Source organism: Allostigmatella hybrida, from assembly GCF_020103775.1.
Taxonomy (GTDB): Bacteria; Myxococcota; Myxococcia; order Myxococcales; family Myxococcaceae; genus Hyalangium; species Hyalangium aurantiaca.
On the sequence record NZ_JAHXBH010000003.1, the window covers coordinates 229218 to 286888 of the forward strand.

The 57671-nt window shown below is 69.1% G+C and carries 41 protein-coding genes (2 of these 41 cut by a window edge); 15 read left to right on the forward strand and 26 right to left on the reverse strand.

The window, feature by feature from the left end; translation table 11 throughout:
- On the reverse strand, nt 1-2284 hold the 5' portion of the coding sequence (locus tag KY661_RS08060) for a CARDB domain-containing protein (protein ID WP_225409653.1). It extends 1157 nt beyond the left edge of the window; 2284 of the gene's 3441 nt are visible here — the first part of the coding sequence; it begins with the start codon at nt 2282-2284; its stop codon lies off the left edge, out of view.
- Between the two features lie 256 nt (nt 2285-2540).
- On the opposite strand from KY661_RS08060, the gene KY661_RS08065 reads away from it, so the two are divergent.
- From KY661_RS08065 to KY661_RS08075, 3 genes are all read left to right on the forward strand, one after another.
- The gene (locus KY661_RS08065) at nt 2541-3875 is read left to right on the forward strand and encodes an MFS transporter (protein WP_225409654.1); all 1335 of its coding nucleotides are present in this window, start codon (nt 2541-2543) and stop codon (nt 3873-3875) included.
- A 33-nt stretch (nt 3876-3908) separates the two neighbouring features.
- Complete coding sequence (locus tag KY661_RS08070) at nt 3909-5966, forward strand: extracellular catalytic domain type 1 short-chain-length polyhydroxyalkanoate depolymerase (RefSeq protein ID WP_225409655.1); 2058 nt, start codon at nt 3909-3911, stop codon at nt 5964-5966.
- Between the two features lie 457 nt (nt 5967-6423).
- On the forward strand, nt 6424-9921 hold the full coding sequence (locus KY661_RS08075) for a serine/threonine-protein kinase (RefSeq protein ID WP_225409656.1): 3498 nt from the start codon (nt 6424-6426) through the stop codon (nt 9919-9921).
- A 129-nt stretch (nt 9922-10050) separates the two neighbouring features.
- On the opposite strand, the gene KY661_RS08080 is transcribed toward KY661_RS08075, so the two are convergent.
- Nucleotides 10051-10614: a hypothetical protein gene (locus KY661_RS08080; RefSeq protein ID WP_225409657.1), complete on the reverse strand. Its 564-nt coding sequence runs from the start codon at nt 10612-10614 to the stop codon at nt 10051-10053.
- An 89-nt stretch (nt 10615-10703) separates the two neighbouring features.
- On the opposite strand from KY661_RS08080, the gene KY661_RS08085 reads away from it, so the two are divergent.
- On the forward strand, nt 10704-11357 hold the full coding sequence (locus tag KY661_RS08085; RefSeq protein ID WP_225409658.1) for an oxidoreductase: 654 nt from the start codon (nt 10704-10706) through the stop codon (nt 11355-11357).
- A 62-nt stretch (nt 11358-11419) separates the two neighbouring features.
- Nucleotides 11420-14092 (forward strand): PAS domain S-box protein, encoded by a 2673-nt coding sequence (locus KY661_RS08090; RefSeq protein WP_225409659.1) that lies wholly within the window; start codon nt 11420-11422, stop codon nt 14090-14092.
- Nucleotides 14093-14095: 3 nt separating this feature from the next.
- Here KY661_RS08090 and KY661_RS08095 read toward each other — a convergent pair whose 3' ends face one another.
- A complete protein-coding gene (locus tag KY661_RS08095; protein ID WP_225409660.1) occupies nt 14096-15418 on the reverse strand; it encodes a hypothetical protein in 1323 nt (440 codons plus the stop codon).
- A 90-nt stretch (nt 15419-15508) separates the two neighbouring features.
- Here KY661_RS08095 and KY661_RS08100 point away from each other — a divergent pair, with 90 nt between their 5' ends.
- A complete protein-coding gene (locus tag KY661_RS08100; RefSeq protein WP_225409661.1) occupies nt 15509-18553 on the forward strand; it encodes a TolB-like translocation protein in 3045 nt (1014 codons plus the stop codon).
- 7 nt (nt 18554-18560) lie between these two features.
- On the opposite strand, the gene nadD is transcribed toward KY661_RS08100, so the two are convergent.
- The 5 genes from nadD to KY661_RS08125 form a co-directional block, all read right to left on the reverse strand.
- Nucleotides 18561-19133: a nicotinate (nicotinamide) nucleotide adenylyltransferase gene (gene nadD, locus KY661_RS08105; protein ID WP_075006354.1), complete on the reverse strand. Its 573-nt coding sequence runs from the start codon at nt 19131-19133 to the stop codon at nt 18561-18563.
- Between the two features lie 7 nt (nt 19134-19140).
- A complete protein-coding gene (locus KY661_RS08110; protein ID WP_225409662.1) occupies nt 19141-19809 on the reverse strand; it encodes a hypothetical protein in 669 nt (222 codons plus the stop codon).
- Between the two features lie 13 nt (nt 19810-19822).
- Nucleotides 19823-21013 (reverse strand): exo-beta-N-acetylmuramidase NamZ family protein, encoded by a 1191-nt coding sequence (locus tag KY661_RS08115; RefSeq protein WP_225409663.1) that lies wholly within the window; start codon nt 21011-21013, stop codon nt 19823-19825.
- On the reverse strand, nt 21006-22325 hold the full coding sequence (locus KY661_RS08120; protein WP_225409664.1) for an adenylate/guanylate cyclase domain-containing protein: 1320 nt from the start codon (nt 22323-22325) through the stop codon (nt 21006-21008). The genes KY661_RS08115 and KY661_RS08120 overlap by 8 nt, the downstream gene beginning before the upstream one ends.
- A 61-nt stretch (nt 22326-22386) precedes the next feature.
- On the reverse strand, nt 22387-23082 hold the full coding sequence (locus KY661_RS08125; protein ID WP_225409665.1) for a tetratricopeptide repeat protein: 696 nt from the start codon (nt 23080-23082) through the stop codon (nt 22387-22389).
- Between the two features lie 72 nt (nt 23083-23154).
- Between KY661_RS08125 and KY661_RS08130 the strand changes: the two genes are divergently transcribed.
- Together KY661_RS08130 and KY661_RS08135 are read left to right on the forward strand one after the other, a co-directional pair.
- The gene (locus KY661_RS08130) at nt 23155-25554 is read left to right on the forward strand and encodes an endonuclease MutS2 (RefSeq protein ID WP_225409798.1); all 2400 of its coding nucleotides are present in this window, start codon (nt 23155-23157) and stop codon (nt 25552-25554) included.
- Between the two features lie 86 nt (nt 25555-25640).
- Nucleotides 25641-26231, forward strand: a complete 591-nt coding sequence (locus KY661_RS08135) for an NYN domain-containing protein (RefSeq protein WP_075006302.1) — start codon at nt 25641-25643, stop codon at nt 26229-26231.
- Nucleotides 26232-26240: 9 nt separating this feature from the next.
- Here KY661_RS08135 and KY661_RS08140 read toward each other — a convergent pair whose 3' ends face one another.
- The gene (locus KY661_RS08140; RefSeq protein WP_225409666.1) at nt 26241-29339 is read right to left on the reverse strand and encodes an ATP-binding protein; all 3099 of its coding nucleotides are present in this window, start codon (nt 29337-29339) and stop codon (nt 26241-26243) included.
- Nucleotides 29340-29580: 241 nt separating this feature from the next.
- Between KY661_RS08140 and KY661_RS08145 the strand changes: the two genes are divergently transcribed.
- The gene (locus KY661_RS08145; protein WP_225409667.1) at nt 29581-30483 is read left to right on the forward strand and encodes a hypothetical protein; all 903 of its coding nucleotides are present in this window, start codon (nt 29581-29583) and stop codon (nt 30481-30483) included.
- A 4-nt stretch (nt 30484-30487) separates the two neighbouring features.
- Here the strand turns inward: KY661_RS08145 and rnr are convergent, their stop codons facing one another.
- Together rnr and KY661_RS08155 are read right to left on the reverse strand one after the other, a co-directional pair.
- Entirely contained in the window at nt 30488-33253 is a 2766-nt protein-coding gene (rnr, locus tag KY661_RS08150; RefSeq protein WP_225409668.1) for a ribonuclease R, read from the reverse strand.
- Nucleotides 33254-33368: 115 nt separating this feature from the next.
- Nucleotides 33369-34748 carry a protease inhibitor I42 family protein gene (locus tag KY661_RS08155; RefSeq protein ID WP_225409669.1) on the reverse strand — a complete coding sequence of 460 codons (1380 nt, stop codon included), beginning with the start codon at nt 34746-34748 and terminating at the stop codon, nt 33369-33371.
- 158 nt (nt 34749-34906) lie between these two features.
- Here KY661_RS08155 and KY661_RS08160 point away from each other — a divergent pair, with 158 nt between their 5' ends.
- The 3 genes from KY661_RS08160 to KY661_RS08170 all read left to right on the forward strand — a co-directional run bounded on the left by KY661_RS08160 (nt 34907) and on the right by KY661_RS08170 (nt 37842).
- Entirely contained in the window at nt 34907-36142 is a 1236-nt protein-coding gene (locus tag KY661_RS08160) for a molybdopterin molybdotransferase MoeA (RefSeq protein ID WP_398577158.1), read from the forward strand.
- Nucleotides 36143-36245: 103 nt separating this feature from the next.
- Nucleotides 36246-36917, forward strand: coding sequence for a GTP cyclohydrolase II (gene ribA, locus KY661_RS08165; RefSeq protein WP_225409670.1), 672 nt, complete (start codon nt 36246-36248; stop codon nt 36915-36917).
- A gap of 34 nt (nt 36918-36951) precedes the next feature.
- Complete coding sequence (locus tag KY661_RS08170) at nt 36952-37842, forward strand: MBL fold metallo-hydrolase (protein WP_398577159.1); 891 nt, start codon at nt 36952-36954, stop codon at nt 37840-37842.
- Here KY661_RS08170 and lipB read toward each other — a convergent pair.
- The 6 genes from lipB to lpdA all read right to left on the reverse strand — a co-directional run bounded on the left by lipB (nt 37835) and on the right by lpdA (nt 46531).
- Nucleotides 37835-38950: a lipoyl(octanoyl) transferase LipB gene (gene lipB, locus KY661_RS08175; protein ID WP_225409671.1), complete on the reverse strand. Its 1116-nt coding sequence runs from the start codon at nt 38948-38950 to the stop codon at nt 37835-37837. The two genes, KY661_RS08170 and lipB, sit on opposite strands and share 8 nt — an antisense overlap.
- Complete coding sequence (locus tag KY661_RS08180) at nt 38947-40467, reverse strand: ClpX C4-type zinc finger protein (RefSeq protein ID WP_225409672.1); 1521 nt, start codon at nt 40465-40467, stop codon at nt 38947-38949. Before KY661_RS08180 ends, lipB begins: the two co-directional genes overlap by 4 nt.
- 43 nt (nt 40468-40510) lie before the next feature.
- Nucleotides 40511-41770, reverse strand: coding sequence for a dihydrolipoamide acetyltransferase family protein (locus tag KY661_RS08185; protein WP_225409673.1), 1260 nt, complete (start codon nt 41768-41770; stop codon nt 40511-40513).
- A gap of 46 nt (nt 41771-41816) precedes the next feature.
- A complete protein-coding gene (lipA, locus tag KY661_RS08190; RefSeq protein ID WP_075006293.1) occupies nt 41817-42746 on the reverse strand; it encodes a lipoyl synthase in 930 nt (309 codons plus the stop codon).
- Between the two features lie 185 nt (nt 42747-42931).
- Nucleotides 42932-44980 carry a membrane dipeptidase gene (locus tag KY661_RS08195; protein WP_225409674.1) on the reverse strand — a complete coding sequence of 683 codons (2049 nt, stop codon included), beginning with the start codon at nt 44978-44980 and terminating at the stop codon, nt 42932-42934.
- Nucleotides 44981-45133: 153 nt separating this feature from the next.
- A complete protein-coding gene (lpdA, locus tag KY661_RS08200; RefSeq protein WP_225409675.1) occupies nt 45134-46531 on the reverse strand; it encodes a dihydrolipoyl dehydrogenase in 1398 nt (465 codons plus the stop codon).
- Nucleotides 46532-46605: 74 nt separating this feature from the next.
- Between lpdA and KY661_RS08205 the strand changes: the two genes are divergently transcribed.
- Nucleotides 46606-47766: a hypothetical protein gene (locus KY661_RS08205; RefSeq protein ID WP_225409676.1), complete on the forward strand. Its 1161-nt coding sequence runs from the start codon at nt 46606-46608 to the stop codon at nt 47764-47766.
- A gap of 24 nt (nt 47767-47790) precedes the next feature.
- Here KY661_RS08205 and KY661_RS08210 read toward each other — a convergent pair whose 3' ends face one another.
- Genes KY661_RS08210 through KY661_RS08220 form a run of 3 tightly spaced genes read right to left on the reverse strand, consistent with a single transcriptional unit; the run spans nt 47791 to nt 51439 of the window.
- The gene (locus KY661_RS08210) at nt 47791-49263 is read right to left on the reverse strand and encodes a YcaO-like family protein (RefSeq protein WP_225409677.1); all 1473 of its coding nucleotides are present in this window, start codon (nt 49261-49263) and stop codon (nt 47791-47793) included.
- A 47-nt stretch (nt 49264-49310) separates the two neighbouring features.
- Complete coding sequence (locus KY661_RS08215) at nt 49311-50510, reverse strand: class I SAM-dependent methyltransferase (protein WP_225409678.1); 1200 nt, start codon at nt 50508-50510, stop codon at nt 49311-49313.
- Nucleotides 50507-51439, reverse strand: a complete 933-nt coding sequence (locus tag KY661_RS08220; protein ID WP_225409679.1) for a hypothetical protein — start codon at nt 51437-51439, stop codon at nt 50507-50509. The genes KY661_RS08215 and KY661_RS08220 overlap by 4 nt, the downstream gene beginning before the upstream one ends.
- A 529-nt stretch (nt 51440-51968) precedes the next feature.
- On the opposite strand from KY661_RS08220, the gene KY661_RS08225 reads away from it, so the two are divergent.
- Both KY661_RS08225 and KY661_RS08230 read left to right on the forward strand, forming a co-directional pair.
- Nucleotides 51969-53147 carry an acyltransferase family protein gene (locus KY661_RS08225; RefSeq protein ID WP_225409680.1) on the forward strand — a complete coding sequence of 393 codons (1179 nt, stop codon included), beginning with the start codon at nt 51969-51971 and terminating at the stop codon, nt 53145-53147.
- Nucleotides 53148-53191: 44 nt separating this feature from the next.
- A complete protein-coding gene (locus tag KY661_RS08230; protein ID WP_225409681.1) occupies nt 53192-53524 on the forward strand; it encodes a DMT family transporter in 333 nt (110 codons plus the stop codon).
- Between the two features lie 182 nt (nt 53525-53706).
- Here the strand turns inward: KY661_RS08230 and hisIE are convergent, their stop codons facing one another.
- The 6 genes in view from hisIE to KY661_RS08260 are tightly spaced (each overlapping or abutting the next) and all read right to left on the reverse strand, a layout consistent with a single transcriptional unit that may run on beyond the window.
- Nucleotides 53707-54330, reverse strand: coding sequence for a bifunctional phosphoribosyl-AMP cyclohydrolase/phosphoribosyl-ATP diphosphatase HisIE (gene hisIE, locus KY661_RS08235; RefSeq protein ID WP_225409801.1), 624 nt, complete (start codon nt 54328-54330; stop codon nt 53707-53709).
- Nucleotides 54330-55091: an imidazole glycerol phosphate synthase subunit HisF gene (gene hisF, locus KY661_RS08240; protein WP_225409802.1), complete on the reverse strand. Its 762-nt coding sequence runs from the start codon at nt 55089-55091 to the stop codon at nt 54330-54332. Before hisF ends, hisIE begins: the two co-directional genes overlap by 1 nt.
- A complete protein-coding gene (locus tag KY661_RS08245; protein ID WP_225409682.1) occupies nt 55091-55627 on the reverse strand; it encodes an imidazoleglycerol-phosphate dehydratase in 537 nt (178 codons plus the stop codon). Before KY661_RS08245 ends, hisF begins: the two co-directional genes overlap by 1 nt.
- On the reverse strand, nt 55624-56337 hold the full coding sequence (locus tag KY661_RS08250) for a 1-(5-phosphoribosyl)-5-[(5-phosphoribosylamino)methylideneamino]imidazole-4-carboxamide isomerase (RefSeq protein ID WP_225409683.1): 714 nt from the start codon (nt 56335-56337) through the stop codon (nt 55624-55626). Before KY661_RS08250 ends, KY661_RS08245 begins: the two co-directional genes overlap by 4 nt.
- Nucleotides 56334-56927, reverse strand: coding sequence for an imidazole glycerol phosphate synthase subunit HisH (hisH, locus tag KY661_RS08255; protein ID WP_225409684.1), 594 nt, complete (start codon nt 56925-56927; stop codon nt 56334-56336). Before hisH ends, KY661_RS08250 begins: the two co-directional genes overlap by 4 nt.
- On the reverse strand, nt 56924-57671 hold the 3' portion of the coding sequence (locus tag KY661_RS08260) for a pyridoxal phosphate-dependent aminotransferase (RefSeq protein ID WP_225409685.1). 287 nt of this gene lie beyond the right edge of the window; 748 of the gene's 1035 nt are visible here — the last part of the coding sequence; its start codon lies beyond the right edge, outside the window — the gene reads right to left on this strand; the stop codon is at nt 56924-56926. The genes hisH and KY661_RS08260 overlap by 4 nt, the downstream gene beginning before the upstream one ends.

Here is a 57671-nt window from a genome sequence, read left to right on the forward strand (position 1 = left end):
GAATCGCATCCGTGTCGTCGATTCCATCGTTCGGCACCGCGCCATAGTTGGTGATGGACGTGCACTCGGCGGGCTTGCTCGCCGCGGGCGCCACCAGTTCCAGATCGATCAGGTCGATGATGTAGAACGACGCCGTGTCCGACGCGTCCCGCTGCAGGCGGAACACGGTTCCGGCCGGGTAGGTCTGCGCGAGCAGCGCGTTCGACTCATCGAACAACCGCCGGGCGTCCGCCTGGGGCGTGTTGGTCAGCGCCTCCGGGCCGTCCACGTTCCCATACAGCCAGCTGTGCCGCGACGAGAGGGTCACCTTCCGGACGAAGGTGCCGTTGGCGTACAGGCTGATCGTGGCCTCCTGGCCGCCGCCGTTCGGTGCGTCCGGGATGGAGTTGCGCACGACGATCGCGTTCGCCGGGCTGGTCGAGGTGAACTCGACGTACTGGCCGGTGCTGTTCAGGCGCACGGACTTCCGGCCCGAGGACTCGGTGGCGAAGTTGGTGTGCCCGAAGGTACGCAGCCGGTCCGTCTCCAGCAGGGTGCCCTGGTAGCGGCCCGCCTCGGCCTCGTAGGAGACCCAGGGGACCGCCGCCCCGCGGCCGACCACGATGGACTGCGAGGCTGTGTTGTTGGTCTCGTTGGTCTCGGCGACGGCGCCGGTCGCATCGGCCGTGGCCGTGACGGTGGCGCCCCCGCTCGTGGCGGTCCAGCTGCCGCTGGTGGTCACGGTGACGGTCGCGCCCGAGGCAATCGCCGGGGTGCTGGTGTCGAGCGTGCTGCCGCCCACCACGACCCGGGTGACCGTGGCCGCGCTGACCGCCGTGGTGCCCCGGTTCTTCACCGCCACGCTGAACTTGACCGCCGACCCGACCGCCGGGTTCGCGGGGTTCGGGGTGATGCTCAACACCTGCAGGTCAGGGCCTGGCGCCTCCGACACCGTGAGCTTGGACGGGTTGCTGAAGGCGTTGTTGCCCTCGTTCTGCTCGACGACCGTGCGGTCCGGATCGACGATGGCGCCGATCGTGTACGAACCGGCGGCCTTCTTCCCGATCGGGGCCGACACGGTCGCGGACGCACCCGCCGCGAGGCTGGCAACGGAGGCCGTGGCCGCCTCGGCGCCATCCACCGTGAGATCGATGGCCGTCGCCGCAGACGGCTTGGTGCCGATGTTCTTCACCGTGGCCGTCAGCGTGAGGGTGTCCGTCTCGACCGGAGCGCCCGGCGTCGCGGTCACCGCGGTGACCGTGAGGTCCGGGTTGGCCGAGGGGGCGCCGTAGATCTGGAGCTCGGAGACCTGGCCGTTCCCAGAGCCCGTGTTGCCCGTGAAGACAACCCGGACATCCGAGGCGGTGCCGGTGAACGGCACGGTGACCGAGTTGCCGGTCGCCGGGTTGAACGTGTACGCTGCGGAGGCCTTGAGCGTGCTCCACGTGCTGGCCGACTGGCCACGGCCCTGAACCTCGAAGGTCTGGGTGCGGCTGCCCCAGGCGGAGGACGGGGGCACCTTGACGACAATGCCCGTGAGGTCGACGTTCGTGCCGAGCGAGACCGTCAGGTGGCTCGGATACTGGCCGCCCACTCCCTCCCAGTACGTGTCGGCGTTGCCGTCATTGGCGTTGGTGGCCACGTACGTCCATTCCGTCGAGGAGCCCACGATGGGCTTGCCCACGGCCAGGTTGCTGCCGGTGGGCGGATTCGGCGGCGGATCCGTCGGAGGGTTGCTGGCGGTGCCGCGCACCTCGAACTCAGAGAGCTGGCCCGCACCCCAGCCCGTGTTGGACGTGAGGGTCACGCGCACGAACCGTGCGGAGGTGTCCGGAACGTCGATCGTCACGGTGTTGCCCGTGGACGGATTGAACGTGTAGGCCGCGTTGGCCTTGAGGGTGGTGAACGAGGCGCCGTCAGAGGAGGACTGGACGGTCAGGGCCTGCTGGCGCGTTTCCCAGCCCGCCGGGAGCCGCAGGACGATGTCCTCGACGGTCGCGGCCGAGCCCAGGTCGATCTGGGCCCACTGGGGGAACGCACCGTTGGCCGACTCCCAATAGGAGCCCGCGTTGCCGTCGGTGAGGTTGTTCGGCGTGTAGGGGGCATTGCTGCTGCTGGCCGAGGCGGGCTTGCCCGCGGACAGCACGGCCGCCGCGATGGACACACGCTGCGCGGCCTCCGCCATGCCGGACGGTGCCGGGGCCTGGTCCTCCGGCGGACCGCCCGCCGGGGCGCACGCGCTCGTGAGGAACAGGACCGCACAGGGGGCACGAAGCAATCGCTTGGAACGTTTGAAATGAAGCATGAGTCCGCCTTGGTCAGACATGGGGCGACGTGAGTCATTGCGCCCATGGGGGGTGAAGCCGGGGTAGAGAGGCGGGCTCCCCATCTTTCGGGTTAAAGCATTTTCACGGCCCAGGCATTTTTCGCGCGTTTTTCAGAAGACCCTGGTACGCCAGGGACTGCCAACGCGTTGCGTTACGGGAATGCATCAAGACGTGACCCGGAGCGCCGACTAAGAAGCTCCCAGGCCCGACCTGGGCGCGCCGAGGGAACACGACGTGACGCCATCCGCTTCTCCGCCCCCCACCCCCGAACCCTCCACCGCCATCTGGAAGGTGGCCGCCGCCAGCTTCATCGGCACGGCGGTCGAGTGGTACGACTTCTTCCTGTATGGGACCGCGGCGGCGCTCGTCTTCAACCGCCTGTTCTTTCCCTCGTTCAATCCATTGATGGGCACGCTCGCCGCGTTCGGCACGTTCGCGGTGGGCTTCATCGCGCGGCCGCTGGGCGGCATCATCTTTGGCCACTTCGGCGACAAGCTCGGGCGCAAGTCCATGCTGAGCGCCACGCTGCTCATCATGGGCGTGGCGACGTTCGCCATCGGGTTGTTGCCCACCTACACGAGCGTGGGCATCTGGGCGCCCATCCTCCTGGTGATCCTGCGCATCCTCCAGGGCTTTGGCCTGGGCGGAGAATGGGGCGGCGCGGTGCTCATGGCGGTGGAGAGCGCCCCCAAGCATCGCCGGGGCTTCTACGGCAGCTGGCCACAGATGGGCGCGCCCGCGGGCCTGCTCGTCGCCAACGCCGTGTTCTCCGTCTTCTCCAGCCTGCCCGAGGACCAGTTCCTGTCCTGGGGTTGGCGCGTGCCCTTCCTCTTCAGCGCGCTGCTCATCGTCATTGGCATCTTCATCCGCCTGGGCGTCGCCGAGTCCCCGGCCTTCCGCGCCGCGCACCAGCAGAAGTCCCCCGAGCCCCGGGGCCTGCCCGTCATCGAAGTGCTGCGCACCTACCCCAAGCAGATCCTCCTGGCCATGGGGGCGCGCTTCGCGGAGAACGGCTTCTTCTACATCATCACCACGTTCGTGCTCGCTTACGGCACCAGCATTGGCATGGAGCGCTCGGCCATGCTCCAGGCCGTGCTCGTGGCCACGTGCATCCACCTGGTGGCCATTCCCAGCTTCGGGGCCCTCTCGGATGTGCTCGGCCGCCGTCCCGTGTACCTCGGGGGTGCCGTGGGGTGCGCGCTGCTTGCCTTCCCCTTCTTCTGGCTCATCGACACGAAGCAGACGGGGGCCATCTGGCTGGCCATTTCCCTGGGCATCGTCGCCCACGCCGCCATGTACGGGCCGCAGGCCAGCTTCTTCTCCGAGCTGTTCGGCACCCGCGTGCGCTACAGCGGCGCCTCTCTCGGCTACCAGCTCGCCTCCGTGTTCGCGGGGGGACTGTCCCCCCTGGTGGCCACCGCCCTGCTCCAGACCACCGGCAATGAGCCCTGGTCCGTGTCGCTCTACATGGTGGGGCTCGCCCTCATCACGCTCGTGTCGGTATACCTTTCCGCGGAGACCTTCCGCGAGACGCTCGAACCAGCAGACTCGATCCAAAAACACGGGTGACAGGCAAAGGCTCCCGGACGCACTGGAGGACACATGTCGAAGCGACGTTTCGTGGGGGCCGTGGGCGTGGTGCTGGCGCTGGAACTGCTCGGATGCGGAGGGACTTTCTCTTCGGAGGAGTCACCTTCCCTGGGAGAAGCAACGAGCGCGTTGACCCAGGTGACGGGATTTGGAAGCAACCCCGGCAACCTGAAGATGTGGAAGCACGTGCCCGCCAACATGCCCGCCAATGCGCCCCTGGTGGTGGCCATGCACGGCTGTACCCAGACGGCCAATGCCTACACCCAGGCAGGGTGGAACGCCCTCGCCGAGCATCTCAAGTTCTACGTCGTCTATCCCGAGCAATCGAGCTCCAACAATCAAACCAGCTGTTTCAATTGGTTCGAGCCGGGAGACACGGCGCGGGGCCAGGGCGAGGCCCTGTCCATCAAGCAGATGGTGGACAAGATGAAGGCGGACCACGCCATCGACGGCGGCCGTGTCTTCGTCACCGGCCTGTCCGCCGGTGCCGCGATGACGCAGGTCATGACCGCGGTCTACCCCGATGTCTTCGCGGGCGGCGCGGTGATGGCGGGCATCCCCTACAAGTGCGCCACCAGCATGACCAGCGGCTTCTCGTGCATGAGCCCAGGCTCGGACAAGACGCCCGCGCAGTGGGCAAGCCTCGTGCGCGGCGCCTACTCGGGCTACAGCGGCCCCTACCCCAAGATGTCCTTCTGGCACGGCACGTCCGACTACACCGTGAAGAACAGCAACCAGAACGAGGGCATGGAGCAGTGGACGGCGGTGCACGGCATCGACCAGACGCCGGACGTCAGTGACACCGTGGAGGGCTACCCCCACAAGGTCTACAAGGACAGCGCGGGCACGGCCCTGGTGGAGACGTACGATCTCACCGGCATGGGCCACGGCACCGCCATCGACCCGGCGGTGAAGTTCCCCGGCTCCAATGCCGCCTGCGGCACCGCGGGCGCCTACGTGCTGGACACGAACATCTGCTCGACCTGGTACGTGGCGCGCTTCTTTGGGCTCGACACCTCCGACGCCGTCGCGCCCACCGTGAGCCTCTCCGCGCCCGTCAACGGGGCCAGCGTCAGCGGTGTGGTGAGGATCACCGCCAACGCCACGGACAACGTGGGGGTGGCCCAGGTGCAATTCCTCGTCGACGGCACGCCCGTGGGCACCGACACCACGCCCCCTTACGAGGCCACCTGGAACAGCGCCGCGGCAGCCAATGGCACGCACGCCCTCGTGGCCCGGGCCTTCGATGCCGCCGGTAACAGCACGGCCTCCAGCACCGTCTCCGTCACCGTGTCCGGCGGCATCTCGGACACCACCGCCCCCACCGTGGCCCTCACTTCGCCCTCCTCCGGGGCCACCCTCTTCGGCTCCGTCAACCTCACCGCCACCGCTTCGGACAACATCGGCGTGAGCCGCGTGGACTTCCTCGTCGATGGCGCCGTCGTGGGACAGGGCACGCCGTCGGGCAGCACGTACACCCTCACCTGGAACACCGCCGCCGTCAGCGCGGGAACCCATACGGTGGGCGCCCGGGCCTTCGATGCCGCCGGCAACAGCGCCCAGTCCGCCTCCGTGAGCGTGACGGTGGACGCGGCGGCCGAGCGCTTCTCGGAGACCTTCTCCCAGAACGGCCCCGACAACCCGGGCTGGACCCTGGGCGAGTGGGCCCTGGATGCGAGTGACCAGACCGGCACGTCCTCCAGCAAGTCCCTGGCCGGCTCGGCCGTGCCGGCCTTCAACACCGTCACGCGGACCGCCAGCGTCACCGTGAAGCTCACGTCCAGCCCGCGTCTCACCTACTGGCGCAAGCTGGACCTCTCGGGCGCCAATACCTCCGCGTCGGTGAGCTTCCAGGTCGTCGTCAATGATGGCACCGACAAGGTGGTGGACTCCGTCACCAAGGGCCTGGGCACCGTCACCGAATCCGCCTGGACCCAGCGGGCCAACCTGGACCTGTCCGCATACGCGAACAAGACCGTCACGCTGAAGTTCATCGTGTCCGCGAAGGACCTGAGTTCCACCGTCAGCCGTGCCAAGGCCTGGGTGGACGGCATTCGCGTGGAGCCCTGAGTTGGATTACGGGGGGCGCCATCCTGCACGATGAGAGTGTGCTGTCTGGGCCTCGGCTCCCGGTGCCTCGGATTCTGCCCCCTAGCCTATCGAGCGCTTTTGCAGCAGGTCCCAAGGCAAAAGCCCGGTGTGTTAGAGCGCCTAACAAAAGTCAGGTTTGAGGGATTCCTTCTCTCGGAAGAGCGCTCCAGTCCTTACTTTTGTTAGGCGCTTTTAGCAGCGCTGCGCTCGTTGGGCTCTGTACGGGGGGGGCAACCCGTTGAGGGCATCCCTACCACGACCCATACTGCCAACACCACTCAGCTGCGATCCTGAACCACAAAGAGAAGCCCGTGCAGGGAGCATCGCCGCTTGAAGCGAGAAATCGGCCGCCGCGCGTACCCCCTGACCGGATTACATTTCCCAGTTTTCGTGTGGAACAGTGTCGCACAGCCGATCGCCCACTGGAGCAGTTCTAATGCAAGACGAGAATGAGGCGAAACATCGCATCACCGTGGCCGAAGGGCTCAGTTTGAGTGAACAAGCCAAGACGCTGCGAGAGGGGGGCAGACCCCATGGCAACGCAGCCCCATCCATTCAACTAGATCTGCCCCCCGTGCAAGCTCACAGCAAAGTGGACCCACCGTTTCCAGTGGCTAACTGGGAGCGCTATCAAGGCGTGCGCTTCTTGGGCCAGGGCGGAATGGGACAAGTTTTTCTCGCATATGATCCTCGCCTACGCCGCAACGTAGCCCTGAAATTCGTCAAGGGCGACGACGCCGAACTCACCCGCCGGTTTCTCACCGAAGCACGAGCCCAGGCGCGTGTCGAGCACGAGCGCGTGTGCCAAGTATTTGAGGTAGGCAAAGTGCATGGTCGTTCATTCATCGCCATGCAGTTTGTTGATGGACGGCCGTTGAGCCAGTTAGTAAACGAACTCTCCCTGGAACAAAAGGTGATGATGCTCAGGGGCGCTGCGGAGGGCGTCCATGCAGCCCACCGCGCTGGCTTGATCCATCGGGACTTGAAACCTTCCAATATCCTCGTGGAACGCACTGAAGATGGAAGGCTCAAGCCATTCGTGATGGATTTTGGCTTAGCACGAGAATGGAACGAAATAGGAGCTACAGCCACTGGTGCCGTACTCGGCACTCCTCATTTTATGTCCCCCGAACAGGCCCGCGGCGAAGTGGTCCGGCTTGACCGTCGTACCGATGTATACAGCCTTGGGGCCACGCTTTATCATTTGATCACCGGACACCAAGCCATTCCTGGCAACAATGGCCTAGAAGTTCTGACCAATATTGCATTAGTAGATCCTATCTCCCCCCGTGCTCAGGACCCGGATATCCCCCGGGACTTGGAGGCCATCGTACTCAAGTGTCTAGAAAAGGAGCGTTCTGCTAGGTACGACTCAGCACGCTCACTGGTTGAGGACTTGGAGAGATTCCTCGACGGGAGTCCTGTTCTGGCCCGACCCACCGGGCTGGGATACCGGTTGCGAAAGAAGGCACTTAAACACTGGGTAGCGGTGAGTGTCTCTGCTCTAGCGCTGCTGGCGGCTATGTTGGCACTCGGTTGGGCCGTCTTCACGCAGAGAAATACTTCGGAGCGCGAACGCTTGGCACGCCTTTTCACCGAGAAGGTGGAACACATTGAAGCTCTATCCCGTTACTCAGGCCTATCACCATTGCATGACACGCGCAAAGATCGGCAGGAGATTCGTAAGCATATGGCCGACTTGGAAAGGGAAATCCTCCAAGCGCAAGGATTGGCCACCGCACCAGGACTATATGCCTTGGGGCGCAGTTACTTGTCTCTTGGAAACGAGCCCCTTGCACGCCAGCATACAGAGGCCGCATGGCGCAGTGGTTACCGCGAGCCTAGGGTGGCTTACACGCTGGCTCTAACGCTGGGCCACCTCTACCAAGAAGGGTTACTTGAGGCAGAGCATCTCCGCAGCCCCCAGATGCGTGAGTCTCGCCGACGCAACGTAGAGAACCAGTACCGTGCCCCCGCCCTTGAGTATCTGCGCCAAAGCCAGGGCACCGAAGTGCCATCCCCTGAATATGTAACAGCTCTCATTGCCTTCTATGAGGGTCGTTTCGAAGATGCCCTCATCCATCTAGGCCAAGTGGGCCAGCACCTTCCCTGGTTCCATGAGATCCCTCTTCTGATGGGTGATATCCTCCAGGCTAGGGCCGCTCAGCGTTGGAACAGTGGTCAAAGCGCAGAGGCCCAAGCGGACCTAGATGCAGGCCGCCAAGCCTATACTGCCGCCACCTCCATTGGCCGCAGTGCGCCCGCAGTCCACCGAGCCCTCGCAAAGCTTGAGTACACCGCCATGGTTTTGGGCGTTTACGGTACGGGCGATACCTTGAATTCTTTTACACGTGGGATGGAAGCTGTGACACGCGCGCTCCAGATTTTACCGGAGGACCCTGAATCTCTGCTTCTTGCGATACGTTTTCGCCGCCGCTTAGTAGAAGCGAAGTCAAGACGAGGTGAAGACTTCCAGCAGGAACTCACGGCAGCCCTCGCTGAGGTCCACCATGTACTCCAGAGCGCCCCCTTGATGTGGGAGGCTTATTTTGAAAAATCTCTGCTGCTGTCCCTGTCTGCAAACCTGCTCAAGGATCGAGGGCAGAACCCTCAAGAAACACTGCGCGATGCTTTCATCTCCCTCCAACAGGTTCCCCCAGAGTTTCAGAACGATGAGTTTCACAACGTACAGGGCCTTCTTTTTTTCGCCTGGGCTGGCTACGAAGATGACATAGGTATTCCCTCCTCATCCCACTGGCTTCAAGCGATCGGGTCCTTTGAGGCTGCTAGTCGGCTGTCGCCCTTCACCGTAGGCGTCTGGACCAATCTTGCCATGGCTAATTACCGGTACGCACAAGGATTACCGATAGGCACGCCGGATGAACAGCGAGAGCAAGCCTTAGAGCGGTCTTGGGAGTCAATCAAGCGTGCCCTAACGCTAAACCCACAACATTGGGTATCCTATTTTTATGGCGGTAATCTTCACAGTTTCTGGGCAGAGATCAACCCATGCGGCAACATTTCTTCAGCCCACCATGAGGAAGCGCTGAGCCTATTCCGCCAAGGACTCTCCATTGCTCCTCATGTGCCTAACCTGCACAACGGCATGGGAGGTGCTCTGTACAACCAAGCACGTCGGCGCTGGGAATCTGGTAGCGACGCCTTCGCTACACTTGAAGAAGCCCAGAAGTCGTACGAGAAAGCCATTCGTCTAGCTCCCATGCAGGTCTACGGCCACAGTAACCGTGGCGACTCATTGCTTCTGCGTGCGGTCTTCCAACTAGACCTAGGGCAAGATACTCGTGCCACCCTTCGCCTCGCCGTGGCCGCCTTCGAGCAGGCCGTCCGACTCGCACCCGAACTTGCTGACCATCAGGCCAATCTGGGCAAGGGCCTCGCACGGCTAGCAGACTCGGAGATGAAGCATAACAAAGATCCAAGAATTGTGCTCCAGCGTGCGGAGAACAACCTGCGCGAAGCCCTAAGACTCAACCCACAGCATGCGCAGGCCTGGGCCGACCTCGGCGTGACCTACGGGATCCAGGCACGATGGCAGGCACAATGGGGCAAAGCAGGAAACAAGGACTTCGAAAAGGCGACTCAAGCATTCGAGAAGGCCCTCTCATTGGCACAAGATAATATCGAGGCACGCCTAGCCTTTGGCACGGCTTTGCATAGCTGGGCTACTTCCAAAAAAGGAGCAGATAGCGCTCTAAGTGCCCCACTTGAACGAGGCCTTGTCTTGACAGAGGAGGTGCTGGCAACCTGTCCCGATATGCCACGTGCCCTATTGTTACGGGCTAAGCTGCGAATGAGCCAAGCGAATAACAAAGCACGTCCAGAAGAACAGCAAGAGCTGCGGACGCAGGCGAGAGGCGACGCCTCCCGGGCTCTAGAAAAAAGCCCCTATCTTGCATCTGGCTGGGAATATTAATTCAAGGCTTTTTGAAGTCGTAGCTTCGGAAACTATCCAAAGAAGGCCTATCCAGCCGACGTCCGAGCACAGGATTTTAGCGCGGGCTGCGCGAATTCAGCCTAACTGCTCGCTCTCGCTCAACACCCTCTAAAGGCCGAGGCCGAACTGCCCCGAGGTGCTGCTGGAGGCCACGGCCCCCCCTGAGTCCCGTTTCCGGGCCTGGGTGGGCCGCCAGAGGCCGTCCCGCGCCAGGGAGAAGCGCTCCCTCAGCTCGGGAAGGAAGTCCTGGGAGACCGGGGTGAGGAAGGACACCTCCGGGCACTCCAGGGGCTCCACGGCGAGCACTTCCTCCAGCCACCAGGCGATGGAGCCGCGCCACCAGGGCTCGGGCGGCCGGCCAAAGGCGCGCGAGTCGTTGCAGACGGTGGACACCTGGGACAGCCGCGCCACCGCGAAGATGGCACCGTCCGGGAGCCCATCGTCACTGGGGACATACAGGCCCATCCGGCGCTCCATGAAGGCCGCCCCCTCGACATCCCACCCCCGGCCCGCCTGAAGCGCCAGGTACTGGCCCACCGCCGCGGAGGGAGGGCGCACGGCCTGGGTGCGGCCCTGGCCATCCGTGGTGAAGGGAAAGAGGACACGGCAGCCACGCCCCAGAATGGCCCAGGGCCACGGGCGGGACAGCGTGAGCTGGAAGATGGCAGACATACCGCCGCCCATGTTACGGGCGGACACTGTCGTCCGCCTGTTTCAGGCCGCGCTTCCCTCCCTTGCGGGAGTGTGCTGAGCATCCCGCCATGGACACACGCACCGCCCTGATCGCTGGGGCCAGCGGCCTCGTCGGAGGCCACCTCCTGAACGTGTTGCTGGAGAACCCCCTGTATCAACAGGTGTACTCCCTGGGGCGCCGCCCCCTGCCCCGGCAGCATCCCCAGCTCGTCCAGCAGACCGTGGACTTCGGCCGCCTGGACGGGACGCCGCTCCCCGCCGCCGATGACGCCTTCTGCTGCCTGGGAACAACCCTCAAGAAGGCCGGCAGCCAGGAGGCGTTCCGCGCGGTGGATTACGACGCCGTGCTGAACTTCGCGCAGGCCGCCCGGAAAGCCGGAGTCCGGCGGTTCGCGGTGGTGACGGCCATGGGGGCCAACCCCCGCTCCCGCTTCTTCTACAACCGGGTGAAGGGCGAGGTGGAAGAAGCCCTCCAGGCGCAGGGCTTCGATTCGTTGATCATCGCCCGCCCCTCCCTGCTGCTCGGCGAGCGCGGCGAGCACCGTTCCGGGGAGAAAGTGGCCACCGTGGTGGCCCACGTGCTGGGCCCCCTGCTGCGGCCCTTTGCCTCACGCCCTATCGAGGGGCGGACCGTGGCGCGCGCCCTCGTGGCCCTGGCCCGGCAGCCCCCCCCGGGCGTCCAGACCGTGCCCTCGGGAGCGCTCCAGCAGCACGGAGGATAGCGGCCGAACAATCCTCCCAGTTGCGATACACTCCCCAGCACAGCGTGCGCCAAAAAAAACCGTTGCAGCGCAAGACATCGCCCGCGCCGAAGGCGGCTCCCTCTCCCCGCCGAACCCCGCCGCGCAAGGCGAAGCCGCGTCTGGCGGAGAAGCTGGCGGCCACCCAGCACATGCTCCAGGCGCTCACCCAGGCCCATGCCGAGTTCATCGTCTGGGGGGAGCACCGCGCCCTCTTGCAGCGCCTGCTGGCCCTCGCGCTCGAGCTCACGCAGAGCGAACTGGGGTTCATCAGCGAGGTGGTCTCTTCCCCTGGCAACGCCTCTTCCCTGCGGCCCCACGCCATCTTCCCCCTGGACTGGACCGAGGCGCTGCATGGGTACCGGGTGTCTCACCCGCCCACGCCAGACAGTCCCGCCTCGGCCAGCGCCCTGTTCGAGGCCGTGCTCACCTCGGACGAGCCCCGGTGGTTGGAGGCGCCCACCCGGATTCTCGTGGAGGGCAACCCCGCCTCCAGCATCCCGGCGCTGAGCCATTTTCTCGTGTTGCCCTTCGCCGTCGCCGACAAGCCCGTGGGCCGGGTGGTCCTCGCCAACAGGCCCGGCGGGTATGACGCCGAGATCATCGAGTTCCTTCAGCCCCTGCTCACCACCTGCGGCACCCTGCTGCACGCCTGGCGCAATGACGAGCACCACCGCCGGTCCGAGCAGGCGCTCCAGGTGCAGCAGCAACAGGTGAAGAAGCTGGCCCTGGTGGCCGCCCGCACCCACAACGCCGTCATCATCACCAATGCCGCCGGGGTCATCGAGTGGGTGAACGAGGGGTTCACCCGCATCACCGGCTACACGCTGGAAGATGCGGTGAACCGCGAGCCCGGCGAGCTGCTGTACGGGCCGGACACGGATCCCGCCGTCACTGGGGCCATCCGTCAGGCCCTCCAGCGCGGAGAGGGCAGCACCGCCGAGATGCTCAACTACCGCAAGGACGGCCAGCCCTACTGGAACCACACGGACATCCAGCCGGTGCGCGATGAGCATGGGCGGCTCGTCCAGTTCGTCTCCATCGAGAACGACGTCAGCGCACGCCGGAACCTGGAGCAGCAGCTGGCCCGGAGCGAGGAGCGGCTCCGGCTGGCCCTGGAGAGCACCGAGGATGGGCTCTGGGATCTGGATCTCACGACGGGCCACCTCACGGTCAGCCCCCGGTGGATGAGCATGCTGGGCGCCGGGGACGGCAGCACGGGGGAGACCACCTACCGTCACTGGCGCGAGCATCTCTGCCACCCGGACGATCTGCGCGAGGCCGAGCGGCGGATGGCCGAGCACCTGGTGGGCAACACCCCCATGTATGAGTTCGAGCACCGGATGCGCCACAGCGATGGGCGGGAGATCTGGGTGCTCAGCCGCGGCAAGGCCGTGGCCCACAACAGCGAGGGACAGCCGCTGCGGGTGGTGGGCACCAACTCGAACATCACCTCGCGCAAGCAGGCCGAGGAGCGCCTGCGGGCCTTCATCCGCGCCATCCCGGACATGATCTTCCGGATGAAGGCGGATGGGACGCTCATGGACTTCAAGCCCGCCACCAACGTCTCGGCGGCGCTGCCTCCCGCCGAGTTCATTGGCCGCAAGGTCTACGAGCTGCCCGAGCTGAAAAATATCTTCGAGCCCACCCGGGCCGCGATCGCGCAGTTGCTCCAGGGCAGTCCCCTGGAGATCTACGACTACCCCATGGAGACGGCCGAGGGGCTGCTGTACTTCGAAGCGCGCCTCGTCCACAGCGGCGTGGACGAAGTCACCAGCATCGTGCGCAACATCACCGAGCGGAAGATCGCCGAGGAGCACCAGCGGCGCCAGTCGGAGCGGCTGTCCGAGCAGGTGAGCCACATCACCCGGGAGCTGGAAGCGCGCCAGGCCCAGCTCATCCAGTCCGAGAAGCTGGCCTCCCTGGGCCAGATGGCGGCCAGCATCGCCCACGAGCTCAACAACCCCGTGGGCTACGTCTCCAGCAACGTCTCCACCCTGGCCTCCTATGCCGCGCTCTCGCGGCGGCTGCTGGAGCTCTACCAGGAGGTGGAGAAGGCCCTGGGCACCCCGCCCCCGGCCCCCGTGGCCCGGCTGCTGGAGGAGATCCTCACGCTCCGGGAGCAGGAGCACCTGGGCGAACACCTGATGGATCTGGACGAGGTGCTCGCCGACACGCGGGAGGGGCTGGCGCGCATCCGCGAGTTCGTGCTGAACCTCAAGACGTTCGTGCGCGAAGAGTCCGATGTGCCGCAGCTGGCCGACATCAACAAGGGCCTGCGGATGACGCTGCGCATGCTGCGCCACGAGTTCAAGGACCGCTGCGATGTCATCTGCGACTTCGCGCCCCTGCCCCTGCTGCGCTGCTTTCCCACCCAGCTCAATCAGGTGTTCATGAACCTGCTGCTCAACGCCGTCCAGGCCATCGAGCAGCGGGGGCAGATCTACGTCACCGTCCAGCAGGAAGAGACCGACATCGTGGTGCGGATCCGCGACACGGGGCGGGGTATGGACGCGAAGACGCGGGCGCGCATCTTCACCCCCTTCTTCACCACCAAGCCCGCGGGCCAGGGCACCGGCCTGGGGCTGACCATCTGCGACACCATCATCCGCCGGCACCAGGGCCGCATCGAGGTGCAGAGCGAGCCGGGCCAGGGCACCACGTTCACCGTGCGGCTCCCCCTCTTCGATGACGAAGACGAGGAGCCGCGGCACTAAGGACTAGGTGAGGATGATGCGGCCGCCCTGGAGGGCGCGGCGCACGAGCGCCAGGGCCTGCTCGGAGGCCGCCTCGGCCTCGGTGAGCCGGCGCAGGCACAGCTGGCCGCCCTGCACGGTGGTGGCCGCGCGCTTGAGATCCGACAGCAGCATCAGCGCCGCCTGCAGCATCTCCTTGCCCTGAGGCGTCTCCTCGGTGGGCTTGCCCGCCTTCTCGGCCACGTACGCCGTGAAGCGCCGCACCACGTCCGCGGTCTTGTCCGGATCGAACTGCTCCAGGAGCGGCTTGAGGCGCGCGGGGTTGATCTGGATGAGCCGCAGCGCACCCACCCGGGCGAACGCCGGGTGCGCCAGGCCAATCTCCGTCATCTCGAAGGCGCCCAGCAGCCCCTCCTCGGGGGCCGGGTGCGAGTGCGGCACCACGTCCACGAAGAGCGCCAGCGGCTCGGCGCCCTGCTGGAAGGCCTGAACTTCGTCCTCATCCAGCGGCGGGAACTGCTGCGGCACGCCGATGAAGAGCAGCGGCAGGACGATCTCGTGCCAGAACTCCTCCGGCGCGCAGCCGGTGCCGCCCACGGTGGCCACCATGTGCGCGATCAGCTCCGCCAGCCGCGGCGCGCGCTCGACCTGATCCGCCAGGGGCTTGGTGGCCTCCAGCCGCTGCAGGGACATGACGATCTGCCCCTCGAACTGCTGCTTCGCCTCCGGCGGCAGCGGCGGTTGGGTGCGCCCCAGCGCATCCTTCACGTCGCGGGCAAGCGCGTCCGGCTTCGCCTCGAGCGTCGACTTCGTCTTGTTGGGATCCAGCACCACGAACTGGAGGAAGCCCGGATCAAACAGCCGCTGGTAATCCACCGGGCCCAGGCTGGGCTGTCCGAGCGGCGCGGCGGCGTTGGCGCCGCCGAAGCGCACCTGGCCCAGCGAGCGGCGGATGTCCGCGGCGAGATCCTCCAGCCGGGCGAGCTTCCCCTGGCCCATCGCATCCATCACCGCGCCGAAGGGCGACAACATGATGATGGCCTGCGGGAAGCCCAGCGTGGCGCCCTCGGGCGAGTCCCGGTTGGGGAACCAGAAGGCCTGGTGCTCGGCGGCCATGCGCGAGGCGAAAGCACCGGCCACGCCCAGCGCCAGCGCCTGGTGCTCCTGGCGGTTGACCTGGAACGCTCCGCCCAGCAGCTTGGTGACCGCCTTCTCCACGTCCGCCCAGGGCGCCTTGAGAAGATCAAACGCCTGCCCCTCGGACTGCGCGAGGGCGGCCGCGAGCTGGGACTGGGCCTGGAAGACGTGCTGGGGAACGGGATGCGCCTGCGGGGCGGGTTGAGCCATGAACGAATCCTAGAAGGGGGAATGCCTGGTGTCCCCCTTACCGTGAAAAACGTGGCGTTGGCCACGGTGTTGTGCCTCTAGGATGCAGGGATGTCCACGCGCCGCCACTGGCAGGGGAGTTGGGTACTCCTCGCTTGCCTGCTCCTGGCTTCCGGATGCGCCTCGGTCGCCCCGCGCTTCTCCCAGGAGGTTCAAGCGTCCTTCGCCCGGGACGGCATGCGCAAGCTCACCACCCGCTCCCTGGAGCTGTACTACCCCGAGCCCCTGAGGCCGGTGGCATTGCGCATCGCGGCGCGGGTGGAGATGTGCGTGGACCGGCTCAGGGAGTTGTCCCAGAGCAAGCGCCCCCGCGACAAGCTCCTCCTCTACCTGACGAGCGCGGGCTTCAATAACGCCTACGTGGTGTCGGACTTCGCCAGCGTGCCCCAGCAGATGGTGATGCCCACGCACATGAGCCTGGAGCTGTTCCACCTCATGAACCTGGGCGCCGCGGAGCTGGGGGACGTGGGCTGCCACGAGGCCGTCCACTACGTGCAGATGCAGCAGGTGGAGGAGCTCTGGCACGGGGTGAACGTCATCACCGGGGGCATCTTCCAGCCCAACATCTTCACCGAGTCCTGGTTCCTGGAGGGGCTGGCCACCTACTACGAGGGCCACTTCGACCGGGAGACCGGGCGCCCCCACAGCCCCGTCTGGCGCGGCTGGTTCGAGGCCGCCGCGCACGCCCGGGGCGGGAACCTGAACCCGGGCCACCTGTCCCCCGAGAACCGGCAGATGGACCCGTTTGGCGGCAACTACCTCACCGGGAGCCACTTCGTGGCGTGGCTGGCCCGGACGCACGGGGAGCAGAAGCTCTGGCGGCTCGTCCAGGAGCAGGGCGGATCCTGGCTCTCGCCCTTCGGCGTCACGCTGCGCTTCCGCAAGGTCTACGGGAAGACCATTGGCGGGCTGTTCGACGACTTCAGCCAGTCGGTGCGGCAGGGGCTGGTTCCCCGTGAGCGTCCGGCCTCGCAGGTGAGGCAGGTGCCCGGCGTGGGCTACTTCTCGCGCATGGCCTCCTCGCCCCGGGATGGGGCCTCCGTCATCCTCCAGGTGGGGCGCACCGAGACGCCGCACCTCACCGTGTACGAGCGCGATGGGAAGGTCCGCTTCTCGCGCCGGCTCACCCAGTTGCTTCCCGGCCGGAGGTGGATCAGCAGCGATCCGTCCTCCATGAGCGGCCTGTCCTTCACCCCGGACGGCGCCTGGCTGTACCTGGTGGCCGCCGACATCGACAGCCAGGGGGCGTACCTCTCCCGGCTGTGGCGGGTGGATGCCCGGACGGGGGACGTGGTGAGCACCTGGGACATCCAGGACGGCATGGGGGGCAGCGTGACCCCGGACGGCGCGGGGTACGTCTTCGTGGAGGTGAAGGGCGATACCTCGAACCTCGTGCGGTTGGATCTGGCCTCGGGCCGGACCGAGCCCCTCACCCACTTCGAGGGGCACCTCTCGCTGGCACCGCCCTCGGTGTCGCCGGATGGCTCGCGGATGGTGTTTCCGATGCGTGGGCCTCAGGGGTGGGATCTCGCCCTGCGCGATCCGTCGGGCGACGTGCGCTGGCTGACGCGCGATGGGCGCTTCAACTACTCACCGCACTGGGTGGATGACGGTCAGGTGCTGTTCCTGCGCGAGCATGCGGGACGGCTCCAGGCGCACACCTTGACGCTCGCCACGGGGGAGATCGTCCGCATCACCGATGCGCCCCACCTGGTGATGGATGCGCACCCCGTGGGGAATGGGCAGGTGGCCTTCCTCAACCGGGACGGCTACGACTTCTCGCTCGACCGGGCACCCCTCGCCCCCATCGACGCCAGCGAGCCCCCCACCCTGGCGGCCCTCGAGCCCCCGCCTCCTCCGGCCCCCGAGGCCGAAGATGTTCCGGTGGCCGAGGCGCCCCCTGTTCCCGCCCCGGCCCTGGCCACCTTCCCCTTGTCCGAGCCGCCTCCCGCCCCCGGACAGGAGGTCGAGGTCCTGGCCGACAGGCCCTACCGGCATCTCGAAGGGCTCCTGGTTCCCGAGCTGCGCATCCCGCTGGTGCTCGCCTATCGGGATGAGATCTCCGAGGAGTTGCACCTCACGGGCCTGGTGTCCCTGGCGGGGCAGGACCGGCTGGGCTTCCATTCCTATGCGCTCAACGCCTCGTTCGACACCGGCAGGAACACCCCCAGCCTTGTCTTCAGCTACGGGAACGCGCTGCTGGCCCCCTGGTACCTCCTGACGAGCGTGGGCTATGCGCAGACAGAAGAGGAACAAGAGTTCCGCAACGGCACCTTCACGCTGGATCAGAAGGAACTCCAGGCCAGCCTCTTCGTCTCCCGGAGCTTCTGGACCACGCCCGTGTCGCTTGGATTCATCGGCCTGCGGCGCCGGTACGAGTACGAGGAGATTCCCACCTCCGCCGTCCTCACCACGCTCTTCGGGCCCTCGTTCGCCACCGCCTACTTCGCGGGCGAGGGCACCTCGTACGGCGGCACCCAGCGGGGACTGGGGCTGTCCCTCTCCGGGGCCGTGTACCCGAAGTCCTTCGGCTCCGAGACCACGATGGGCGATGTGCGCGTCGAGGCGGAGACGTACCTGGGCGGCCTGCCCTTCCTCGGACGGGACAACCTGACGCTCTCGGTCGCCGGGCGCTTCCTGCCTGGAGCCCCCCGCGAGCTGCTCGAGGTGGGCGGCCTGGCCGCCGGCAACACGCTGTACCGCTCCGAAGAGACGGGGGGCCAGGGCCCTGGCATCCCCCTGCAATACCAGCCCGGGCTCTCCTTCTCCGAGTACCTGCGCGGCTACGAGGACTACACCATCCAGGCGCGCCACGCGGTCATTGGCAATGCCCAGTACCGGTACCGCGTCATCATCGACCACGGCTGGGCCTCGTTCCTCTACCTGCTTCCCTCGCTCTTCATCAGCCAGCTCGAATTGGAGGGCTTCGGCGCCTGGGCGCGCACGGACGCGAAGGCCGACTTCCGCTCGGCGGGGGGCGCGGCGCGGCTGCGGCTCACGTTCGGACAGACGGTTCCGGTGTCGATCTACTACCAGTACGCGCACCGCTTCGACGCGGGCCGCCAGCCCCTGCACTTCGTGGGCTTGGGCTTCTGAGCGGGCCTCAGCCCGCCGGCGGGCCCAGGCCGTAGAGGCCCATCTCGCGCGCGTAGTCGAGCACCCCCCGGGGCACCAGCTCCGTGGGCTCCTCGCCCCGCGCCAGCATGTCGCGGATCTGCGTGGAGGAGACTTCCGCCAGCGGCGGGCCCAGCGTTCCCGGCGCCGGGTACCCCGCCCGGTACAGCACCAGCACCTGCGCCATCCGCTCGATGCGGTCAAAGGACTTCCAGTGCGGCAGGTCCTTCAGGATGTCCGAGCCGATGATCAGCGCGAAGCGAATTGTCGGGTTGCACTCCCGCAGGAAGCTGAGGGTGTCCACGGTGCGCCCGCTTCCGCCCTGCTCCCCCAGCACCTTCTCCACGGAGTTCGTCTTCAGCCAGCCCGAGGTCTCCTCGCACATCACCTCGCACATCCGCACGCGGTGCTCGAAGGGCGCCAGCGCCTTGCCAAACGGGTGCTGGTAGGCCGGCATCAGCCACACCTCATCCACCTGCTGCGTGGCGTGCACGTAGAGCGCCGCCAGCAGGTGGCCCACGTGCGGGGGATTGAACGACCCTCCGAGGAGCGCGACTTTCACGGTCACCTCACTTCACCGAGAGCTTCGTCCCACGTCCAATCTGGAGCAGCTGCGGCTCCAGCACCACGTGCCCATCCAACCGGAAGGCCGTGAAGCGAAGCTGGTGATCCACCTTCTCCAGCAAGGCACACGTCTGCTCCGCCGCCCCGGCCAGCCGCCCGGGCGTGAGGAAGTAGCGCGGTCCGATCTGCACCACCTTGGGCTCGGGATCCTTGCCATGGATGAAGACCGTGGCGTTGAGCAGATCCTCGCGCGTCAGGTCGTTCTTGTCGTGGACCAGACAGCACAGCGCGTCGCCCACCATGTCCAGCAGCTTCCGGGGGACGGACGGATCCCGGTACTGGAGGCTGTCGCGCTCGGGCACCCGCGCGAAGCGCTCCAGCACCAGCTGGCGGTCCTCCTCGGACGTGAAGTCCGCGGGGGCCTCCTTCAGCGACGGCGGGCGCGGCGGCGCATCCTGGGAGACGAGCCACTGGCTCACGTCCGCCAGGAAGTCCATGTCCGAGTACTCCCGGCCGCCCCGGCTCTTCTCCCGGCGGCTGAGGATCCACTCGTCCAGGTCCGCGTAGCGCGCCCCGGCGAACAGGAAGCGGCGGGCGCCCTTTGCCCGCAGCAGCTCGTACGCCGCGTTGAGGGCCGCCAAATCGCCATGGCTGTCGGAGAGCACACCGATCACGGAAGAATCCCGCTCAAGTGTACAGCAAGTAGGGGGCGCGTTGCTGTTTGAAGCGCTCTGCCTGGTCGGAGAAGCCCTCCAGGAGCTTGCTCAAGGGCCAGCCCGCCTCGATGCCCTGGCGCACCTGATCCGTGCCGCAGAGCAAGTCGAACGCGGGCACATCCTCCACGAACTCGTAGGCATCCGCCCGCCAGGCGAACTGGCCACCACTCACCTCGCGCACCGCCTGGAAGATGGCGATGCCCGTGCGCAGGGGCTGGAAGGTGGCCCGGTCCGTGACGTGGATGAAGGCGCCGTTGCAGGACTCACCCCGGAACTTGTCGAAGGTGGGGGTGAAGCCCACGGGCCGGAAGGCCACGCCCGGCAGGCGCTCCTTGTCCAGGCGGGCCACCAGCGCTTCCGCGTCCAGCCACGGCGCGCCGAACTGCTCGAAGGGCCGGCACGTGCCCCGGCCCTCGGAGACGTTGGTGCCCTCGCCCAGGCACATGCCCGGGTAGACGAGCGCCGTGTCGGGGGTGGGCATGTTGGGCGAGGGCGGCAGGAAGGGCAGCCCCGTGTCGGACCAGTACATCTCGCGGCGCCAGCCCTCGCACGGCACCACCGTCAGCTCGCAGCCGATGCCGAACTCCGCGTTGAAGAGCCGCGCCAGCTCCCCCGCCGTCATGCCGTGGCGGTTGGGCAGCGGGTAGAGCCCCACGAAGGAGCGGTAGCCCTCGCCCACGAGGTTGCCCTCGATGGCCACGCCGCCCAGCGGGTTGGGCCGGTCCAGCACGTAGAAGGGCACGCGCGCCTGGGCCGCCACCTTCATCGCCAGGGCCATGGTGTAGACGTAGGTGTAGTAGCGGCTGCCCACATCCTGGATGTCGAAGACGAGGGCATCCAGGCCCGTGAGCCACTCCGGGCGCGGGGACAGCGACTCGAAGGTCGAGCCGTAGAGGCTGTGCACGGGGACGCCCGTCTTGCGGTCCTTCGCCTCGCCCACCGCCACCATGTACTGGGCCTCGCCGCGGATGCCGTGCTCGGGACCGAAGAGCGCCGCCAGCGTCACCCCGGGGGCTTGCCCCAGCAGGTCCGCGAGGTGGAGGAAGCGTGAGTCCACGCTCGTGGGGTTCACGATGGCCCCCACGCGCCGCCCCTTGAGCGCGGAGAACCCCTGCGCCACCCACACGTCCAGTCCCGTCTTCACCTTCGTCACGTCAGCCATCCTTCAGGCGCTCCAGCGCGGTCTTCGCGGCGCGCCGGGAATCACAGTTCAAACGGCTCAAGAACCCCGAGCCGCCCTTGTCGTCCGGCCCACCCGAGGCCGCCAGCGACTTCAACGCGCTCCGTGCGCTGCTCAACCGAAGCTCTCCCACCGTCTCCGCCGCCGCCTCGCGCACGGCGCACTTGGGATGCTCCAGCAGATCGATGAGCCGGTCCTCGGCGTCGCCCTCCCCCGCCTTGATGGCCGTCTTGTACCGGCGGATGGCGCCGTCCCAAGAGCCTTCCGTCTCATCGAGGCGTCCGTACAGGTAGCTCTGCACCCCGGCGCTCTTCTCCTGCTCGATCAGCCTGCGGGCCTTGGCCACCAGGGCGCGCCGCTCCGTGGGCTCCGCGTCCTCGACGTCGGAGATGGCCCGCTCCGCGGCACTGCCCCGGAAGGCCACCACCCCCACGCCCAGCACCACCGCCAGCCCTCCAAGCCCCAGCGCCAGGCGCTTCTTGGTAAGTCCGGCGGGAAGCTGGAGCTTTCCGTCCGATGTCAGGCGGGCCTTCAACGGAGAGATGCTCCGCGACGCGCCTTCCAGGATCTGGCCTCCCAGGCTCTTGGCGCGCCCTCCCAGCACCACGGCATGCTGGCCCAGCGCCGCGGCATGCTGGCCCAGCGCCGCGGCGGTGGCGGCCAATTCCGGCCCCGGCCCCGTCTCCGGGACCCGCGAGAGCGCGATGTTCCCAAAGGGGGGCCCCTCGGCCGAGGGCTCCGCGGGGAGCGGGGCGGTCAGGACCGGCGCCTCCACGCGGTAGGGCGCCTTGGGCACGCGGAAGACGCGAATCTTCCCGGGAATCCCCTTGAGCTCGAAGGTGCCCACTTCCTGGGAGGGCACCTCCGCCTTGTTCATCGCCAGGTAGACGGCCTCCGTGAAGAAGACCTCCCCGGCCTCGGTGATGCCCTCCACGCGCGCGGCGATGTTCACCGGCTCGCCGAAGACGTCACTGGACTCGACGCGCACCTCTCCGACGTTGACGGCCACGCGCACGTGGAGCCGCGAGTCCTCGTCGGCCGAGAGGTTGTAGTGCCAGAGCCGGTCCTGGATGGCGATGCCGCTGAGCACCGCCTGGGTGGGGGACTCGAAGGTCACCAGGAACGCATCGCCAATGGACTTCAGGATGCGGCCCCCGAAGGCCTTGAAGAGCGGCGCCAGCAGCGCGTGGTGCGTCTGGAGCAGGTGCTGGTTCTGCTCGTGGGTCTGCCGGCTGGTGCGCTCGGTAAAACCCTTGATGTCGGTGAAGACAATGGCGAGGTTGGCGGTCTTCAAGGCACGCGCAGTGTATGCGGCTGAGTCCCCAGCGCAATCGCCGTGGGCCTGGCCCATGGAACTAGCGCCGGGAGGGCTTCAAGGGGCGCATGCGCTTCGCGGGCGGCGGCGCGAGCGAGGCACGCAGTTTCTCGGCGAGCTTGGGCCTGCCTGTCCGCTCGTAGAGCTCCGCCAGCCGCCGCTTCAACGGAACGCTGTCCGGCTGGAACTGGCGGGCCGCCTCCAGCTCGCGCTCCGCGTCCTCCCACCGCCCCTGCCCTTCCAGCACCTGGGACATGAGGATGCGCACCTGCACCCACTCCGGCCGGGCCTTGAGGAGCAGGCGGTAGTGCATCTCCGCCTTGAGCAGGTCGCCCTGGGCGAACCAGAGGCCCGCCACCCGGAACCGGGCATCCTCATAAGAGGGGCGGTAGCGCAGCGCCTCCTCATAGGACTTCGCGGCCCGCAGGGGCTGTCCGCGCTCCTCCCACAGCAGGCCTCGCAGGTAGTGGCTCCGGGGGTTTTCGGGCGCCAGGGCGGCCACGGCGTCCAGGTGGGCTTCCGCCCGGTCCAGGCCGCCTCCCAGCTTGAGCAGCAGCCGCGCCGCCTCTAGCCTGGGCAGCTCCCAGCGCGGGGCGTTAAGGATGAGGGCCTCCAAAGCCGCCAGCGCCCCGGCGGAGTCCCCCGCCTCTTCCCGGGCAAGGGCCTCCGTCAGACCCCTGTTCGCGGGCACGTCCGAGGCACCCGCGAGAATGCCGGCCAGGAGGAGCCACACCATGGACGGCTGATAACAGAGTGGGCCCTGCCCCTCAATCATCCCTTGACGGCCACGTGGCCACGAATGAAACCCATGTCCGTGCAGATTGCCCAAAGAACACTCGAGGATCTTGGCTTCGCGGAGGTGCTCCGCGCCCTGGCCCACCGCTGCCGGACCACGCCCGGCAAGGAGCGCGCCCTGGCCCGCCCCTTCCTGGACACCGAGGAGCGCGTCGCGGAAGCCCTGGCGCTCGTGGCGGAAGCCCGCCGCCTGGCCCAGGAGCAGTTCTCCCTCCCCCTGGGAGGCGTCAGCGACCTGAGGGAGGCGGTCAACCGGGCCTCCAAGGGTGGAATGCTGGAGCCGAGGGATCTCATCGCCGCCGCCCAGCTCCTGTACGCCTTCGCCCGCACCCGCGATGCGCTGGAGGAGCGCGAGGACGCGGTCCCCATCCTGGCCACCCTCGGCCGCCGGCTGCCCATGCTGGAGGCGCTGGCCTCCCGTATCGACCGCAGCTTCGAGCCCGACGGGACGATCTCCGACCGGGCCAGTCCGGACCTGAAGGAGGCCCGGGACCGCGCCAGCGGCCTGCACCGGCGCATCAAGAGCCGGTTGGACGAGCTGCTGCACGACGAGGCCTTCCTGCCGAAGCTGCGCGAGAACTACTACACGCTGCGCAATGGCCGGTACGTGGTGCCCGTGGTGTCCAACTACCGCGGCGAGGTGCCCGGCATCGTCCACAACGCGAGCCAGACGGGCCAGACGCTCTTCATCGAGCCCCAGGCCATGGTGAGCCTGGGCAACGACCTGGCCATTGCCCAGTCGGTGGTGGCCGAGGAGGAGCGGCGCATCCTCCAGGATCTGTCCAACCAGCTCGGCAAGGAAGCCACCCGGGTCCAGGACGGCCTGGACGCGGTGGCGGTGCTGGACGAGGCCGAGGCGGTGGCCCTGCTCGCCGCGGACCTGGACGCGCACACCCCGGTGTTCACGGGCGTGGAGGAGATGGCGCTGCGGCTGGTGCGCCACCCCCTGCTGGCGCTCAAGGGCACGGAGGTGGTGCCCAATGACGTGGTGCTCTCCGGCCAGGCCCGGGCCCTGGTGATCTCCGGTCCCAACGCGGGCGGCAAGACGGTCACCCTGACGGCCGTGGGCCTGTGCTCGCTGATGCTGCGCTGCGGCCTGCCCATCCCCGTGGCCGAGGGCTCGCGGATGCCGCTCTCCCGCTCGGTGCACTCCACGGTGGGCGACGCGCAGGACCTGTCCCAGGGCCTCTCCACGTTCAGCGCGCACGTGGCGATGCTGCGCGACATCGCCGCGGCGGTGGGCAAGGACTCGCTGGTCCTCATCGATGAAATCGCCGCGGACACGGATCCGCGCGAGGGTGCGGCCATCGCCATCGCCGTGCTGGAGGAGCTGCTGGACAAGGGCGCGGTGGTGCTGGTGACGACGCACCTGGAGGAGCTCAAGGCCCTGGCGCACATGGACCCGCGCTTCCTCAACGCGCGCGTGGGCTTCGATTCGAAGCGGATGGCGCCCACGTACCGGCTGCAGCTCGGCGCGTCGGGTGCCTCCTCGGCGATCGACGTGGCGGCGCGCATGGGCCTGCCCGAGCGCATCTGCCAGCGCGCCCGGGACTTGTCCCTCAACGCGGGCGGCCCGCTGGCCAAGGCCCTGGCGGCGGCCGAGGAGGAGCGGCGCAAGCTCAACGAGGAGCTGGACCGGGCGAAGGTGGCGGCCGAGGCGGCCGAGAAGCTGCGCAAGGAGCTGGAGGCGCAGAAGCAGGCCTTCGAGCGCGACCGCAAAGAGAAGATGATGCGCTTCAACGAGGACGTCGAGGCAGCCAGCGAGCACGCGGCGGCCGAGGTGCGCGAGCTGCTGGTGAAGCTGCGGGCACAGTCCAACGAGAAGGCGGCCCAGGAGGCGCGCGTGGCGTTGCAGCAGCGGGCCGAGGAGGCCGGCAAGCGCGCCAAGGAGGCCCGGGCGGAGCTGTACCAGGTGGTGGCCCCGGCCCCGCCGACGCTCAAGGTGGGCGCCTGGGTGCGGCACTCCGGGTTCGACAAGGACGTGGAGATCCTCGATCTGAACGGGGATGAGGCCCTGGTGGCCGCGGGCATCCTGAAGATGCGCGTGCCCATCTCGGAGCTGTCCGGCTCCCGCACGGCGAAGCCCCAGCAGAAGTTCCCGGAGCGCAACCGCCAGGAAGCCGCGCTGAAGAAGGCCTCGGCGGCGGCCGCCGCCGAGGTACAGGCGACGAACTTCCGCTGCGATGTGCGGGGCATGCGGGCCGATGATGCGCTGGCGGAGATGGAGCGCTTCTTCGACCAGGGCATGCGCAGCGGCGAGGAAGCGGCCCTCATCATCCACGGCCACGGCACCGGCGCCCTCAAGCAGGCCATCCGCGACTACCTGACGAACTCGCCCTACGTCCGCATGTTCCGGCCCGGGGAGAGCCACGAAGGCGGTGACGGCGTCACCGTCGTCGCGCTGAGGGCATGATTTGGGACATACCCGGGGTGCATCCGCACCCTCCGGGCTTCAAAAAGGACCGGACGCGGTAGCCGCTCCGGGTATGGTCCCCGTCCATGCTTCCCTCCGGACGTCCCCAAGCTGCTTCCTACGTGCTCATCGACGCCGAAAACGTCGATTGGGCAGTCTCCAATGTCGTGGGACGCAAGCCCGAGCCCCAGGACCGGGTGCAGTTCGACCGGCTGGTGTCCTTCTGTGAGAGCCACTTCCCCACCCCCGTGCGCTGCGTGGTGGTGCTCAACGCCCGCGGCGAGCAACTGCCGGACGCGATGATCGGCTTCGTCCGCGCGCTGAAGTCCGCCGGGTGCGAGGTGGCCCTCCTTCACGGCCGGAGCGACCAGAAGGTCGTCGACCTGGGCATCCTCAAGCTGCTGGAGACCATCCGCACCCAGCGCCCCGGGGCCGCCGTCGCGCTCGCCAGCCACGATGGCGCGGACTTCGCCGCGGCCCTGAAGCCCCTGCTCGAGGAGAAGCGGCAGGTGGCCATTCTGGGGCTGCGCGAGCACGTCAGCTCGCGGTTCCGGGAGCTCACCCCCCTGGGCCTGGAGATCATCGACCTGGAGCTGAACGCCAAGGTGTTCCAGCGTCCGCTGCCCCGGCTGCTGCCGGTGCGCGTGGACGAGTTCGATCCCACGCTCTTCCTGTAAGCGCAGCCGCTACACCAACGGGGTGCTGGGCACCTCGAGCGAGGGGCCGTCCATGCCCAGCTCGCGATCCAGCAACCTCCACCAGCCCCGCAGGTCCGACGAGGCCCCCTCCGGGGGCACCAGCCGGGCCCGGTCCAGGCGCTGCTGGATGTCCGCCTGGCGCTGCTCCGCCTCCAGGCCGCCGCCGGGCACCGCCCGCAGCTCGGAGAGCGCCACCGTGGCGAAGAGCAGCCCCGCCAGCTCGCGCAGCACGGGATCATTGCGGATCTCCTGCGTGCCTCCCAGCGCCGCGAAGCCCCGCCGGGCCTCCAGCAACTGCCCCTGGGCGGCCTGCACCGCCGCCAGGTGCAGGGAGAAGCGCAGGGCGTGCCACCGGGACACGCCCGTCAGGAGCGAGGTGGCGTTGATCAGGTGGGCCCGCGCGTTCTCCGTCTCCCCCACGTTGAGGCACGCCCGTCCCAGCTCGCCCCGGGCACACCCTTCCACGATGCGCAGGCCGAGCTGACGCCCCAGCTCCACCACCGCCTCCAGGTGTTGAATCGCCTCGGTGGGCTGGTCCGCCTCCAGCAGGTAGCAGCCCAGGTTGAGCCGCGCGAACGCCTGTCCCGCGCGGCTCCCCGAGCCCAGCGCCTTGGCGAAGGCCTCCTCCAGGAAGCCCACCGCCTGCATCGTCCTGCCGGACTCGCCAATGGCGGAGGCCAGGTTGTTGAGGAACAGCACCTCGAAGGCCGCGTCCCCCACGAGCTGGAACAGCTTCAGCGCCTCGTGCAGGTGCGTGATGGCCGCCTCCGGCCCGCTGCGCACCTGCTCGGTGATGCCCAGGTTGCCGAGCGCGTACGCGTCCAGCCAGCGGTCTCCACCCGAGGGGAGCTGGAGCGCCTCCTGGATCAGCTCCCACGCGGAGGCCACGTCCCCTTCGTGCCGGGCGACGATCGACAGATCCACGAGCAGCCGCTTCTCCCGGGCCACCTCCCCGAGCTGCTGGAAGGGCTTGCGCGCCGCCTCGAGATCTCTCCGCGCCGCCTCGAGCTGGCCCGTCTCCAGGTAGATGCGGCCCCGCACCGCGAGGGCCTCGGCGCTCAGCAGCCACTCCCCGGACAGCGTGGCGGCCTGCTCCAGCGCCTTGTCCAGCCGCGACAGCGTGAGCCCCAGGGGCCCTCGGGTGATGACGTCGGGCTCGAGCAGCACCAGCGCCTCCAGCGCCCGCTGCACCGACTCCAGCGTGGGAGACCCTTCCTTGAAGGCGTAGTCGCAGACGGACAGCAGGTTCTCCCGCTCGAGCGTCAGCCGGCGCAGGGCCTCCACGCCCCCGCCCTTCGCGGGGCCGCGGAGCTCCCGGGCCAGCGACAGGTAGTACTCCGCATGGCGGGACACCAGCGCCGCGCCCAGCCCCGTCTCGTCCAGCCGGGCGGAGGCGTACTCGCGGATGCTCTCGTACATGCTCAGGCGCAGCTCGCCGGACAGCCCCTCGGCGGCATCCGAGCGCAGGAGTGACTTGGAGCGCAGCGCCTGCACCACCTCCAGCACATCGGGCCCGCCATGCGGCAAGGCGATGACCGCCTCGGCGGCCTCCAGGGTGAAGCCCCCGCGGAACACCGAGCACTGCGCCAGCACCACCTGCTCGGTCATGTCCAGCAGGCTCCACGACCAGTCAATCGCCCCACGCAACGTAGCCTGCCGCGCCACCGCGTCGCGCATGCCGCTGTTGAGCAGCTCGAAGCGCCGCGAGAGGCGCTCGCGGAGCTGGCGGATTCCCAGCAAGGCCGTGCGCGCGGCGGCCAGCTCGATGGCCAGCGCGATGCCGTCCAACCGGCGCACGATGTCCGCCACCAGGGGGGCATCCGCCGCGGTCAGCTCGAAGGAGCCCCGGGCCGCCTGGGCCCGCCGCACGAACAGGCGCACCGCGTCCGAGCGCGACACCGCCTCCAGCGAGGTGTCCCGGTAGTCGGGCAGCCCCATGGGCGCCAGATCCAGGATGCGCTCGCCCGCCATCCGCAGCGACTCTTGAGAGGTGACGAGGAAGCGGACCTGCGGCGCCATCGCCAGCCAGCGCCGGAGCGTCGCGGGCATGAGCTGGGTGAGGTGCTCCAGGTTGTCGAGGATGACCAGGGCCGCGCCCCGGCCTCCCAGCGCGCGGCCCAGCAGATCCACCGGGGCCTCCTCCGCGCCGCCGCTGGTCAGCTGCACGCCGAGCGCCTGGCCCACGGCGTGGCAGAAGCCCTCCAGCGTCTTCGCCTCGGTCAAATCACACCACCAGACGCCACCCTCCCACTGCCGGCTCCCCATCTGGAGGCTGCCGAAGTGGGTGGCCAGCCGCGTCTTGCCCATGCCGCCGGGCCCCAGGATGGTGATGAGCCGGCAGCCCTCCACCAGCCACAGGCGCAGGCACTCCAGCTCCTCCTCGCGGCCGATGATGTCCCCGGGCTCCTCGGGGAGGTTGCCCCGGCGGGCCTCCTGGACCCGCAGGGACTCGAAGCGCCGGTCCGCCAGCGACGGGGGCAGCACCTCCAGCAGGGGCAGCGGATCGCCAATGCCCTTGAGCCGGAACGAGCCCAGCACGCGCACCGCGGGCCGCCCCAGGCGGTCCACCATGCCCGCCACCTGCGCCCAGGCCATGCCGCTGAGCAGCACCTGCCCGCCGTGGCCCGCCTCCGCCACGCGAGCCGCCACGTTCACCATGCGGCCGATGTAGTCCACCTGGCCCGTGCGGGTGTTGATGCGCAGCTCGGGCTCGCCCACGTGCACGCCCATGCGCACGCGCAACCCCCGGTACAGCAGCCCGTGGGGGCCAATCACCTCGGCCGCCTCGGGCTCCTCCAGGAGCTCCGGCGGCCAGGGCGCGCTCAAGAGGACCTCCTGCACCTCCAGGCACCAGCGCACCGCCTCCAGCGCCGAGGGGAAGGCCACCATGAACGAGTCGCCCTGCGTCTTCACCTCGTAGCCCCCGCTGGAGGCCAGCAGGGTGCGCAGGATCCGGTCATGCAATTCCAGCGCCGTGCGCATGGCGGTGCTGCACCGCTCCCACAACAGGGTGGACCCCTGAATGTCGGTGAAGACGAGGGCGACCGTGCCGGACGGCGCCTCCATGGTGGGTGCGAGAAGGTTCATGCGCCGGCGTGTGAGTTCGCGGAACCGCCCCCTACGGCCGGGTCCGCAAGCCTCTGGCCAAAGAGAGTCATCCCTGGCCCAGGGTCATCCCCTCTCATTGGAAAAGAGACGAATCTTCCGAGGGGTGTCCACCACTGCACGCCCCTTCCGTTCGGAATTGCAAAGGGGGATCACATGAAATGGAGGCGCTCTCCATACACCAGGAAGCATTGGGCATCCTCGCACAGAGAAAGGACTCGTCATGACGGCCGCATCGAACACGGAAGAGCGTCAGGCCCGCCCCGGGGCGGAGGCAAGATTACAGGCCTGGATGTGGCTCGCCATGGTCTTCGTGTGGGCGGGAGCATCGAATTGTGGACCTCACGAGCCCGAGGTGGAGGCTCCAAGGCTCAACACCCATCACCCGGCGCTTTCCTCCTTCAATGGGCTGTCGGCCAATGGACTGTCCGCCAATGGACTGTCGGCCAACGGCCTCTCCGCCAACGGCCTCTCCGCCAATGGCCTGTCCACGGAGGCCTTCGCGGGGTGGTTCTCGACGGATCCCGAGCTGTCCAACATGGTGATGACCTACGTGGTGCGCTGCGCGGTCCCGGCCGGACAGACGCGCGCGTTCACCTACCCGCCCACGGGGAAGACCTACAAATGGGCAGGAGGGCTGGGCCTGGCGCCCGCGTGGGCCGGAGGGGAGCCGGCCTCCCTGGCCGAGCAGCAGACCATCACCTCATGCATGCTGGCGCACGTGAACCGGTACGGTGAGCACGTCACCATCTCGGTGCTGGGGCGCGGCGCGGACGGAGACCCCATCCCCTACAGCGTCCTCGAGCTGGCCCAGTTCAATGTCCGCGAGGCCTGCTTCTTCGGGAACCTCTTCAACGGCGAGGGGCTCTACTTCGGCATCGACAAGGCGGTGTTCGATGAAGCCAGCTACCTCACGCGGGCCTGCGGCGAGTTGGAGGGAGGCGGCGAGACGGGCCCCCTGTGCGAGCCCCTGAAGTTCATCGGCTCGTGCCGGCAGCGGTGCTCGGGGGACCTGCTGGTCCCCTTCTACAACCAGTGCACCTACAACGGCGTGAGCTACCGGCCCCTCTCCACGCGCATGCGCCAGTCGGACTACTTGCACCTCTTCCCGAACTGGCCCGACTGACGCCTTACCGGGAGCGCCGCCCCGGCTTGAACTTGCCCCGGGCCTTGGGGGCGCTGGGCTTGCCTCCGCCCGGAGCCCCCGTGCGCTTGCCCGCGGGCGCCTCGCTGCGCTGGGTCTTCTTGCCGCTCGGAGCCGCCTTGCGGGCAGGCCTCTTGGCCCAGGGCTCCGGGGAAAGCTCTTCCCGCGGGTGAGCGGGCGCCATCCGTGGGCTCTGCGCCGCACGGTGGCTCTGGGCGGCCAGGGCCCGGATGCGATCGAAGCCGGGGTGTGGCGATTTCGCGGGAGCGTCCGGCCCGGAGGCCCCCTCGTCCGGCTCCCTCGCGGGAGGCTGCCACCGGGAAGGCGCCTCGGCCTCCGCCGGAGGCGTCTCCGGAGCCAGGGCGGGACGCACCACGAACCGGCGGCGGCGCGGCTCCTCCGCCGCCGGAGGCCGGGGGGCCTCGCGGGGCGTGGAGCGGCGTTTCTCGAAGCGGCTCGGGGCGGCTTCCTCGCGCTGCCCCTCGCGGACGAACCGGCGGGGCCGGGGAGGCTCCGCGACGTGGGTCAGCTCTTCCCGCTCCCAGGGACGGCGGGGCCGCGGCTCCGGGCGTGTCACGGGCTGGCTGTCGAGCTCCAGGGGCTCGAAGTCCATCTGCCGCCGCTCGGTGCTCACGGACACCAGGCGCACCCGGCACTTCTGGCCCACGCGGATCCGCCGGCCGTCCGGGTACACCAGCGCGTGCAGCAGCTTGTCCAACCGGCCGCCGAACCCCAGGGCGTCGGTCTTCACCAGCCCCTCGACGTGCTCGGTGTCCAGCTCCACGAAGAAGCCGAAGTCGGTGACGGAGGAGACGGTGGCGTCGAACTCCTCGCCCACCCGGTCCTTCATCAGGAGGGTGGCGTAGAAGGAGATGACCTCGCGCTCCACCAGCATGGCGGCGCGCTCGCGCTCGGAGCTCTGCTCCGCCATGGCCTCCAGCCGCTCCTCCTCCCGCTCCACCATCACCGCGGAGCGCTGCTTGCCCCGGCGCACCCAGTGCGCCTTGAGCAGCCGGTGCACCAGCAGGTCCGGGTAGCGGCGGATGGGCGAGGTGAAGTGCAGGTAGTGCTCCGCCGCCAGGCCGTAGTGGCCCACCTGGGTGGACGAATACACGGCCTGCATCATCGAGCGCAGCAGCAGCTGGTTCAGCGCGCGCTGCTCGGGGTGGCCCTCGAGCTGGGAGACGAAGGCGTTCAGATCCTTCGAGCTCAGCCCATCGTCCATCCGGAGCTTGAAGCCATAGGCCTGCGCCAGCGTGGCGAAGGAGGCCAGCTTCTGCTCGTCCGGCTCACCGTGGAAGCGGTAGACGGAAGGAAGCTCCTCGTCCTGGAAGAACTTCGCCACCGCCTCGTTGGCGGCGAGCATGCACTCTTCGATGAGGCGGTGGCTCTCCTTGCGCTCGCGCTTCTCCATGCGCTCGGGTTGGCCCTCCTCGCCCATCACCACCTTGTGCTCGGGCAAGTCGAAGTCGATGGCCCCGCGGCCCTGGCGCATCTTACGCAGCGCGCGCGACAGGGTCAGGAGCCGCTCGAACTGGGGGCGCAGGTGATTGCGATGGGGCACGTCCTCCCCGTCCAGCACCGCCTGCACCTCGTTGTAGGTGCAGCGGGCCACGCTGCGCATCACGCCCGGGTACAGCTCATAGGAGCGCAGGTGGGCCCGGGCATCGAACACCATGTCCGCCACCATGCACAGCCGGTCCTCCTCGGGGCGCAGCGAACAGATGCCGTTGCTCAACCGCTCCGGCAGCATGGGCAGCACCCGGTCCGGCAGGTACACCGAGGTGGCCCGGCGCAGCGCCTCCGCGTCCAGCGCCATGCCCTCGCGCACGTAGTGCGTCACGTCCGCGATGGCGACCACCAGCCGCCAGCCGTTGCCCTGCGGCTCCGCGTACACCGCGTCATCGAAGTCGCGCGCGTCCTCGCCATCGATGGTGATGAGCGGCAGGGCGCGCAGATCCTTCCGGGACTCCCCGCGCGCCTCCTCCTCGGAGACGGCCGGTCCCACCCGGTCCGCCTCGTCCATCACCTCCGGCGGGAACTCGTCGTTGAAGCCCTGCCCGTAGGCAATCGAGAGCACCTCGGCGCTGGGGTCGCCCCGCTTGCCGAGGGAGCCGGCCACCTCGCCAAAGAGCCCCTCCTCCGCATCGAGGATCTGCGAGCCCACGCCGAGGCGGACCTTCACCAGGTCCCCATCGCGCGCCATCTGGGTGCGCGGCACCCGGATGGGCCCCTGCAGGCTGGCATCGAGCGGCAACACCGCCGCATGCCGCCCGCCCCGCTCTTCATAGGTGCCCACCACGAGCTGGCGGCGCCGCTCCATCACCCGGACCAGGCGGCCCTCCAGGCGGCCCGGACGGCCCATCACCTCGACCAGCACCCGGTCATTGTCCAGGGCCCGGGCGGCCTCAGAGGGCGGCAGGAAGACGTTGTCCCCCTCGCCCGACAGGGGATGAACGAATCCATAGCCATCGCGATGGACGTGGAGAACCCCCTCCAGTTGCCCCGGCGCCTCGTGGCCCCGGGGGCCAACGCGAGGGCGGGACGCGGCGCTGACGTGCCGGGGCTCTTCGACCCGGAAGCGCTTGCCTTCCTTGAGGATTTGCCCGCCGCGGACCAGCTCCCGGAGGGTGCGCTTGAGCTCGGTCTGTTGACCGGGGTGCAGGCCAGCGAGCCGAAGGAGTTCCTTCACCCCCAAGGGGTGATCGGCATCGGAGAGAAGCTGCTTGATCTGCTCAGAGGTTGGGTTCACGAAGGATCACGGCGCGGGCCTTCCCGCCTATAGAACGGGTAGGCCTGACGAGCCTTGGGGGGAACCCCCCTGGCCACGAATGTCTCCTGGCCAGGCGTGGGTCCGCGCCAATCCCTCAAGGTTTGACCGTTACGTTGATCTTGAACGAGCGCTCGACGACCCCGGGCGTGAGGGCCTTGGCGAGGAAGAACTCCACCTCGCTGACGCCGGGGTTGCGCGGGGTGAAGAAGAATTCCCGCGTCGCCGGCGTCTCATCGGAGCCCGGCTCGTAGCGGGCTTCCCGCAGGCCCACGCGCTTGGCCAGGGTGGGCTCGATGGCCCAGGTGTACCCCGGCTGCTCCTGCAGGCGCACGGTGAGCCCGTGGTTGAGCCTCACGTCCACCGAGGTGGGCACCTCGCCCTCCACGTGGACGATCTCCATGTCCTCGCGGGACACGCGGGCCTCGGCGGGCCGGGGCTCGAAGTTCTCCACGATGACCTTGCCGCCCCAGCCGGACGCCTTCTCGACGACGCCGGTGACGACGAGCAGCTGGCCCACGTGGCGGCGCATGCCCTTGGCGTTCTTGCCCTCCAGCAGGAAGGACACCTGCTGGCGCGTGCCCCCGTTGGAGAGCACCAGGACGAAGTCCTCGCCCGTCATCTCCAGGTTGCCGCGCAGCGAGGCGAAGCCCTTGATGCCCGAGCCCATGCCGGCGCTCGTCACCATGGAGACCTCCCCGGGCGACAGGTAGCGCAGCTTGGCCTCGGTCTCCACGGGCGTGGCGACGGGAACCTCCGCCTCGTTCTTCTTCGCCGAGTACTTGCGGACATCCACCGTGCCGCCGTAGTTCGTCAGCTTGCGGATCAACCCGCTGACGGAGACCTTGTGCTCCACATAGGCTGGGAGCACCTCTTGATCAGGCCCCTGGAGCAGGAAGGTCAGCTCGCGCTTGTCGCGGCCGACCACGACGAGGTGCGGCATGCCGTCGCTCACCACCAGCCGGCCCTTGAGGCTGCCCTCGCCCATCACGCCCCGGCCTTCACCGGCCGTGAGCAACTGCTCTGTCTCGCGCTTGGTCAGGGGCTCGCCCACGGGGGGCAGCTTCGTGGCCCGGGGACGCGGCCGCTCCTGAGGCGGGGGCTGGGGCGCCGCGGCGGCCTTGCCGCCCTTGGACGTGGCACCCTTCGCCTTGGCGGGCGCCTCGGGGGCGCTCTTGGCGGGAGCGCCCTTGGCGGCGGCGACGGTCTTCGCCTTGGCCGGGGCCTTCTCGCTGGCGCCCTTGGCGGGCTTGTCCACGGACTTCTCGACTGCCTTATCCGGGGACGCCTTGGCGGGCGCCTTGGTTTTGGCGGGTTTGGTCACCTTGTCCTTCACGTCTTTCACGGCTTTGGCCACTTTCGTTGCCACCTTCGCCACCCGCTTACTCGCGCTTTTGAGCAACTCCAGCCTCGCCGCGCTGTCTTCTTTCTTGGGGGCGGGGGTCGCTTTCTTGGCCCCGGACTTGGGCTTGGCCATCGACGCTGTCTCCTCAGTTTCCCGTTTAATTTCAACGGGTTGGCGGGATCGCCCTTGCTGGGACGCGTGTCACGCGATCACCGCAGCTTGTAACGGTGATCAGCGGGCCTGTCAAACAAAGTCTTGAATTTCCTAGGGAGTTCGACCTCAGTGCGCCCATGAGCATGGGAACGGAATTGCTGGCGGTGGAAGACGCGCGGGCCCGCACGCTCGCCCTTGCCTCCCCGCTGCCGATGGAGTGGGCGCGCCTCGACGAGGCCCTGGGCCGGGCCCTGGCCGCGGACCTCCTGGCGCAGCGGACGCTGCCCCCCTGGGACAACTCGGCCATGGATGGGTACGCGGTGCGCGCGGCGGATCTCTCGGGCCCCCTGCCCGTGCGGCTCACCCTTGGCGAGACGATCCATGCCGGGCAGACGCCCCGGGAGACGCTGCGCCCCGGCACCTGTGCCCGGATCATGACGGGCGCGCCCCTTCCCGCCGGGGCCGACGCGGTGGTGATGCAGGAGCGCACCCGGAAGGTGCCCGAGGCCGAGGGCCCCCCGGCCGTGGACATCCTGGAGGCGGTGGCCCCCGGCAACTTCGTCCGCCCTAAAGGGGAGGACGCCCTGAAGGGCACGCTGCTGCTGGGCCGGGGCACGCCGCTGGGCATTCCCGAACTGGGGCTCATCGCCGGGCAGGGCCTGTTCTCGGTGCCCGTGCCGCGCCGGCCCCGGGTCGCCATCCTCTCCACGGGAGACGAGCTGTGCCGGGGAGACGAGCCCCCCGAGGGCCGCATCGTCGACACCAATGCCCCCACCCTGGCCCTGGCGGTGGCCCGGGCGGGCGGCGTGCCCACGCCCCTGGGAATCGCCCGGGACACCCTGGAGGAAGTGTCCGCGCGGCTCGCGGACGCGCGGGACTTCGACGTGGTGCTCACCAGCGCGGGCGTCTCCGTGGGCGAGCGGGATTTCGTGAAAGCCGCGCTGGAGGGGCAAGGCGTGGCGATGGACTTCTGGCGCGTGGCCATCAAGCCCGGCAAGCCCCTGGCCGTGGGCCGCAAGGGCCACACCCTGTACATGGGGCTGCCCGGCAACCCCACCTCTTCCCTGGTGACGTTCGAGCTGTTCGTGCGCCCGGTGATCCGGCGCCTGCTGGGGCTCACCGACGTGGAGCCGCCCCGGGTGTCAGGCCGCCTGGACGGCGAGCTGCGCAAGCCCGTGGGGCTGGCCCACTACGTCCGCACGCAGGCCACCTGGCGGGACGGCGAGCTGTGGGCCCGCCCGCTCGCCACCCAGACGTCCGGAGCCTTGCGCTCGGCCAGCACGGCCACCCACCTGCTCCACTTCCCCCGGCAGGCAGCCAGCCTGCCTCATGGATCGCATGTGGAACTCTTGCCCGTCTCCTGGACCGTTTGAAGAACGTATAAAAAGCTGCGACATCTCATTCTCGAGCACGGCTTGACTTGGCCCCCACCGCCCCTTGAAAAGGGGCTCTTCTTCTTGGGAGATTGGCTCCACTATGTCCGACACACGTCCACCCCAGGTCCTCCCGGCCCGTAAGCCCTCCCAGCACCTGGAGCGCTACTCCGAGGCGGACATCCCCACGGAGCGGGGCACCCTGCGCACGGTCGTCTTCAAGGACCGCCGCAATGGCCGGGAGCACGTGGCGCTGGTCGTGGGGGACGTCGCGGGCCAGGAGGGCGTGCCCACGCGCGTGCACTCCGAGTGCCTCACCTCCGAGGTCTTCGGCAGCCTGAAGTGCGACTGCCGGGAGCAGCTCGACCGGGCGCTGGACTTCGTCACCCAGGCCGGGTGCGGCGTGGTGCTGTACCTGCGCCAGGAGGGCCGCGGCATCGGCCTGGGCAACAAGATCAAGGCGTACGCGCTCCAGTCCAAGGGGCTCGACACCTACGAGGCCAACCGGCAATTGGGTTTCCAAGACGACCTTCGCAGCTATGATGTGGCTGCGGAGATGCTTCGCGCCCTGGATGTCCGCTCGGTGGACCTGATGACCAACAACCCGCTGAAGATCGCGGGACTGGTCGAAGAAGGTATTCCCGTGCGGCGTCGAATCCCTTCCCGGACGGAGCATAATCCGCATAACGTCGGCTACCTGAAGACCAAGCGCGAGCGCACGGGGCACCTGATTGAGCTCTTCGCCGAGGAAGACACGGAAGCAAAAGTCGGCTGACAAGCCGCTAAGGCAGCTCCGCGCGCGCGAATCCTTGCGTCGGTCGCAGACCGAGGCGCCGCCGGCGAAAGGTACCCAGCCCGCAAAGACGCCGTTCCACATCCGCTTCTGGGGAGTGCGAGGGTCCATCCCCTCTCCCGGCCCCCACACCCGCCGCTACGGGGGCAACACCCCGTGCGTGGAGATGGGCGTGGGCGACGAGCTGTTCATCTTCGATCTGGGCACCGGGGCCCGGCCGCTGGGCGATCACCTCATGGCGAAGGAGAAGGCCGTCCAGGCCTCCATCTTCCTGTCGCACTACCACTACGATCACCTGCAGGGCCTGCCGTTCTTCACGCCCATCTTCCAGCCGCAGAATGCCTTCACCTTCTACGGCTCGCCGCGCAACGGCCAGTCGCTGAAGGAGATCCTCTCGGGGCAGATGATGCAGCCCTACTTCCCGGTGACGGCCGAGGGCACGTTCCGCGCGCAGCTGAAGTACCGCGATGTCCACGCGGGCGATGAGCTCACCGTGGGCCCCGCGAGCATCCGCACCCTGGAGCTGAACCACCCGGGCGGCAACCTCGGCTACCGCGTGGAGTGTGAGGGCCGCTCGGTGGTGTACGCCACGGACATCGAGCAGAGCGAGGAGGGCGATGCCCGCTTCTTCGCGTTCGCCAAGGGCGCCGACCTGCTCATCTACGACTCGATGTACACCGAGGACGAGTACTGCGGCCGCCATGGTCCGCCCCGGACGGGCTGGGGCCACTCCACCTGGCAGACCGCGGTGCGCGCGGCCAACGAGTCCCAGGCGAAGACGCTGGTGCTCTTCCACCATGATCCGTCCCGCGACGATGCGGGCATGACGCGCCTGCTGCGCCAGGTGCGCAAGCACCGCCCCGAGGCCATCGCCGCCCGGGAGCAGATGGTGCTTCAGGTCAAATGAGCGCGGGGGCGCTGGCCGCGGCGCCCCCCGTGGCCTTCACCGCCCGCCGGATGGCCTCCCGCAACCCCAGGAAGGGCAGCCGCTCCAGCGCGGTGGGCACCTCCACCCATTCCTGGGCGTCGTGCTCGGGCCCGAGCCGCACCGCCTGGCCCTCCGGGCACCACGCCACGAACGCCGTCTCCTCCACGAGCCGCGGGGGCAGCTGCTCCCCGAGCGCGAAGGCGTGCCGGTAATCCAGCGGCGTCACGGGCAGCCGCAGGCCGGTCTCCTCTTCCAGCTCACGCGCCGCGGCCTGCGCCGCGCTCTCGCCCGCCTCCACCCGCCCAGTGAGGATCTGCCAGAAGCCACCCCGCTCGGGGATGCGGCGGGCCAGGAGCACCCGTGCCTCCGGGCCATGCCCCCGCATCAGCACAACGCTGACCGTCTTCAGGGGGGCCACCGCGGGCGCCTGCCGCTCGCTCTCGAAGACGGTGCAGAAGTGCCGGGCGAGGGCCTCCTCCACCTCGGGCACGGAGATGGGGCGCCCCAGCTCACGCTGCATGGAGGTGACGCCCGCCTCCCGGATGCCACACGGCACGATGAGGTTGAAGTGCGGCAGGTGCGTGTTGACGTTGAGCGCGAAGCCGTGCGTCGTCAGCCAGCGGGAGATGTGGACCCCGATGGCGGCGATCTTCCGGGCCTCCGGTGAACCCTCTTCGCCCAGCCACACCCCCGGCCACTTGGGGATGATGTTGGCGTGGAGCCCGTACTCTGCCAGCGTCTGGAGGACGCAGCGCTCCACGTCCCGCACGTAGCGGCGCACATCCCGGCGCTCCTCCCTGAGCTGGAAGATGGGATAGCCGACGATCTGGCCCGGGCCGTGGTAGGTGACGTCGCCGCCCCGGTTCGTCTCGAAGACCTCCACGCCTTCCGTCTGGAGCCGTTCCGTGCTTGCCAGGAGGTTCTCGCGCTTGGCGCCCCGGCCCAGCGTGAGCACGGGGGGATGCTCCAGCAGGAGCAGCGAGTCGCCCACGAGCCCCTGGCGCCGCGCATCCGCGAAGCGCTGCATCAGCGTGAGCCCATCCCCGTATTCCACCTGGCCGAGCCGGTACACCGTCAGCGTGCTCACGGCTCCACCTTCTTTCGCCGGCTGCGCTTGGCGGCGGGCTTGGCGGCGGGCTTGGGGACCTCGATGCTCCAGGAGCCGGCCAGCACCCGGTTCAGCAACGCATTCAGCTCATGCCCGGCCCGGGGGGATCGCACGGCCTCCGCCGCGAAGGCGGCAACCACCTCCGGGGAGACGGTGACCTCCGGGGACCGGGGCGCCAGCCGCCTGCGGGCGATCTCCGCGTACTCGGCTTCGGAGGGCGCCTGGAGCGCGACGCACAACTGGACCTGCTCCAGCAGCGTCTGGGCGAGGCCGCCCTGCACCGCCTTGGAGAGTGCCTCGGTGGTGCGCACCGGAAGGCTTCCCGCGCCCCCTTTGAGCAGGATCGGAGGGTCCGCGCTCAGGCTCCCCCGCGCGCTCATCAACACCACGCGGTCCGGATGCCGGCCCAGGAAGGCCCCGAGCCGGGCCTGCACCTCCGGGGGAAGCCGGTCCACGTCCTCCAGGAGCGCCACCCCGCCCCCCGTCCCCTGCTCCAGCGCCTCGAAGGTCATCACCGTGCCCATCACCCGCTTGGCCAGCGCCTGGAACCACACGGTCTTCCCCACCCCCTCGGGGCCGAGGATCAACATCCGCCGGGCCCCCGCCAGGATGCCCTTCTCCAGCTGCGCCTGGGGCTCCGCCTGGCCCACGAGCGCGAACACCTCCGGGCCGCCTCCCGCCGCGCGCGCGGGGCTCGGGGGACGCGCCGCGGGGGCCGCCTCCGGTCCGGTCAGCCCGAGCAGCGACCGGGACTCCCCGGTGCACCCGGAGCAGATGAAGGCTCCCGCGGGCCCCGCCACCAGCTCTCCCACTTCCCCCCGGGGGCGGCAGCAGAACGAGCACCAGGCATCCATGGACGGATCGGCCCGGGTCGGGCCCCGCTCGATGAGGGAGGGCTCCTCGGGCGCATCCTTCGCGGGAGAGGAAAGCGCGGCGAGTTCCTGGGGGGCCTCCTCCCCGTCCTGCGGCTCGGCAATCCCCTTCCGGGACGTGGCCATCAGGGCATCTTCGTCCTGGGCATGCTCCAGGGCCCACTCCAGGGCCCGCTGGCTCGCGGCGGAGGCCGTCTCGGAGGCCTTCTTCTCCTTGCCCGGGCCGTTCTCGACGAGCCAGCGCTGGACTTCATCCTGCGCGCCGGCCCGGCCCCCGTCGGGGCTCACCCCACGCAGCGCCGCGTCGATGACGCGCTGGCGCCCGGCCATCTCCGGCGTGGTCTCCGCCGTGAGCTCCAGGTCGACCTCCCGGGTCTCGGGCTCCTCCAGGATGCGCCCCCGCGCGGTGTCGGGCAGCCACTCGAGCTGCTTCACCTCCTCGGAGAGATCCTCCCGCTCCGGATCCAACGTGCGGGCGTGACGCAGCAACTGGAGGGCACGGGCGAAGCTCCCGGTCTGCCGGTAGAGCTCCGCCGCCTTGAGCAGCTCGGAGATGGCGGCCGCGGTGTCGCCTCTGAGTTCCGCGGCCTGCGCAGCCCGGATGTGTTCGCGAGGATTGGCCATGGCGCAAGCCTAACCTCCTCCCGGCCCGGCCGCGCCCCCCCTCTCACGCCATGGCGAGGAACAGCATGTCCGGGTGCTCCAGATACTTGATGACCTCGTACACGAAGTCCGCGGCCACCGAGCCATCGATGACGCGGTGATCGCACGACAGCGACAGGTTCATCATCTCGCGGATGGCGATCTCGTCATCCCGGACCACCGGGCGCTTGCGCAGCTTGTGGACGCCCAGGATGCCCACCTCGGGGTGGTTGATGATGGGCGTGGCGAACAGGCCGCCGCTCTGCCCCAGCGAGGTGATGGTGAAGGTGCCGCCCGTCAGCTCCTCCATCTTGAGCTTGCGCTCGCGGGCGGCCGTCCCCAGGCGGGCAATCTCCTGGGCCAGCTCGCGCAGCGTCAGCCGGTCCGCGTTGCGCACCACCGCCACCGTGAGGCCGTCCGGCGTGGCCGCCGCGATGCCGATGTTGAACTCGCCCCGGACGACCAGCTCCTGCGCCGCCTCGTCGAAGTTGGCGTTGAGGTGGGGGAACTTCTTCAGCGCGGCGATGACCGCCTTCACGATGAAGGGCAGGAAGGTCAGCTTCGTGGACTCTCCGGCCGTCTGGAGCTGCGTGTTGAGGCGCTTGCGCAGGCGCACCAGCTCCGTGCCATCCACCTCCTCCACGAAGGCGAAGTGCGGCATCGTGAACTTCGAGCGCACCATCTTCTCGGCGATCTTCTTGCGCAGGCCCCGCAGCGGGACGCGCTCATCCGAGCGGCCCGTGACGAGCGGCGCGGGCGCCCGGGCGGGGGCCGCGGGCGCCGGAGCGCGCACCTCGTTGGACGAGGGCTTGGCCTCCAGGGCCGCCACCACGTCCGCCTTCGTCACCCGGCCCTGAGGGCCCGTCCCGGCGATCGCCGCCAGATCCAGGCCGTGCTCGCGCGCCATGCGCCGGGTGAGCGGCGTGGCCAGCACCTTGTTCCCGGACGGGGAGCCATCGGCCCCCGCGGCCTGGGCCGGCGTGGCGGCGGCCACCTGGGGCGCCGGGGCGCTCGCAGGGCCCGCCTCCTGCGCGGGGGCGGCCCCTTCGATCTCGATCGTCACCAGGAGCTGATGGACCTTGGCCACCTCGCCCTCTTTGCCGTGCGTCTTGAGGACGCGGCCGGCCTTGGGGCTGGGCACGGTGACGGTGGCCTTGTCGGTCATCACCTCGGCGAGGACCTGGTCCTCCTTGACCGTGTCCCCCTCCTTCACGTGCCACTTGACGAGCTCACCCTCCATCACGCCTTCACCGAGATCGGGGAGCTTGAATTCGAAATGAGCCATGGGAAAGAGATCCGTCCTTAAGGGTGGGGGGCGGCGGACTAGCGGACTAACCGATGCGCTCCAGGCGCTCGCGCTCCATGAGTCCCTTCATGAAGAACTCGGCGGCCCGGTAGCTGGAGCGCACCAGGGGGCCCGAGGCCACATAGAGGAAGCCGTAGGACTCGGCCAGCGTCTTGTACGCCTGGAACTGAGCAGGGGTGACGAAGCGCTCCACGCGCAGGTGGTACTGGGACGGCTGGAGGTACTGGCCCAGGGTGAGCACGTCCACGCCCGCCTCGCGCAGATCCTTGAAGGTCTGCTCCAGCTCGGAATCCGTCTCGCCCAGCCCCACCATGACGGAGCTCTTGGTGTAGAGCCCCTCGGGGCGGCGCTTGAGGTACTCCAGCACGCGCAGGGACTGGCGGTAGCCGGCGCGCCGGTCGCGCACCGTGGGCGTCAGGCGCTCGACGGTCTCCACGTTGTGGGCCACCACGTGCGGCCGGGCCTCGGCCACCGTCGTCAGGTCCTTCTCCACGCCCTTGAAGTCCGGGATGAGCACCTCGACGATCGTCTTGGGGCTCTCCTTGCGCAGCTCGCGGATGGCCAGCGCGAAGTGGCTGGCGCCGCCGTCCGGCCGGTCATCGCGGTTCACGGACGTGACGACGATGTACTCCAGGTCCATCTCCCGCACGGCCTGGGCCAGGTGCACCGGCTCCATCGGATCCAACGGCGGGGGCGCGCCCACCTTCACGTGGCAGAAGCGGCACGCCCGGGTGCACACCTCGCCCATGAGCATCACCGTGGCGGTGCCTCCGCCCCAGCACTCGGCGATGTTGGGGCAGCGGGCCTCCTCGCACACCGTGGACAGCTTCGTGCGTTTGACGATGGCCTTGACCCGCTCGTAGCCCTCCCCATGCGGGAGGCGCACCTTCAACCACTCGGGTTTGCGGGTGCTCTCGGAGACCTGAGGAAGCGGGAACCGATCGGGAGTCGCCATGGGTCGCGGGCCTTGTACGGTTGGGGGAAAAGCAGGGTCAAGCGAGAAGCCTCTAACGCGAAGCGTCAGCCCTGACAAAGGCTTCTGGACAACCCTCCCTCTTTAACGCACTGCCCTCCCCGGGGCACCGGAAGGGCCCGTGGACGCCCCTCCGGTGGCCTACGGCCCGCTGGTTGCTCCCCTGCCTAGCGGCAGGTCAGCCAGCTGCACGAGTTCGAGAGGCACTCGTAGCCGTTGGCGCAGATGGCGCCCTTGGCCTTCTTGGGCTGGCACTTGCCCTCGTTGAGCCCCCACCCGCAGTACTGGGTGGAGCCGCAGTCCGCGTGGGACTTGCAGACGCAGGTGCCGGTGGTCTCGCCGCACGCGTCATCCGCGCTGCACGTGCCGCTGCCGCACTCCTGGTCGAAGCGGCAGCTCTCGCCGAACGTTTTGGAGGCGGGGGCGTAGCGCTTGCCGCAGATCTGCGGGTACGCCGCCTCGCGGGTGGCCTTGGCGACGTAGGGCTTCACCCCGCTGGTGTCGATGTCCAGCGCCGCGTCCGCCATGCCGCTGCGGGGGCTGTTGGCGCGCTCCCACATGCGGATGAACGTCTCGGCCGAGCTCTCCAGGCCGGTGGTGTTCACACCCAGCTGCTTCAGGTCCTTCACAACGTCCGGCAGCAGGCCCACGTGGGCCAGGCCGTAGATGTCGAAGTCCGAGCCCACGCGCCCCGGGCCCGAGACGCGCTGCTGGTTCTTCTGCGCATCCGCCTCGACGGCGAAGCCGGCCGAGCAGGCCCCGTGCTCCCCGAAGCGCGGGCGGGTCTGCTGGATGAAGCCGTTGAAGTCCGCGCCGAAGCCCATGGGCACCTTCAGCCCCTGGCGGCCGAACTCGTAGGCCTGGGCCAGCGAGCGCGTGGAGCCCTGGCAGTTGTTGGCGACGTTGGACTTCGAGTACTCCAGCGTCTCGTCGTGCGCGGTGCGCAGGCCGAACATGCCTCCGGACTGGCGCAGGTAGCGCACCACCCAGGCGGGCGTCGTCTTCTCGGTGGAGGCCAGCTCCGGGCTCATCACCTCGCGGAAGTGGCCGTGGGAGATGAACAGCGGGTAGTAGGTGTTGGCCTGCGAGAGCGAGAAGGTGTCCTGCACGCTGCGCTCGGACATGTGGGCCGCGTCGATGATCATCCCGCGGTTCATCATCTCTTGGACGAGCGCCTTGCCGTCGGGGGTCAACCCCTTGACGTTGCGGCAGCTGGAGTCCACGTCGAAGCCGAGGGTGAACCCGTTGCCGGTGATGCCGCAGTCGGTGTCGATGTAGCAATTCTCCAGGAACTGGGCGACCTGGAAGATGGCGTTGTGGGGCGCCGCGCCGCCGAAGCGGTTGTCGAGCTGGTGCACGGGCTGGAGCGAGCGCACGCCGAGCGCGTGGACGCGGTTGAGCTCCGCGCGCCAGTCCTTGCTGCCGAACAGCTTGCTCGACTCGATGGAGAGCACCATCGCCAGCTTGCCCGAGGCGATGATCTGCCGGGCATGGGCCGGGCTCAGGGCGATCTCCGCCCAGCCCGTGCGCGCATCGAAGTCCCGCGCCATCTGGAGCTGCACGTCGACGTCCACCATCTCGTCGCACGGGCGCTTGAGGTTCTGGTAGGGCAGCGCGTTGCAGAGAAAGTTGTTGCTCACCAGGGAGATCATCACCAGGGACATGCCGCCCTGGTGGGCCTTCTGGAGCCATCCCTCCCACGACTGCTGGTGGGCGATGGTGTCCCAGCGCGGCCACTGGTTGGGCACGTTCATGCGGCCCAGGTGGATGCCAGTGTCGCCCTCGGTGCCCTCAACCTTGCCAATGAACTCCGAGCCCACGGCCCCGCCAATGCCGAACAGCGAGGACAGGAGCGGCACGCCGCCCAGGTTCACGCTGCCCGAGTTGGGGCACAGGTTGAGCATGGAGCTGAGATCCATGCGCACCCGGGCGTGGTCGCTCTCGGGCAGGCCGCCATCGCAGCTCGACAGGGTGCCGGTGTGGCTCCCGTGGAACCAGCCGCCCCCGAAGGCCTCCTCGGCGAACATGTGGTGGTGAAGCTCGGCGAAGCCCGTCACGGCCAGCGGCTGCGCGGCCTCGGCGGGAGCGGCCTCGGCGGCGGGCGCAGCGACCTCGGCCTCCTCGACGGCGTTACAGCCCCCCTGCCCCCATGAGAAGGCGGACAGAAGCGAGAGGGTGAACAGCTTCCAGGGCGTGAGGCCGGTGCGACGCTGCATGCGGTGCTCCTTCCAATCAGCGGAAAGTGCGCCGGGAAGTTGCAGCATTCAGCGGAACTATTCAAGGAAAGCCGATTCTTCCCGCTTGACGCGGGAGGCCAGAGGCCCCTCTTTCTGACAGTGCGAGGGGCCCCGGCCCTGCGGGGGTGAGGCTCAGATGTGGATCGGATGACCCAGCGTGGCCTCGGCGCCTTCCTTGAGGATCTCGGAGAGCGTCGGGTGCGCGTGCATGGTGTGCGCGAGCTCCTCGGTGGTGATCTCCAGGCGGAGCGCCACACAGGCCTCGGCCAGCAGCTCCGTGGCGTGCGGGCCCACGAGGTGAACGCCCAGCACCTCGTCATACTTCTTGTCGGAGACGACCTTCACCATGCCGTGGCCCTCGTTGGAGATGGAGGCCTTGGTGACGGCGCTGAACGGGAAGATCGCCGTCTTCACGTCGTAGCCGCGCTCCTTGGCCTTCTTCTCCGAGAGGCCCACCGAGGCAACCTCGGGGTAGCAGTAGGTGGCCGACGGCACGAGATCGTAGTTGATGGGCGTGGGGTTCTTGCCCGCGATGTGCTCCACCGCCAGCACCGCCTCGGCGCTCGCCACGTGCGCCAGCATCGCCGTGGGGACGACGTCGCCGATGGCGTACACGTTGGGCTCCGAGGTGCGCATCATCTGATCGACCTTGATGTAGCCGCGCTCGGGCTGGATGCCGGTCTTCTGCAGACCCACATCCTCGGTCACCGGCGCCCGGCCCACCGCGGACAGCAGCAGCTCGGCCTCGAGCGTCTTGGTCTCGCTGCCCACCGTCATCGTCACCTTCACGCCCGTGGCGGTGTGCTCCACCTTCTCCACCTTGGCGCCGGTGTGCACGTCGATCTTCCGCTTCTTGAAGATCTTCTCCAGCTCCTTCGAGGCGTCGATGTCCTCGATGGGCAGCAGGTTGGGCATGTACTCGACGATGGCCGTCTGGCTGCCCACGTGGTTGAAGACGGAGGCGAACTCACAGCCCACCGCGCCCGCGCCCAGCACGATGATGCTCTTGGGCACCCGGTCGATGAGCAGGATGGAGTCGCTGTTGAGGACCTTCTTGTGGTCCACCTGCACGTTGGGCAGGGACTTGGGCACCGAGCCCGTGGCGATGATGATGTTCTTGGTGTCCAGCGTCTGCTTGGCGCCGTCCTCCGCCGTCACCTCCACCTTGCCCTTGCCGGCGATGCGGCCGTGGCCCTTGAACACGGAGATCTTGTTCTTCTTCATCAGGTAGTCGATGCCGTTGGCACCCTTGGTGACCACCTTCTCCTTGTGCTTCTGGGCGTTGGCCCAGTTGATGACCGGGCTGGCCACGTCGATGCCGAAGTCGGCCGCCTCGTGGATGTGGTGGAACAGCTCCGCGGTCCACAGCAGGGACTTGGTCGGGATGCAGCCCCGGTGGAGGCACGTGCCCCCCAGGCGCTTGTCCTTCTCGATGATGGCCGTCTTCAGGCCCAGCTGAGCCGCCCGGATGGCACCCACGTAGCCGCCGGGGCCGGAACCGATGATCACCACGTCAAACGTCTCAGCCACGCACGCCTCCGTTACGGTTAGAACCTCGGGCGGCTGATAACCCCCGCTCCCGGTGAGAATCAAGGAGTTTGCATTTGCGCCGCTTCCCGCTCCGAACCCTTCTCCTCATGGTGGTGGCCCTGATCGTCTTCGGGCGCATGTGGTGGGCCACCCACCCTCCGAAACCTCCGGAAGAGGCCCAGGCCCCCGGTTCCAGCGCGAAAAGCCCCCAGGCGGGCGCTCCCGCCTCCCCTTTCCTCCCACAGGGCCCGTCCAACGGCCCGTTACCTGCCTGTAACACGCTCGATCGGGCGCTGCTGGGCGCCGTGGCCAGCCCCGGGGACGCCGCGCCCCTGGCCGAGGCCCAGAAACAGCTCGCCCAGTGCCCCGAGCCGCCCGTCCGAGCCTGTGAGCTGGGCCATGCGCTGGATGCCCGGGCGCCCCTGTCCGGCCCCTATCCGGGGCTGCGCGGGCTGCTGGAGACCCTGTGCACCCAGTGTCCGGGCCCCCGCAACCCGTGCGCCAGCCTCTTCAGCCGGGGCCTCCAGGGGGCCCTCGTCTCGGGCAACGTGGCCTCGCCGGAGGCCCTGCGCTGGAACCTGGAGCATGCCGGGCCGGGAACCGGGCTCGCCTGCGCGGAGCTGGGCCGCTTCGTGTTCCTCCCCGCGGCCCTCACCCAGGGCGCCGTGCTGCCCGTCCACCTGTCCCTGCGCGACACGCTCGCGCCCCTGTGCGCCCCGGGGGGCCACCTCCCCCCGGCACTGGTGAGCGCGGTGGTGATTCAGCAGGGCGCCCAGGCCGGTGCGCTGGCGGGGCTGGCCCCGCAGGCCACCGGGCCGGGCACCCCCCAGGCTCCCGCGAAGCTCCAGGGCGCGGAGGCGGCCTCCCACGCGTTCGACGGCAAGGAGCGCTCCGGGGTGGACCTGGGCAATGGCGTCTTTGGCAAGAGCTGGGAGACGGATGGCGCGCTGCGCGCCCAGTTCGAGCCGCCCCTCACGCAGCTGGTGTCCGTGAGGGTCCGGGCCCAGGGCCCGGGGGCGCTGCGCGCCATCGTCCGCACCCCCGCCGAGGCGGGCCTGAAGGACCCCGAGCGCGGCACCTGGTTCGTGAACCCCACCGCCTGCACGTTCAAGGGCACGGGGAAGTGGGAGACGTGCGCGCTGAAGGTGCCCCTGCTGGACGTGGAGGCCCTCAGCGTGTTTCCCGGCGCGGAGCGAATCAGCCTTTACGAAGTGGAGGCCCACGGCACGCGCTGAGCCTCCACCGGGGGGTGCGCCCCCTCAGGCCCCGCCGTAGCGGCGGGACCTCAGGGCCATCTGGACGCTGTGGTCACTCGGCTCGCGGTAGAGCGGATAGAGCCGCCCCACGCGCTGCTCGGCCAGCCGGACGTTGAACCAGGCGGGGCCCCCCACCCGCTCCTGGGCCTCCGCGGTCAGCCGCACGGGCAGCGCGCCCTCGGGCGGCACCCCGAGGCCCACCAGCGGGTCCCCCCGCGACAGCAAGCGGGTCAGGTTCCGCTCACCGATGCGGTAGTAGGACATCGTCTCCACCTCGAGCCCGGGGACAAGCGCCTTGACGACGTGGGCAGAGCCATCCTCCGCCGGCAGGTCCGCCACCAGGATGTCGAAGCCCGCCGCCTGGAGCCGCTCCACCACCTGCGCGCAGCGCGCGGTGGGCTCCCCGGCCACGGCCGACTGGGGCAGCGAGCCGAAGGGGACCTTGTGGCGGCAGTGGAGCGTGCTGGAGGTCAGCTTGCGCAGGACGCTGAGGGGCATGCTGGCCCACTCCATCATGGAGTTGAGGGCGCGCGTCTCCTCCAGGTGCAGGTCCAGCAGCGGCAGGAACCGGTCCAGGTACCCGGCCGGGGCCACGCGGTTCACGGCCTCCAGGGGCCCGTGCATGAAGGCCTTGCGAGACCGGGAGGCGGCGTACTCCAGCACCGCCTTGCGCAGGGCCCGGTCCCGGTCCGGGTCCGCCGCCTCGCCACAGGAGGTGACCATCAGCGGCTGCTCGCCGGGGTTCGGGTCATTGCCCACCACGTACACGTTGGCGATGCCGAACTCGGTGCTGGCCAGCTTCGCCACCACCTCGATGCCCGCGCGGCGGTAGTGCTCCAGCAGCGACACGACGGAGGCCGGCAGGTCAGCGCCCTCCAGGTCCAGCACCGTGCCCTGGTCCATGGCCCGGAACTGCAGGCCGTTGCCGTCGCGCTGGAGGATCTCCAGCAGGGCGTGGGCCAGCGCCTGGGAGAAGCTCAGCCCCGCGCCCTGGCCGTTGGTGATGGGGGTGATAAGCGAGGCCGAGCGGCCCCGGCGCTGCTCGGGGTAGCTGACGATGTACTCCTCCGGCACCAGCACGCGCTCGCCCGTGGCGAACCGCCTCATCTCCACCCAGGTCAGCCCCATGTCCGGGTGGTAGGGGCTTCCCACGGGCAACCCCAGGGTGAGCGGATCCGCCACGCCCCGGGCGCCGCGGCTGCGCACCAGCTCGCTGTAGCTGCCCTGGAACAGGGGCATCGCGCCCAGGGCCTGGCTGGTGAAGACATACTCGGCCAGCTCCCCCAGCGCGCTGACCTCGGCCTCCTCCTGCGTGCCGCCATAGCCGTAGGAGAGAAACCACAGCCCATTGGGCGCCCGGAGGCTGCCCGCGACGACCGGCACGCTCAGCCGGTCCAGGCCATCGATGCGGAACAGCTCCAGCTCTCCCTCGGGCATCGCGCGGAGATAGGTTTCCCGGGCTTCTCTCAAGCTCATGACGGCTCCTGCATGGGGGTAAGGTGTGGGGGCCGCTCGGTGAAGGCTCACCACCGCTCGGGCAGCTCCAGCAGCATCCGCCGCCGGGCCAGCAGCGCGATCTCGTCATCCACCAGGCCCGAGGCGGCCCGGCGCAGGAGGTCCGCGCCCAGGGAGGGTTGCCCGCCCAGGTAGTTCGCGCAGGCATACTCGTCGGCCAGCCCCGGCGAGGGCCAGGAGGGGTGCAGCAGGCCGTTGCGCTCCACCAGCAACGGGTTGGGCTTCAGCCGGGTCCCCGGGGTGGGCCGCCCGAAATCGATGGCGCCCCGCGCGGGGCCCGCGGGCGCGCTGAAGCACAGGGCCTCCGCGCGGCCCAGGGCCGCCGGGGCGCGCGCCGGGGCGGCCTTGCCCTCCAGGAACGCCGTCACGAAGTCGGCGTCGTCATAGCAGGCCGCGCCGGGCAGCAGCGCCGCGTACTCCTCGGGGGTGAGCGGCACGCCCCCGATGCCGCGCTGGTCCACGAGGCGGTTGTGGGCATGGCCCACCAGCACGCGGCCCGAGGCGCCGGCCACGCGGCGCATCTCCGACAGCACCCGCCGCTTCTCCAGCAGGAAGTAGAGCGCGTCATGGCACAGCACGGCCGCCCCCGGGAGGGGCTCCAGCGGCAGCGCCACCGTGGCATCCACGCACACCAGGCTCGCCTCCGGGACGACGAAGTGGCGCGCCAGCCACAGCTTGGCGAACACCACGTCGAGGCCCACCCCGGGCGTGCCGCGCTGGATGACCTCGCGAAGCACCTGGCCGATGCCGCAGGCGATCTCCACCACGCACGGGGGCGCATCCCAGTGCTGCGCCAGCAGCCCCAGGGCGCTCAGAAACGTGGGCGCCGACCCGCGGTGCGTGAAGTAGTGCGCCACCGGGCCGAAGCGCAGCCGCTCCATCGCCTGGCGCAGCCCAAGCGTGCCCGTGTCGACGCCGTCTACCACCTCCAGCGTCTGCTCCAGGGTGGGCGGGGGCGAGCGGGCCCAGTCATCCTGGTCCCGCAGCAGGTGGGCCAGCGCCAGGCGGCGATCCCCCCGCTTCAGCGCGGCGAGCGCCTCGGCCAGGAGCGGCTCACGGCCCGTGCGCAGGTACGGAATGCCATCCACCACCGGCCAGCGCGTGTCGCCGTCGGACAGCACTCCGGGGGCCACCAGGTGCAGGGGCTGCTGGCTCAACGGGCCGCGCAGGCCCAGGGACGGCGCCTCGGCCACACGCACGGAGTTCACGGCCACACTCCGGCGGCCTTCACCACCGACTGCTCGAAGGCCTGGTGCGGCCCCTCGTGGACCAGCTCCAGGTCCTCCAGCGCCTGCCCCAGGGTGAAGCCCGCGACCCGGGCGTGGTAGTCCATCTCCAACACCCGGTCCAAGGCGTCCGCGGCATGGAAGGCCCGGGCCTCCGGCGTGCCGGAGTGGGACAGCAGCCCGTGCGCCGTCCTCACCCGGGCCGCGGGGCCGGCCCCGAGGCTGCCCAGGACCCGCTCGGTGAGGCGCTTCAGGAGGGGCACCAACTGCTCCCCGAGCAGCACCTCCCCGGCGAAGCCCGCGTCCGGCAGCTCCGCGTTGTAGAGGTGGTGGCTCATCCCGGCCAGGAACGGCATCGCCAGCTCCGCCTCCATCAGGGGCGACACCAGGACCGCCGAGATGGCCACCGCGTAGCAGTGGTCGGCGTGGCTCTCCAGCGGCTCCATGAGGATGCGGGGGCCATGGGGGCTGGTGGCGCCCGCGCGAGGCTGGCGCACCAGCCGCTCCACGAACGCCGGGGGCGCGGTCCGCTCCGTACCGAGCGGCTCCGCCACCGCGGCGATCAACCGCTCCCGCAGGTGCGGCTCCACGCTCCCGGACGCCGACTCCACGCCCCGGCGCAGCAGGCTCGTGGCCTCCTCGGAAGACATCCCCGCACGCTGGAGCACCTCCAGGTCCATGCCCCCCAGGCGCACCGCGGCCAGGGCCAGCGCCGTCTCCCGCAGCGCCACCCGGCCCGGGTCCACCCCCGCGGCGAGCGCGGCCCAGGCCCGGCGGAAGCCGTGGGCCGACAGCCCCTCCGGATGGTCCGGCGTGCGCACCCGCTTGAGGTCCAGCAGCTCACTCAACAGCGGGCGCAGTCCGGCCAGACGGGCCGGGGCCACCGGGGTGTTCATCGCGGCAAGGCTCATGCGTGCGTCGCTCCCCCCTCTCGACGGCTCCGAGAGTGACCGCAAAGTCCTCACCCTCCCGGGCTGCTTCAACTCAGACCCAGGTCAGAGGAGACCGTCCTGTCCCGGAACCTCGCGGGCCGCGCCCGGCCCCGGGAATGAATTTTCCCTCCTCCTGTTGGCGCGGCCGGTGGAACTGGAACCTCCGCCGCCGACGAAGTGCCGCCGGGGTGACCTCACGCCTGTTCCGGCGGCACTTCCCCTTTCCCGAAGCCGGGCGCCCAGGCGCCTCCCGGGGACAGGATCAGTTCGAAAAGGCGGGAATTCGCACCTGCGACACTGTGCGTGCGCTCCGGGGCGATGGGGGGCGGTTCGGCCAGGTGGTTAGAAACAAGGGGCCGGATGAGGCCTGACGCGCGTCCGCACACCCCTCGATCGTGGATCATTCATGGCCGACACTGTAAGTGCTGGGGACGGGCGGGATTCGCGTGGTGGGCCCCTTCTCATTTTTCGGGTATTTCGCAATAATAAAGTCTTACGAAAGGACGGCATGCGCGACCGACGGGAAGATCCGCAGACGCTCTCGAATGATCTGTTCTGCATGCGGGGTGTCGGCATCTTGCTCGTGGTGTTCGTGCATGTGCTGGGCGTGGATGCCGTCCATGGGGTGAGGAAGCTCTTCCCAGCGAACCGGATGGACCTGCGGATCGCGGTGGAGCTCATCCACAGCTTCAACATGGCGGTGATGTTGATTTGCTCGGGGGTGGCGGTGGCCGCCTTCGGGCGGGCGGATGCGTCGTTCCCGCACTTCCTGCGCAAGAAGCTGAACAAGCTCATCGTCCCGATGCTGGTGTGGGCCCCCGTGCTGTACGTGCTGCAGGAGTTCTCCCGGGGCATTCCTCACGGGACGGAGGGCTGGCTCCGGCTGCTCAGCAACGTGCCCCACACCTGGTTTCCGCCGTACGCCATCTTCTGGTTCGTGCACGCGCTGGTCGGCTGCACCCTGCTGACGTGGCTGTTCCAGCGGTTCGCCTTCCCGAAGCTGGGCCGCTGGGGCGGCCCCAGCTACTTCGTCCTCGCGCTGCTGCTGTACTTCGGGGCGCTCCTCGTCCGGCCCCTGCTCAGCCAGGGGCTCGGGGACTACCTGACGCTCATCCTGTACTGGAACCGCTTCTTCGCGCTGGGGCTGCTCCTGCACCCATGGCTGATCCCGGCACGCCAGGCGCTCTCCCGGCTCCGGGGCACGCACCAGGCGCTGCTGCCCGTGGGGCTGTTCGCGGTCATCGTGCTCGTCTACGCGGTCCTGCCCCGCGCGCACTATGACTTCGCCTACGTCATCAACGGCCCGCTGGGCTTCTGCATGCTGTTCTCGCTCGCCATCTTCCTGCGCAACCGGGCCCGCCTGGGCGCGGCGATCTGGCAGGACGTGTGGGGCCGGTTCGTCTTCGCCGGCTCCATCAGCATGATCATCTACCTGTTCCACCTCTACTTCGTGTCGGGGATGCGCATGGTGCTGCAGCGCTGGCATCCGGAGACGCTGCTGGCGGTGCACCTGGTGCTGGGCTTCGTGGCCGGGTGCCTGGGCCCGTGGATCCTCTTCCAGTGCTTCAAGGGCCATCCCCTGTTCCACTGGAGCGCCGGGATCCCCAGGCGCCTGCCGTCCCCGCCCTCCTCGCGGGAAGCGCCTCGTGGGGAGGCCCCTCCCATCCCGTGGACCTCCAAGCTGTAAGGGGCCCAGGGTGGAGCGGGGCCCCGCTTCCCGGGAGACGATGCGTGAAAGCCTATGCCTTCCTCGCGGTGGCCATCCTGGCGGAGGTGATCGCCACCTCCTCGCTCAAGGCGAGCGCCGAGTTCACCCGCCTGTGGCCGAGCCTCTTCGTCGTCGTGGGCTATGGCACCGCCTTCTATTTCTTGAGCCTGTCCCTGCGCTCGATTCCCATCGGCATCGCCTATGCGCTCTGGAGCGGCGTGGGCATCGTGCTGGTGGCCATCGCGGGCTACGTGCTCTACCAGCAGAAGCTGGACGCCGCGGCCATCGCCGGCATCGCGATGATTCTCGGCGGCTGCCTGGTCATCAACCTCTTCTCGAAGAGCACGGGCCACTGAGCCCTGCCGGGGCGGGCCAACCGGCTCACGCCACCGGAGCGGGCGCTCCAAGGTCCCCACGCTCCGGTGACGCGGCCGGGGACATCGAAGGCAACATCCCTTCAAGCCCCTGAGCAAGCTCAGATGCCGCTAGCAGACAGGCTCTTGACCCTGGAGTCAACCTGTCAGGTCACACCTTCCCCCTACCCCGGCCGAGGAGAGGCCTTCCCGGCCCGCTGGGCCAGGACTTGCTTCACGTCCTCCAGGTGGATGCCCAGGGGGCGCACCGCCACCAGCAGGTGGTAGAGCACGTCGGCGGCCTCCTCCACGGCCCGGCCCCGGTCCCCGTCCGCGCAGGCCGTCACCAGCTCCGCCCCCTCCTCGCCAATCTTCTTCAGCCGGAGGTTGCGGTCGTCCAGCAGCCTTCGCGTGTAGCTGGGCTTCTCCCCGGCAGGGGGGGGCTGGGCGGCGCGCTCGGTGAGGGTGGCATCCAGGGCCACCAGCGCATCCCACTTGCCCGGGCCAAAGCAGGTCTCCTCGCCCGTATGGCACGCGGGGCCCGCCTTCTCCACCCGCGCCAGCACCGCATCCCCATCGCAGTCGGCCGACAGGGAGACGACCCGCTGCACATTGCCGCTCGTGGCGCCCTTGTGCCACAGGCCCCGGGTGCGCGAGCGGTAGTGCATCTCGCCCGTGGCCAGCGTCCGCTCCAGCGCCTCACGGTCCGCGTGCGCCACCATCAGCACATCGCCGCTTCGCGCATCCTGCGTCACCACGGTGACGAGCCCATTGCCCTTGGTGAAATCCAGCTTGGAGAGATCCAACATCACGCCTGGCTCCTGACCCGGAGGCCGTTGTCCTGAAGCAGTGTCTTGATGGCGCCCACGGTGGTGAGGCCATCGTGGAGGATGCCCGCCACCAGCGCCGCGTCCGCCTTGCCGTCCGTGAGCGCCTCGCGCACGTGCTGGGCATTCCCCGCGCCCCCCGAGGCGATGACGGGCACGGCCACCGCCTCGGCCACGGCCCGCGTCAGCTCCAGGTCGTACCCCGTGCGGGCCCCATCCCGGTCGATGCTCGTGAGCAGCACCTCGCCCGCGCCCCGGCGCACGCACTCGCGGGCCCACTCCACCGCGTCCAGGCCCGTGGGCGTCCGGCCCCCCCGGGTGTAGACGCGCCACCGGCCGTCCTCGCGCCGCGCATCGATGCTGGCCACCACGCACTGGGCGCCGAAGCGCTCCGCACATGCCGTGAGCAGTTCCGGATTGGCCACCGCCGCCGAGTTGATGCTCACCTTGTCCGCCCCGGCCCGAAGCGCCCGGCCCACGTCATCCGCCGTGCGCACGCCGCCCCCCACCGTCAGGGGGATGAAGAGCCGCTCGGAGGTGCGCTGGACGACGTCCCACAGCGTCTCGCGCTCCTCGGCGCTGGCGGAGATGTCGAGGAACGTCACCTCGTCGGCCCCTTCCGCCTCGTAGCGCATGGCCAGCGTCACGGGGTCGCCCACGTCCCGCAGGCCCTCGAACTGGACGCCCTTCACCACCCGGCCGCCCTTCATGTCCAGACAGACGATCAGCCGCCGCGCCAGCATCACTTCACCTCCAGGGCGATGGAGCCCTTGGTGCTGAAGACGGTGCCCGAGTCCACCATGGCATCCCGGAGCGCCAGGCCCAGCGCCTTGAAGGCCGCCTCGGTAAGGTGGTGGCTGTCCTTGCCCCGGAGGATGCGCAGGTGGAGCGTCACCTTGGCGTGCTCGCAGAACGAGCGCATCCAGTGCTCGTACAGCCGGTTGCGCAGCGGCCCGCGGTAATAGAACCGCCCGCAGGTGTCGATGACCGCCTGCACCAGCGCGTCGTCCATGGGCAGCGTGCGCTCGCCATAGCGCGCGGCGGTGGGCGGGATGACCTGGTACACCGCCGTGCCCAGGGTGATGGCCACGTCCTCCATGATGTGGTGGCGCAGGTCCCCCCGCGCGTGGAGCGTCATGTCCAGCCCCGCGTAGCGGGCGAAGGTCCCCAGCATGTGGTCGAAGAACTTCAGGCCCGTGTCCACCTGGGCCACGCCCTTGCCCCGCGTCAGCTCGATGCGGATCTGCGTCTCCTTCGTCTCCCGCGTCACGATCGTCATGCGAACTCCCGTGCGACCGAGGCCGCGTCGAGCTTCCCCGTGTAGAGGGCCATGCCAATGACGGCCCCATAGGCCCCCGCGGCCGCCAGGGCCCGGAGGTCTTCCAGCGTCGTCACGCCTCCCGAGGCGTACACCCGGTGGCGGCTGCCCTGGACCACCTCCTGCATCAGCGGCAGATCCACCCCGTCCATCTGCCCCTCCTTGTGGACGGCCGTCACCAGCAGGCCGCCCAGGGGCAGCGGGTCCAGCGCCGCGAGCACGTCCTTCACGTCCCGCGCACTGCCCGCCGTCCAGCCGCGCGTCACCACCTCGCGGCCCTTCACGTCCGCGGCCACCACCAACCGGCCCGGGAAGCACCCCGCCACCTCCGCCAGCCACGCGGTGTCCTCGATGGCGCGCGTGCCCACCACGGCGAACGCGGCACCGGCCGCGAGCACCGCCTCCACCCTCGCGGCCTCCCGCACGCCGCCGCCCACCGTGAAGGTGAGCCCCGGCTCGTGGGAGAGCAGCCGGGAGATGACCTCCAGGTTAGAGCCCTTGCCCAGCGCGGCGTCCAGGTCCACCACATGGAACGTCCGGAAGCCGAGGCCGCGCCACTTCTTCAGCGCATCGAGCGGGTCGTTCACCCGCACGCGCTCGGCGTCGTACGAGCCGCCCACGAGCTGCACGCAGGCGCCCTCTCTCAAATCAATGGCGGGAATGGCGATCATGACGTCACGTCCTTCAGAAAAGCCTGCAGAAACCCCACCCCGGCCGACGAGCTCTTCTCGGGATGGAACTGCACCCCGAGCACCTTTCCCCGCCGCACCGAGGCCGGGAAGCGGTCCTCCTCGTGCGTCGTCCAGCCGGACACCACGCCGGGCTCCCCGGCCCGGCAGGCGAAGCTGTGCGCGTAATAGACCGAGTCCAGCTTCGCTCCCTTCACCGCGGCATCCTCCTCCACGGTGTTCCAGCCGATGTGGGGCACCTGCTGGGCGCGCAGCCGCGTCACCCGGCCCCGGAAGAGGCCGAGCCCCTGGCCCTCGCCCTCATCACTGCCCTCGAAGAGCAGCTGCATGCCCAGGCAGATGCCCAGACACGGCAGGCCCTGCTCCAGCGCCTGGCGCATGGCCTCCCGGCCGGGTGCGAGCCGCGCCGCCGCGGAACCGAAGGCCCCCACGCCCGGAAGGACGAGCACCTCCGTGTCCAGTGCCTTCAGGGGATCCGTCTCCACGCGCACCTCCGCGCCAGGGGCCGTGGCCAGGGCCTTGGCGAGGGAGTGGATGTTCCCCGCGCCGTAGTCGAACAGGGTGACTCTCATCGCCATGCCTCCCGCAGCGCGTCGAGCGCCGCTTCCATCAAGGGCCAGGGGCCGCAGCCGATCCGGAACGCATCCCCAATGCCAGTGAGCCCCTGGAACGCCCGGATGTTCACGCTCCGCTCCCGCATGCGGGCGGCCACCTGGGGCGCTCCCGGGAACGGGACGAAGACGAAGTTGGCCTCGGTGGGCAGGGGCTTCAGGCCCATCCCCTCCAGCGCCGCCACCAGCCGCTGCCGGAGGGCATGCACCTCCTCCGCCCGCGCCTTCACCCAGGGCAGATCCTCGGTGAGGGCGGCGATGGCCATGCGCTCGGCGATGCCGTTGTGCTTGTAGGGGCCCCGGGCCTTCTCCACCTCGGCCACCAGCTCGGGGCGGCCGATGGCATAGCCCACGCGCATGCCCGCCAGGCCAAAGGCCTTGGACAGTGTCCGCGTGACGAGGACATTGGGCCGCGAGCGGACCAGGTCCACGTGGCTGCCGTTGGAGAACTCCGTGTACGCCTCGTCCAGGAGGACGATGCCGGGCGCCGCGTCCACCAGCCGCTCCAGGGCTGCGCGGGAGGCCACCGTGCTGGTGGGGTTGTTGGGCGAGCAGACGTAGAGCAGCCGCGCGCCGGTGGCGAGCATCGCGTCCACATCAATGTCCCAATCCGGCCGCAGCGGGACCGGGGAGAACTCGAGGCCATTCACCCGGGCGAAGTAGGACATCATCGAGAAGGACGGATCCGGCACGGCGATGCGCTCT

What these genes read in the sequence shown, in the direction of transcription:
- KY661_RS08070 (WP_225409655.1), top strand. Translation starts at nt 3,909, where the DNA reads ATGTCGAAGCGACGTTTCGTGGGGGCCGTGGGCGTGGTGCTGGCGCTG.
- KY661_RS08075 (WP_225409656.1), top strand. Translation starts at nt 6,424, where the DNA reads ATGCAAGACGAGAATGAGGCGAAACATCGCATCACCGTGGCCGAAGGG.
- KY661_RS08080 (WP_225409657.1), bottom strand. Translation starts at nt 10,614, where the DNA reads ATGTCTGCCATCTTCCAGCTCACGCTGTCCCGCCCGTGGCCCTGGGCC.
- KY661_RS08085 (WP_225409658.1), top strand. Translation starts at nt 10,704, where the DNA reads ATGGACACACGCACCGCCCTGATCGCTGGGGCCAGCGGCCTCGTCGGA.
- KY661_RS08095 (WP_225409660.1), bottom strand. Translation starts at nt 15,418, where the DNA reads ATGGCTCAACCCGCCCCGCAGGCGCATCCCGTTCCCCAGCACGTCTTC.
- KY661_RS08100 (WP_225409661.1), top strand. Translation starts at nt 15,509, where the DNA reads ATGTCCACGCGCCGCCACTGGCAGGGGAGTTGGGTACTCCTCGCTTGC.
- KY661_RS08115 (WP_225409663.1), bottom strand. Translation starts at nt 21,013, where the DNA reads ATGGCTGACGTGACGAAGGTGAAGACGGGACTGGACGTGTGGGTGGCG.
- KY661_RS08125 (WP_225409665.1), bottom strand. Translation starts at nt 23,082, where the DNA reads ATGGTGTGGCTCCTCCTGGCCGGCATTCTCGCGGGTGCCTCGGACGTG.
- KY661_RS08130 (WP_225409798.1), top strand. Translation starts at nt 23,155, where the DNA reads ATGTCCGTGCAGATTGCCCAAAGAACACTCGAGGATCTTGGCTTCGCG.
- KY661_RS08135 (WP_075006302.1), top strand. Translation starts at nt 25,641, where the DNA reads ATGCTTCCCTCCGGACGTCCCCAAGCTGCTTCCTACGTGCTCATCGAC.
- KY661_RS08140 (WP_225409666.1), bottom strand. Translation starts at nt 29,339, where the DNA reads ATGAACCTTCTCGCACCCACCATGGAGGCGCCGTCCGGCACGGTCGCC.
- KY661_RS08145 (WP_225409667.1), top strand. Translation starts at nt 29,581, where the DNA reads ATGACGGCCGCATCGAACACGGAAGAGCGTCAGGCCCGCCCCGGGGCG.
- KY661_RS08155 (WP_225409669.1), bottom strand. Translation starts at nt 34,748, where the DNA reads ATGGCCAAGCCCAAGTCCGGGGCCAAGAAAGCGACCCCCGCCCCCAAG.
- KY661_RS08160 (WP_398577158.1), top strand. Translation starts at nt 34,907, where the DNA reads ATGAGCATGGGAACGGAATTGCTGGCGGTGGAAGACGCGCGGGCCCGC.
- ribA (WP_225409670.1), top strand. Translation starts at nt 36,246, where the DNA reads ATGTCCGACACACGTCCACCCCAGGTCCTCCCGGCCCGTAAGCCCTCC.
- KY661_RS08180 (WP_225409672.1), bottom strand. Translation starts at nt 40,467, where the DNA reads ATGGCCAATCCTCGCGAACACATCCGGGCTGCGCAGGCCGCGGAACTC.
- KY661_RS08185 (WP_225409673.1), bottom strand. Translation starts at nt 41,770, where the DNA reads ATGGCTCATTTCGAATTCAAGCTCCCCGATCTCGGTGAAGGCGTGATG.
- lipA (WP_075006293.1), bottom strand. Translation starts at nt 42,746, where the DNA reads ATGGCGACTCCCGATCGGTTCCCGCTTCCTCAGGTCTCCGAGAGCACC.
- KY661_RS08195 (WP_225409674.1), bottom strand. Translation starts at nt 44,980, where the DNA reads ATGCAGCGTCGCACCGGCCTCACGCCCTGGAAGCTGTTCACCCTCTCG.
- KY661_RS08210 (WP_225409677.1), bottom strand. Translation starts at nt 49,263, where the DNA reads ATGAGCTTGAGAGAAGCCCGGGAAACCTATCTCCGCGCGATGCCCGAG.
- KY661_RS08220 (WP_225409679.1), bottom strand. Translation starts at nt 51,439, where the DNA reads ATGAGCCTTGCCGCGATGAACACCCCGGTGGCCCCGGCCCGTCTGGCC.
- KY661_RS08225 (WP_225409680.1), top strand. Translation starts at nt 51,969, where the DNA reads ATGCGCGACCGACGGGAAGATCCGCAGACGCTCTCGAATGATCTGTTC.
- hisIE (WP_225409801.1), bottom strand. Translation starts at nt 54,330, where the DNA reads ATGTTGGATCTCTCCAAGCTGGATTTCACCAAGGGCAATGGGCTCGTC.
- hisF (WP_225409802.1), bottom strand. Translation starts at nt 55,091, where the DNA reads ATGCTGGCGCGGCGGCTGATCGTCTGTCTGGACATGAAGGGCGGCCGG.
- KY661_RS08245 (WP_225409682.1), bottom strand. Translation starts at nt 55,627, where the DNA reads ATGACGATCGTGACGCGGGAGACGAAGGAGACGCAGATCCGCATCGAG.
- KY661_RS08250 (WP_225409683.1), bottom strand. Translation starts at nt 56,337, where the DNA reads ATGATCGCCATTCCCGCCATTGATTTGAGAGAGGGCGCCTGCGTGCAG.
- hisH (WP_225409684.1), bottom strand. Translation starts at nt 56,927, where the DNA reads ATGAGAGTCACCCTGTTCGACTACGGCGCGGGGAACATCCACTCCCTC.